Annotated in this window: 61 protein-coding genes, 2 tRNA genes and 1 other RNA gene (2 of these 64 only partly in view); 44 read left to right on the top strand and 20 right to left on the bottom strand. The window is 32.9% G+C overall.

Annotated features, from left to right (window positions below):
- Positions 1–1,989: the 3' portion of a preprotein translocase subunit SecA gene (gene secA / locus HA146_RS09115; protein ID WP_209109214.1), read on the top strand. Its footprint begins 843 nt before the window's first position; only the last 1,989 of its 2,832 coding nucleotides appear in the window; its start codon lies off the left edge, out of view; it ends in the stop codon at positions 1,987–1,989.
- A gap of 7 nt (positions 1,990–1,996) precedes the next feature.
- On the opposite strand, the gene cysE is transcribed toward secA, so the two are convergent.
- The 4 genes from cysE to miaA form a co-directional block, all read right to left on the bottom strand.
- Positions 1,997–2,731: a serine O-acetyltransferase gene (gene cysE / locus HA146_RS09110; RefSeq protein WP_209109306.1), complete on the bottom strand. Its 735-nt coding sequence runs from the start codon at positions 2,729–2,731 to the stop codon at positions 1,997–1,999.
- Positions 2,732–2,737: 6 nt separating this feature from the next.
- Complete coding sequence (locus HA146_RS09105; protein ID WP_209109213.1) at positions 2,738–3,724, bottom strand: GntR family transcriptional regulator; 987 nt, start codon at positions 3,722–3,724, stop codon at positions 2,738–2,740.
- A 77-nt stretch (positions 3,725–3,801) separates the two neighbouring features.
- Entirely contained in the window at positions 3,802–4,374 is a 573-nt protein-coding gene (infC, locus tag HA146_RS09100; RefSeq protein ID WP_209109212.1) for a translation initiation factor IF-3, read from the bottom strand.
- A gap of 56 nt (positions 4,375–4,430) precedes the next feature.
- The gene (gene miaA / locus HA146_RS09095) at positions 4,431–5,330 is read right to left on the bottom strand and encodes a tRNA (adenosine(37)-N6)-dimethylallyltransferase MiaA (protein ID WP_209109211.1); all 900 of its coding nucleotides are present in this window, start codon (positions 5,328–5,330) and stop codon (positions 4,431–4,433) included.
- Positions 5,331–5,481: 151 nt separating this feature from the next.
- Between miaA and gyrB the strand changes: the two genes are divergently transcribed.
- The 6 genes from gyrB (at position 5,482) to HA146_RS09065 (ending at position 11,027) form a co-directional block, all read left to right on the top strand.
- The gene (gene gyrB / locus HA146_RS09090) at positions 5,482–7,449 is read left to right on the top strand and encodes a DNA topoisomerase (ATP-hydrolyzing) subunit B (protein WP_209109210.1); all 1,968 of its coding nucleotides are present in this window, start codon (positions 5,482–5,484) and stop codon (positions 7,447–7,449) included.
- The gene (locus HA146_RS09085; RefSeq protein ID WP_209109209.1) at positions 7,446–7,775 is read left to right on the top strand and encodes a hypothetical protein; all 330 of its coding nucleotides are present in this window, start codon (positions 7,446–7,448) and stop codon (positions 7,773–7,775) included. The genes gyrB and HA146_RS09085 overlap by 4 nt, the downstream gene beginning before the upstream one ends.
- Before the next feature lie 3 nt (positions 7,776–7,778).
- Positions 7,779–8,144, top strand: a complete 366-nt coding sequence (locus HA146_RS09080) for a FluC/FEX family fluoride channel (RefSeq protein ID WP_209109208.1) — start codon at positions 7,779–7,781, stop codon at positions 8,142–8,144.
- A gap of 1 nt (position 8,145) precedes the next feature.
- On the top strand, positions 8,146–8,475 hold the full coding sequence (locus HA146_RS09075) for a CrcB family protein (RefSeq protein ID WP_209109207.1): 330 nt from the start codon (positions 8,146–8,148) through the stop codon (positions 8,473–8,475).
- A gap of 43 nt (positions 8,476–8,518) precedes the next feature.
- Positions 8,519–9,925, top strand: a complete 1,407-nt coding sequence (gene mgtE, locus HA146_RS09070; protein ID WP_209109206.1) for a magnesium transporter — start codon at positions 8,519–8,521, stop codon at positions 9,923–9,925.
- Positions 9,926–10,025: 100 nt separating this feature from the next.
- Positions 10,026–11,027 carry an RpoD/SigA family RNA polymerase sigma factor gene (locus HA146_RS09065; protein ID WP_209109305.1) on the top strand — a complete coding sequence of 334 codons (1,002 nt, stop codon included), beginning with the start codon at positions 10,026–10,028 and terminating at the stop codon, positions 11,025–11,027.
- Here the strand turns inward: HA146_RS09065 and HA146_RS09060 are convergent.
- Complete coding sequence (locus HA146_RS09060) at positions 11,012–11,926, bottom strand: alpha/beta fold hydrolase (RefSeq protein ID WP_209109205.1); 915 nt, start codon at positions 11,924–11,926, stop codon at positions 11,012–11,014. The two genes, HA146_RS09065 and HA146_RS09060, sit on opposite strands and share 16 nt — an antisense overlap.
- Positions 11,927–12,015: 89 nt before the next feature.
- Between HA146_RS09060 and HA146_RS09055 the strand changes: the two genes are divergently transcribed.
- Positions 12,016–13,014, top strand: coding sequence for a carbohydrate kinase family protein (locus tag HA146_RS09055; RefSeq protein ID WP_209109204.1), 999 nt, complete (start codon positions 12,016–12,018; stop codon positions 13,012–13,014).
- Here HA146_RS09055 and tsaE read toward each other — a convergent pair.
- Entirely contained in the window at positions 12,972–13,409 is a 438-nt protein-coding gene (tsaE, locus tag HA146_RS09050; RefSeq protein WP_209109304.1) for a tRNA (adenosine(37)-N6)-threonylcarbamoyltransferase complex ATPase subunit type 1 TsaE, read from the bottom strand. The genes HA146_RS09055 and tsaE overlap by 43 nt on opposite strands.
- Before the next feature lie 51 nt (positions 13,410–13,460).
- On the opposite strand from tsaE, the gene ahcY reads away from it, so the two are divergent.
- Both ahcY and HA146_RS09040 read left to right on the top strand, forming a co-directional pair.
- On the top strand, positions 13,461–14,879 hold the full coding sequence (gene ahcY / locus HA146_RS09045; RefSeq protein ID WP_209109203.1) for an adenosylhomocysteinase: 1,419 nt from the start codon (positions 13,461–13,463) through the stop codon (positions 14,877–14,879).
- A 2-nt stretch (positions 14,880–14,881) separates the two neighbouring features.
- Positions 14,882–15,541, top strand: a complete 660-nt coding sequence (locus HA146_RS09040) for a DedA family protein (protein WP_209109202.1) — start codon at positions 14,882–14,884, stop codon at positions 15,539–15,541.
- Here HA146_RS09040 and HA146_RS09035 read toward each other — a convergent pair.
- A complete protein-coding gene (locus tag HA146_RS09035; protein WP_209109201.1) occupies positions 15,538–15,909 on the bottom strand; it encodes a single-stranded DNA-binding protein in 372 nt (123 codons plus the stop codon). The two genes, HA146_RS09040 and HA146_RS09035, sit on opposite strands and share 4 nt — an antisense overlap.
- Positions 15,910–16,041: 132 nt before the next feature.
- Here HA146_RS09035 and HA146_RS09030 point away from each other — a divergent pair, with 132 nt between their 5' ends.
- The 6 genes from HA146_RS09030 to HA146_RS09005 all read left to right on the top strand — a co-directional run bounded on the left by HA146_RS09030 (position 16,042) and on the right by HA146_RS09005 (position 21,157).
- Positions 16,042–17,094 carry a rod shape-determining protein gene (locus tag HA146_RS09030; protein ID WP_348535292.1) on the top strand — a complete coding sequence of 351 codons (1,053 nt, stop codon included), beginning with the start codon at positions 16,042–16,044 and terminating at the stop codon, positions 17,092–17,094.
- Positions 17,095–17,098: 4 nt separating this feature from the next.
- Positions 17,099–17,848 (top strand): rod shape-determining protein MreC, encoded by a 750-nt coding sequence (mreC, locus tag HA146_RS09025; RefSeq protein WP_209109200.1) that lies wholly within the window; start codon positions 17,099–17,101, stop codon positions 17,846–17,848.
- Positions 17,848–18,369, top strand: a complete 522-nt coding sequence (locus HA146_RS09020; protein ID WP_209109199.1) for a hypothetical protein — start codon at positions 17,848–17,850, stop codon at positions 18,367–18,369. Before mreC ends, HA146_RS09020 begins: the two co-directional genes overlap by 1 nt.
- A 176-nt stretch (positions 18,370–18,545) precedes the next feature.
- The gene (gene rpaB, locus HA146_RS09015) at positions 18,546–19,292 is read left to right on the top strand and encodes a response regulator transcription factor RpaB (RefSeq protein ID WP_209109198.1); all 747 of its coding nucleotides are present in this window, start codon (positions 18,546–18,548) and stop codon (positions 19,290–19,292) included.
- A 48-nt stretch (positions 19,293–19,340) separates the two neighbouring features.
- Positions 19,341–20,879 carry a lysine--tRNA ligase gene (gene lysS, locus HA146_RS09010; protein ID WP_209109197.1) on the top strand — a complete coding sequence of 513 codons (1,539 nt, stop codon included), beginning with the start codon at positions 19,341–19,343 and terminating at the stop codon, positions 20,877–20,879.
- Between the two features lie 29 nt (positions 20,880–20,908).
- On the top strand, positions 20,909–21,157 hold the full coding sequence (locus tag HA146_RS09005; RefSeq protein ID WP_011377252.1) for a hypothetical protein: 249 nt from the start codon (positions 20,909–20,911) through the stop codon (positions 21,155–21,157).
- A 24-nt stretch (positions 21,158–21,181) separates the two neighbouring features.
- Here the strand turns inward: HA146_RS09005 and smpB are convergent, their stop codons facing one another.
- Positions 21,182–21,676 carry an SsrA-binding protein SmpB gene (smpB, locus tag HA146_RS09000; protein ID WP_209109196.1) on the bottom strand — a complete coding sequence of 165 codons (495 nt, stop codon included), beginning with the start codon at positions 21,674–21,676 and terminating at the stop codon, positions 21,182–21,184.
- 52 nt (positions 21,677–21,728) lie between these two features.
- Between smpB and ruvB the strand changes: the two genes are divergently transcribed.
- From ruvB to thiC, 5 genes are all read left to right on the top strand, one after another.
- Positions 21,729–22,787 (top strand): Holliday junction branch migration DNA helicase RuvB, encoded by a 1,059-nt coding sequence (gene ruvB / locus HA146_RS08995; protein ID WP_209109195.1) that lies wholly within the window; start codon positions 21,729–21,731, stop codon positions 22,785–22,787.
- Positions 22,774–23,562 carry a tetratricopeptide repeat protein gene (locus HA146_RS08990; protein WP_209109194.1) on the top strand — a complete coding sequence of 263 codons (789 nt, stop codon included), beginning with the start codon at positions 22,774–22,776 and terminating at the stop codon, positions 23,560–23,562. Before ruvB ends, HA146_RS08990 begins: the two co-directional genes overlap by 14 nt.
- 3 nt (positions 23,563–23,565) lie before the next feature.
- The gene (locus HA146_RS08985) at positions 23,566–24,750 is read left to right on the top strand and encodes an amidohydrolase (RefSeq protein ID WP_209109193.1); all 1,185 of its coding nucleotides are present in this window, start codon (positions 23,566–23,568) and stop codon (positions 24,748–24,750) included.
- Positions 24,747–24,962, top strand: coding sequence for a DUF3188 domain-containing protein (locus HA146_RS08980; protein ID WP_209109192.1), 216 nt, complete (start codon positions 24,747–24,749; stop codon positions 24,960–24,962). The genes HA146_RS08985 and HA146_RS08980 overlap by 4 nt, the downstream gene beginning before the upstream one ends.
- Before the next feature lie 198 nt (positions 24,963–25,160).
- On the top strand, positions 25,161–26,531 hold the full coding sequence (gene thiC, locus HA146_RS08975; protein ID WP_209109191.1) for a phosphomethylpyrimidine synthase ThiC: 1,371 nt from the start codon (positions 25,161–25,163) through the stop codon (positions 26,529–26,531).
- Between the two features lie 14 nt (positions 26,532–26,545).
- Here thiC and tkt read toward each other — a convergent pair whose 3' ends face one another.
- Genes tkt through acpP form a run of 3 tightly spaced genes read right to left on the bottom strand, consistent with a single transcriptional unit; the run spans position 26,546 to position 30,086 of the window.
- A complete protein-coding gene (tkt, locus tag HA146_RS08970; RefSeq protein ID WP_209109190.1) occupies positions 26,546–28,552 on the bottom strand; it encodes a transketolase in 2,007 nt (668 codons plus the stop codon).
- A 43-nt stretch (positions 28,553–28,595) separates the two neighbouring features.
- Positions 28,596–29,840 carry a beta-ketoacyl-ACP synthase II gene (gene fabF / locus HA146_RS08965; protein ID WP_209109189.1) on the bottom strand — a complete coding sequence of 415 codons (1,245 nt, stop codon included), beginning with the start codon at positions 29,838–29,840 and terminating at the stop codon, positions 28,596–28,598.
- A gap of 6 nt (positions 29,841–29,846) precedes the next feature.
- Complete coding sequence (gene acpP / locus HA146_RS08960; RefSeq protein ID WP_209109188.1) at positions 29,847–30,086, bottom strand: acyl carrier protein; 240 nt, start codon at positions 30,084–30,086, stop codon at positions 29,847–29,849.
- A gap of 133 nt (positions 30,087–30,219) precedes the next feature.
- Here acpP and psaC point away from each other — a divergent pair, with 133 nt between their 5' ends.
- Together psaC and glmS are read left to right on the top strand one after the other, a co-directional pair.
- The gene (gene psaC, locus HA146_RS08955) at positions 30,220–30,465 is read left to right on the top strand and encodes a photosystem I iron-sulfur center protein PsaC (protein WP_007099573.1); all 246 of its coding nucleotides are present in this window, start codon (positions 30,220–30,222) and stop codon (positions 30,463–30,465) included.
- Between the two features lie 80 nt (positions 30,466–30,545).
- On the top strand, positions 30,546–32,441 hold the full coding sequence (gene glmS / locus HA146_RS08950) for a glutamine--fructose-6-phosphate transaminase (isomerizing) (protein WP_209109302.1): 1,896 nt from the start codon (positions 30,546–30,548) through the stop codon (positions 32,439–32,441).
- A gap of 33 nt (positions 32,442–32,474) precedes the next feature.
- On the opposite strand, the gene rimM is transcribed toward glmS, so the two are convergent.
- Positions 32,475–33,014 (bottom strand): ribosome maturation factor RimM, encoded by a 540-nt coding sequence (rimM, locus tag HA146_RS08945; protein ID WP_209109187.1) that lies wholly within the window; start codon positions 33,012–33,014, stop codon positions 32,475–32,477.
- 24 nt (positions 33,015–33,038) lie between these two features.
- Between rimM and HA146_RS08940 the strand changes: the two genes are divergently transcribed.
- On the top strand, positions 33,039–33,224 hold the full coding sequence (locus HA146_RS08940) for an NAD(P)H dehydrogenase subunit NdhS (protein ID WP_209109186.1): 186 nt from the start codon (positions 33,039–33,041) through the stop codon (positions 33,222–33,224).
- 2 nt (positions 33,225–33,226) lie between these two features.
- Here HA146_RS08940 and HA146_RS08935 read toward each other — a convergent pair whose 3' ends face one another.
- Entirely contained in the window at positions 33,227–33,976 is a 750-nt protein-coding gene (locus HA146_RS08935) for a ribonuclease III family protein (protein ID WP_209109185.1), read from the bottom strand.
- A 21-nt stretch (positions 33,977–33,997) separates the two neighbouring features.
- An RNA gene (gene rnpB, locus HA146_RS08930) (RNase P RNA component class A) lies at positions 33,998–34,376 on the bottom strand.
- A 38-nt stretch (positions 34,377–34,414) separates the two neighbouring features.
- Between rnpB and HA146_RS08925 the strand changes: the two genes are divergently transcribed.
- From HA146_RS08925 to HA146_RS08915, 3 genes are all read left to right on the top strand, one after another.
- Positions 34,415–34,488: transfer RNA gene (locus tag HA146_RS08925), tRNA-Arg, on the top strand.
- Between the two features lie 78 nt (positions 34,489–34,566).
- Positions 34,567–34,899: a hypothetical protein gene (locus HA146_RS08920; RefSeq protein ID WP_209109184.1), complete on the top strand. Its 333-nt coding sequence runs from the start codon at positions 34,567–34,569 to the stop codon at positions 34,897–34,899.
- Positions 34,900–34,930: 31 nt separating this feature from the next.
- Positions 34,931–35,386 carry a hypothetical protein gene (locus HA146_RS08915; protein ID WP_209109183.1) on the top strand — a complete coding sequence of 152 codons (456 nt, stop codon included), beginning with the start codon at positions 34,931–34,933 and terminating at the stop codon, positions 35,384–35,386.
- On the opposite strand, the gene HA146_RS08910 is transcribed toward HA146_RS08915, so the two are convergent.
- Positions 35,379–37,925, bottom strand: a complete 2,547-nt coding sequence (locus tag HA146_RS08910) for a glycogen/starch/alpha-glucan phosphorylase (protein ID WP_209109182.1) — start codon at positions 37,923–37,925, stop codon at positions 35,379–35,381. The genes HA146_RS08915 and HA146_RS08910 overlap by 8 nt on opposite strands.
- A gap of 155 nt (positions 37,926–38,080) precedes the next feature.
- Here HA146_RS08910 and HA146_RS08905 point away from each other — a divergent pair, with 155 nt between their 5' ends.
- From HA146_RS08905 to HA146_RS08890, 4 genes are read left to right on the top strand one after another with little or no spacing between them, the layout of a single operon-like run.
- A complete protein-coding gene (locus HA146_RS08905) occupies positions 38,081–39,448 on the top strand; it encodes a cation:proton antiporter (RefSeq protein ID WP_209109181.1) in 1,368 nt (455 codons plus the stop codon).
- A 42-nt stretch (positions 39,449–39,490) separates the two neighbouring features.
- Positions 39,491–40,390, top strand: a complete 900-nt coding sequence (locus tag HA146_RS08900; protein ID WP_209109180.1) for an alpha/beta fold hydrolase — start codon at positions 39,491–39,493, stop codon at positions 40,388–40,390.
- 9 nt (positions 40,391–40,399) lie between these two features.
- Entirely contained in the window at positions 40,400–41,254 is an 855-nt protein-coding gene (locus HA146_RS08895; protein ID WP_209109179.1) for a galactose mutarotase, read from the top strand.
- A gap of 13 nt (positions 41,255–41,267) precedes the next feature.
- Complete coding sequence (locus HA146_RS08890) at positions 41,268–42,614, top strand: four-carbon acid sugar kinase family protein (RefSeq protein ID WP_209109178.1); 1,347 nt, start codon at positions 41,268–41,270, stop codon at positions 42,612–42,614.
- Between the two features lie 2 nt (positions 42,615–42,616).
- On the opposite strand, the gene HA146_RS08885 is transcribed toward HA146_RS08890, so the two are convergent.
- Positions 42,617–44,041, bottom strand: a complete 1,425-nt coding sequence (locus HA146_RS08885; RefSeq protein WP_209109177.1) for an NADP-dependent isocitrate dehydrogenase — start codon at positions 44,039–44,041, stop codon at positions 42,617–42,619.
- Between the two features lie 210 nt (positions 44,042–44,251).
- Here HA146_RS08885 and HA146_RS08880 point away from each other — a divergent pair, with 210 nt between their 5' ends.
- From HA146_RS08880 to HA146_RS08860, 5 genes are read left to right on the top strand one after another with little or no spacing between them, the layout of a single operon-like run.
- Positions 44,252–44,683, top strand: a complete 432-nt coding sequence (locus HA146_RS08880; RefSeq protein WP_209086337.1) for a hypothetical protein — start codon at positions 44,252–44,254, stop codon at positions 44,681–44,683.
- A 57-nt stretch (positions 44,684–44,740) separates the two neighbouring features.
- Positions 44,741–45,451, top strand: coding sequence for a heme oxygenase (biliverdin-producing) (locus tag HA146_RS08875; RefSeq protein ID WP_209109176.1), 711 nt, complete (start codon positions 44,741–44,743; stop codon positions 45,449–45,451).
- Between the two features lie 6 nt (positions 45,452–45,457).
- Positions 45,458–46,168 (top strand): 15,16-dihydrobiliverdin:ferredoxin oxidoreductase, encoded by a 711-nt coding sequence (locus tag HA146_RS08870; protein ID WP_209109175.1) that lies wholly within the window; start codon positions 45,458–45,460, stop codon positions 46,166–46,168.
- Positions 46,169–46,930: a phycoerythrobilin:ferredoxin oxidoreductase gene (locus HA146_RS08865; RefSeq protein ID WP_209109174.1), complete on the top strand. Its 762-nt coding sequence runs from the start codon at positions 46,169–46,171 to the stop codon at positions 46,928–46,930.
- A gap of 32 nt (positions 46,931–46,962) precedes the next feature.
- Positions 46,963–47,436, top strand: a complete 474-nt coding sequence (locus HA146_RS08860; RefSeq protein WP_209109173.1) for a low molecular weight protein-tyrosine-phosphatase — start codon at positions 46,963–46,965, stop codon at positions 47,434–47,436.
- Positions 47,437–47,438: 2 nt separating this feature from the next.
- Here the strand turns inward: HA146_RS08860 and HA146_RS08855 are convergent, their stop codons facing one another.
- Positions 47,439–48,971, bottom strand: coding sequence for a bifunctional pantoate--beta-alanine ligase/(d)CMP kinase (locus tag HA146_RS08855; RefSeq protein WP_209109172.1), 1,533 nt, complete (start codon positions 48,969–48,971; stop codon positions 47,439–47,441).
- A gap of 98 nt (positions 48,972–49,069) precedes the next feature.
- On the opposite strand from HA146_RS08855, the gene purM reads away from it, so the two are divergent.
- The 3 genes from purM (at position 49,070) to HA146_RS08840 (ending at position 51,011) form a co-directional block, all read left to right on the top strand.
- On the top strand, positions 49,070–50,113 hold the full coding sequence (gene purM / locus HA146_RS08850; protein WP_209109171.1) for a phosphoribosylformylglycinamidine cyclo-ligase: 1,044 nt from the start codon (positions 49,070–49,072) through the stop codon (positions 50,111–50,113).
- 99 nt (positions 50,114–50,212) lie between these two features.
- Positions 50,213–50,857 carry a histidine phosphotransferase gene (locus tag HA146_RS08845; RefSeq protein WP_209109170.1) on the top strand — a complete coding sequence of 215 codons (645 nt, stop codon included), beginning with the start codon at positions 50,213–50,215 and terminating at the stop codon, positions 50,855–50,857.
- Positions 50,844–51,011: a hypothetical protein gene (locus HA146_RS08840; RefSeq protein WP_209109169.1), complete on the top strand. Its 168-nt coding sequence runs from the start codon at positions 50,844–50,846 to the stop codon at positions 51,009–51,011. The genes HA146_RS08845 and HA146_RS08840 overlap by 14 nt, the downstream gene beginning before the upstream one ends.
- Before the next feature lie 209 nt (positions 51,012–51,220).
- Here HA146_RS08840 and HA146_RS08835 read toward each other — a convergent pair.
- Positions 51,221–51,291 (bottom strand) — tRNA-Cys (locus tag HA146_RS08835).
- 42 nt (positions 51,292–51,333) lie between these two features.
- Here HA146_RS08835 and HA146_RS08830 point away from each other — a divergent pair.
- Both HA146_RS08830 and HA146_RS08825 read left to right on the top strand, forming a co-directional pair.
- The gene (locus HA146_RS08830; protein WP_348535290.1) at positions 51,334–52,563 is read left to right on the top strand and encodes a lipid-A-disaccharide synthase-related protein; all 1,230 of its coding nucleotides are present in this window, start codon (positions 51,334–51,336) and stop codon (positions 52,561–52,563) included.
- Positions 52,564–52,590: 27 nt separating this feature from the next.
- Positions 52,591–52,857: a hypothetical protein gene (locus HA146_RS08825; protein WP_209109300.1), complete on the top strand. Its 267-nt coding sequence runs from the start codon at positions 52,591–52,593 to the stop codon at positions 52,855–52,857.
- A gap of 3 nt (positions 52,858–52,860) precedes the next feature.
- On the opposite strand, the gene HA146_RS08820 is transcribed toward HA146_RS08825, so the two are convergent.
- Entirely contained in the window at positions 52,861–53,496 is a 636-nt protein-coding gene (locus HA146_RS08820) for a ribonuclease D (RefSeq protein ID WP_209109168.1), read from the bottom strand.
- A 167-nt stretch (positions 53,497–53,663) separates the two neighbouring features.
- On the opposite strand from HA146_RS08820, the gene HA146_RS08815 reads away from it, so the two are divergent.
- Complete coding sequence (locus HA146_RS08815; protein ID WP_209109167.1) at positions 53,664–54,221, top strand: cofactor assembly of complex C subunit B; 558 nt, start codon at positions 53,664–53,666, stop codon at positions 54,219–54,221.
- Positions 54,222–54,249: 28 nt separating this feature from the next.
- Here HA146_RS08815 and hemF read toward each other — a convergent pair whose 3' ends face one another.
- Positions 54,250–55,278 carry an oxygen-dependent coproporphyrinogen oxidase gene (gene hemF, locus HA146_RS08810; protein ID WP_209109166.1) on the bottom strand — a complete coding sequence of 343 codons (1,029 nt, stop codon included), beginning with the start codon at positions 55,276–55,278 and terminating at the stop codon, positions 54,250–54,252.
- 158 nt (positions 55,279–55,436) lie between these two features.
- Between hemF and HA146_RS08805 the strand changes: the two genes are divergently transcribed.
- The gene (locus HA146_RS08805) at positions 55,437–56,504 is read left to right on the top strand and encodes an Mrp/NBP35 family ATP-binding protein (protein WP_209109165.1); all 1,068 of its coding nucleotides are present in this window, start codon (positions 55,437–55,439) and stop codon (positions 56,502–56,504) included.
- A gap of 6 nt (positions 56,505–56,510) precedes the next feature.
- Positions 56,511–57,671: the 5' portion of a rod shape-determining protein RodA gene (gene rodA, locus HA146_RS08800; RefSeq protein ID WP_209109164.1), read on the top strand. Its footprint extends 108 nt past the window's final position; 1,161 of the gene's 1,269 nt are visible here — the first part of the coding sequence; it begins with the start codon at positions 56,511–56,513; its stop codon lies off the right edge, out of view.

Below are 57,671 nucleotides of genomic sequence, written 5' to 3'. Positions count from 1 at the left end.
TTCGCTAAATGTGAAAAGTATTTGGGAGTTAGTGATTTGTATAATCCTCAAGATCCTTGGGCACACTATATAACTAATGCTCTAAAAGCTAAAGAATTATTTATTAAAGATGTAAATTATATTATTAAAAATGATGAGGCTGTGATAGTGGATGAATTTACCGGTAGGGTGATGCCGGGAAGGCGTTGGAGTGATGGACAACATCAGGCAATAGAAGCAAAAGAGAGTCTTAAAGTTCAGCCTGAGACGCAAACATTAGCATCTATTACTTATCAGAATTTTTTCCTCTTATATCCTGGTCTCGCTGGTATGACAGGAACTGCAAAAACTGAGGAGGTTGAATTTGAAAAAACTTATAAATTAGAATCAACAGTTATACCTACAAATCAAATAAGAAAGAGAAAAGATTGGCCTGATCAAGTATTTAAGACAGAGATCGGTAAATGGAATGCAGTTGCTAAAGAAACTGCTCAAATCCATAGAGATGGTAGACCTGTTTTAGTTGGTACAACCAGTGTTGAAAAAAGTGAGTTATTAAGCTCACTTTTATCCGAAGAAAAAATCCCACATAATTTGTTAAACGCTAAGCCAGAGAACGTTGAACGTGAGGCCGAAATTATTGCTCAGGCAGGAAGAGCAGGTGCTGTTACTATCGCGACTAATATGGCTGGGAGGGGAACAGATATAATTCTTGGTGGTAACAGTGACTATATGGCTAGACTGAAATTAAAAGAGATATTAATTCCTTTGTTGGTAAAGCCAGATAATGAACATAAGCCTCCAATCCCTAAACAAAGAAGTTCAAAAGCTAAGGGTGGTTTTTCTTCAAAAGTTGGCTCAAATTTGAAAAAGAAAATTTCAGATTCTTCAACAAGTCTTTTCCCTTGCAAATTGGATGAAGAAATTGAAAAGAAACTCTCTTTTTTATCTAATGAACTTGTTAAGAATTGGGGAGATAGACAACTTTCTGTCTTGGAGTTAGATGACAGAATTGCTACAGCTGCAGAAAAAGCACCAACCGAGGATAACTGTATCAGGCTTTTGAGAGAATCTTTATCGGATGTCAAAGAAGAATACGAAAAAGTTTTGATTCATGAAGAGGAAAAAGTAAGAGAAGCTGGTGGTTTACATGTCATCGGTACGGAGAGACACGAATCACGAAGAGTGGATAATCAACTTAGAGGTAGATCAGGAAGACAAGGTGATCTTGGAAGTACAAGATTCTTTTTATCTTTAGAAGATAATTTATTAAGGATTTTTGGAGGTGAAAGGGTAGCAAATCTAATGAATGCATTTAGGGTTGATGAAGATATGCCTATCGAGTCAGGAATGCTGACTAGGTCTTTGGAAACTGCTCAAAAGAAAGTAGAAACTTATTATTACGATATTAGAAAACAAGTTTTTGAATATGACGAGGTAATGAATAATCAAAGAAAAGCAGTTTATAGTGAAAGACTAAGAGTTTTGCAAGGAACTGATTTAAAGAGGCAAGTAATAGAATATGGAGAAAGAACAATGAGTGAAATTGTAGAAGCTTATATTAATCCTGATCTTCCTCCTGAAGAATGGAATATTGCTCAATTAATTTCTAAGGTCAAAGAATTTATATATTTATTAGATGATCTCAAAGCTGATGATATCAATTTACTCTCAATAGAAGAATTAAAAAACTATCTTCAAGAGCAGTTGCGAACAGCTTATGATTTAAAAGAATCACAAATAGAAAAGATTCGTTCAGGATTAATGAGAGATGCTGAAAGATTTTTTATTTTGCAGCAAATTGATAATTTATGGCGAGAACATCTTCAATCTATGGATTCATTAAGGGAATCAGTTGGATTGAGAGGCTATGGCCAAAAAGATCCATTAATAGAATATAAAAATGAAGGATATGATATGTTTCTGGAAATGATGACTAATATGAGACGAAATGTTATTTATTCAATGTTTATGTTTCAACCTAAAACTGATACGGATGATAAAAATTAAAAAAGATTTATTCATCGCCAAGAAATTCTATAATTTCTTTGTCTTTAAGATTTTGAGCACTACCTAGTTTAGAAATATCAATAGATTCTGAGTTGGCTAGACATTGTAGAGTTTTTTGTAATTTCAGAATTTCATTTTCAAGTAAGTCAATTCTATCCATTAAATTTTTTATTACATTAGCTTCTGCATCTGGCAAGGCAGAGTGAGCCAATGGATTCACTTTGACACCACTTTGATGCACTACTCTGCCAGGAACTCCAACCACAGTACTGTTCCCCTCTACATTGCGAACAACTACTGAACCCGCGCCAATACGGGTGTTAGACCCTACTGTTATGGACCCTAGTACTTTTGCACCTGCCCCAACTACAACATTTTCCATTAATGTTGGGTGTCTTTTGCCATGATTTTTACCAGTTCCTCCTAATGTAACGCCTTGATAAAGTAGACAATTATTTCCTATCTCAGCTGTTTCACCAATTACAACTCCCATTCCATGGTCTATAAAGACCCGTTTACCAATTTTAGCCCCAGGATGGATTTCAATGCCTGTTACTAGCCTATTAAGATGACTTAACAAGCGAGGAATTAAAGGAATTTTTAATTGCCATAATTTATGCGTAAACCTATGAATTACTATTGATTGGAAGCCTGGGTAGCAAAGAAAAATTTCTAATATCCCCCTGGCAGCAGGATCTCGTTCTTTGATAATTTCTATATCTGATTTAAAAGTTCTTAGGATCATGGTCTAATTAAAAATTCCAATTTCTTTTTTTAATTGATTTATTGTTTCTATACTCAAATAGTTTTTAGCGCATATTATTTGAGGTAATCTCATGAGCTGAGATCGATTTTTTAATAATGTGTTTTCCACAACTGACAAACTCGGCCCATCACACACTATATGGTTTGCAGCCTTTAAAAGCGATAATAATCTACTGTTGTTGTCTGAAATCGCCGTCATAAGCATTAATTCACTACCTCGCATGCTGTGTATGATAACCTCAGCTGCCCGTAATAAACCAGGACTAATGCTAACAATACCGACACAACTTCCGGTATTTAATTCTTTGAGTATTTTCAATTCCTTTTGAAAGTCGCTTAAGTCAACTGCAATAGCTCGAACTCCATATTGTTTCGCAACTTTTTCTAGAGGTTGTAAAAAATATCTGCTTGTGACAATAGTCCCATTATTCGAACTACTCAGAACTTTTTCTAATTCTTCCATAGGAATAACTTCTACTGGTACATTAACTTTTGGAGAGAGCTCTTCTGCTATCAGCATAGAAGCGCCTATATCCTCCCTAGGAGTACTGACTATAATTCTTGCTCCGCATTTAATACGCCAATCAATTTCATTAGTTAATATTTCTCTTGTTTCTTGTAAGGTGCAGCCAAGATTTATGAAGTTATCAATAGCCTTTTTTGCTTCTTGGTCTGGTGGCTGAGATATCTTGTCTTTTGAGTAAATTGATTTTTTTAGTTCTCTTTTAGTAAGATTATCTCTCACATAGATCCCCGATCCAGCTATTGCTTCAACAACCCCATCTACTTCAAGTTGTCTGTAAACTTTGCTAATAGTATTCCGATGGAGTCCAGTCTGCATTGCAAGTTGCCTAGTGCTTGGAAGTCTGTGTCCAGGTGGAAAATGTCTTGCTGCTATTGCAAAGCAAATTTGATTATATATTTGTGTTGAGGCAGGGATATCACTTTCTTGTTGAATATGGAATTTCACTTTAAAACAATCCTGACTAATTAATTTTTATTTATAGTGACACTTTAACATTTGGCATATTTTTGGATAAGAAGTTCTCAGTCTTCATCTTTTTTAATAAGTGGTGTTTTCCTAGGGCTTAAAAACATAATCATGTTTCTCCCTTCTCGTTTTGGCTTTTGTTGTACTTCTGATTGCTCCTCTAAATCGTTAGCCATTTTCAAAAGGAGTGTTTCAGCTAAATTTGAGTGTTGAATTTCTCTACCCCTAAAAATTACAGTGCATTTTACTTTATCTCCCGATTTTAAGAATTTAGTAGCTTGACCTATTCGTACGTCATAATCATGTTTGTCAATTTTGTACCTCATTTTTACTTCTTTAACTTCTGTTTGATGAGATTTCTTTTTTGCTTCTTTTGCTTTCTTTTCTTGTTCAAATTTATATTTTCCATAGTCCATGATTCTACAAACAGGAGGATTAGCTTTTTCGCTGACCAAAACTAAATCAAGTTCTCTTTGAGAGGCTATTTCTAATGCTTTCAATCTATCTATGACACCTAATTGTTTTCCATCTGAATCAACAACTCTTAATTGAGGGTATTTTATTCTTTCATTAATATTTGGGAGCTCTCTAATAGGAGCGCGGCGGTCAAAGCGTGGGCGTGGTGGCATTCAGTTTAGTAAATAAAAATTGATTTGATGATGAACAAAATCTATTATTTTTAAATTTAGCCTAAAAAAGACTCTATTTTGATTATTGCATCTTTTAGCAGGTTTTTGTTATTAAGCCAAGTTGGATTATTTTTATTACGAAACCATGTTTTTTGTCTTTTGGCAAATTGGATCGTTTTTATAGTAGTTATTTCTATCGCTTTATCAATAGTTAAATGGTTATTTAAGACATCCATAGCTTGACGGTATCCAATGGTGTTTAATATTTGCAAATCAGATCCATATTGAGAAATAAGGTGTTTCGTCTCTTCCAAAATTCCAGATGAATACATATTTTTTGTTCTTTGTAAAATTCTTTCTTTTAAGTTATCTCTATCTAATCCCAGTTCTAGTATTCTCCATTCAGGAGGTTTTTGAACTTTTTGAGTTGACAAAGGTTTTCCTGTTACGTAAAAGACTTCTAAAGCTCTTATTGTTCTCACGTGATCAGCAAAATTGATTTTTTTTGTTGAGATTGGATCACAATTTTTTAAAAGTTCCCAACGTTCTTTATGTTCAAGTTTTTCTAATTGTTCTCTCAAATTATTTTGCGGAGGGATATCTGGGACAAAAAAACCTTTTGTTATTGAGTTCATATATAAACCACTCCCTCCAACAAGAAAAGGTAAATAATTTTTTTTAAGTTCTCTTTTTATTGATTGTTGAGCAATTTCTTGAAATTGTTTTACATTAATTGGATTAATAGGCTCTTCAATATCTATTAAAAAATGCTTTATTTTTTTTTGTTGATGCTCAGATGGTTTGGCTGTTCCAATATCCATAGACTTATAAATTTGTCTTGAATCTATATTATGTATACGAGTTTTGAAATATTCTGCGATTTCAATAGCTAATTCTGTTTTGCCACTAGCTGTGGGTCCAAGTAAAACTATTACATGAGGTGGATAAGAAAACATATAAATTTCTGAAGAAAAATCTATTAGCTATATAATTAAAGTGATTAAATTTTTCATAGACTTCGAGCCTTTCTCTTATTGTGGTGGTAAGTTTAATCAAAGACCTTTTAAACATAACATTTTAAAAGTTTAATGTTTTTTTTTCTATTAAATGAGTGAGGACAAAAGATCTAATAAAATCTCAAATGACTATGGTGCGGAACAGATTCAGGTTTTAGAAGGCTTAGAGCCTGTTCGTAAACGCCCGGGGATGTATATAGGTACGACAGGGCCGAGAGGTTTGCATCATCTAGTATATGAGGTCGTTGATAACTCAGTTGATGAAGCACTCGCAGGACATTGTGATCACATTGAAATTGTTCTTCGCGCAGATGGATCAGCTTTAATTTCTGATAATGGACGAGGTATTCCAACAGATATTCATCCAAGGACTGGTAAAAGTGCTTTAGAAACTGTACTTACTGTTCTTCACGCAGGAGGGAAATTCGGAAGTGGCGGCTATAAAGTTTCAGGTGGGTTGCATGGAGTAGGAATATCTGTGGTGAATGCTTTAAGCGAATGGGTTAATGTGACTGTTTACAGGGATAGCAGTGAGTTTAATCAAAGATTCGAAAAAGGTATATCAAAGGGTGAATTACAAACTAAAAAGCAGTCTGTGAAACCTTTTAAAAAAGGGACCACTATTTGTTTTAAGCCCGATAAAACGATTTTTTCTGGAGGTATCGAATTTGAATATGCTCTTCTTTCATCTAGATTAAGAGAACTTGCTTATCTTAATGGTGGTGTAAAAATTGTTTTTAGAGATGAAAGAAATCAATTATCTGATGGTTCTTTTAGAGAAGAAATTTACTTATATGAGGGAGGTATCAAAGAATATGTTCAATACATGAATGCAGAAAAGGATTCAATTCATCCTGAGATAATTTATGTTGACTCACAGAAAGAAAACGTTTACGTAGAGGCAGCTTTGCAGTGGTGTTCAGATGTTTATTCAGATAATATTTTAGGATTTGCAAATAATATTAGAACTATCGATGGAGGCACTCATATTGAAGGATTAAAAACAGTTTTGACAAGAACTTTCAATAATCTTGCTAAGAAGAGAGGCAAAAGAAAAGATATTGAAAAAAATTTAGCTGGTGAAAATATTAGAGAGGGTTTGACGGTAGTTTTATCGGTGAAAGTTCCAGATCCCGAATTTGAAGGACAAACAAAAACAAAATTAGGTAACACTGAAGTAAGAGGAATTGTGGATTCTCTGATTGGCGAGGCACTGACAAAATACATGGAATTTAATCCTGGAATTTTGGACTTGATTCTTGAAAAAGCAATTCAATCATTTAATGCAGCAGAAGCTGCAAGAAGGGCTAGAGAATTAGTTAGAAGAAAAAGTGTGCTTGAAAGTTCGACTCTGCCAGGTAAATTAGCAGATTGTAGTTCTAGAGATCCTTCTGAAACTGAAATTTATATCGTTGAGGGGGATTCTGCTGGAGGTTCCGCTAAACAAGGAAGAGATAGAAAGTTTCAGGCTATTTTACCTCTCAGGGGTAAAATTCTTAATATCGAAAAAACTGACGATAGTAAAATATATAAAAATACAGAAATTCAGTCATTAATAACAGCTCTAGGATTAGGAATAAAAGGAGAGGAGTTCGACGTGAGCTCTTTGAGATATCACAGGGTTGTAATTATGACGGATGCTGATGTTGACGGTGCACATATAAGAACTTTATTATTGACATTTTTTTATAGATATCAAAAAGAACTGGTCGAGAAAGGTTATATATATATTGCATGTCCTCCTCTCTATAAGGTTGAAAGAGGTAAGAATCATAAATACTGCTATAACGAGAATCAATTAAAGGATACAATTACAGGTTTTGGAGAAAATGCAAATTATAATATTCAGAGATTTAAGGGATTAGGTGAGATGATGCCAAAACAATTGTGGGATACAACTATGAATCCTCAAACTAGGATGATGAAAAAGGTTGAGATTGAAGATGCACTTGAAGCCGACAGAATATTCAATATATTAATGGGAGATAAAGTTGCACCAAGAAGAGAATTTATTGAAACTCATAGTAGTAACTTAGATATGGCAACTTTAGATATATGATTAAAACTCTTCTAAAGAATTTTTGCTTAATTACTTTTGCATTAATTGCTCCAATTACATTACCTGCTGGTGGAATCCAAAAAAGTTTAAATCAAAATAAGTTTCCTAATAATACCAATGAAATTATATTGAGTTCCAATACTCATCTTTATTCTTTTCCTGAAATTCATGCTAAAGAATTATTAGTTCTTGAAGTAGGTACAACTTTATCAGTTTTACGTAATTGGCAAGTTAGCGAAAGTGAAATTTGGGTAAGGGTTGAATTAGCTTCTAATAAATTTTTAGACGATCCAAATAAGATTAAAAAAGGCTGGATAAAAATGTAAATTTTGGATTTTAGTTCAATAGGTATTATTTTAATTGGTAGTACTTTTGGATTAATACTGAGAATATTTATACAAAATAATTTAAAAAAAAGCATAGGTTTTGATATTCAAAATACTTCAATAGTGAATTTTATATCATCATTTTTTTTAGGAATTTTAGTAGCAGTAAATTTTATTAATAACGATATATTATTTTTATTTTATACCGGTTTTTTAGGATGTTTTAGTACATTTTCCTCTTTTATATATCAACTATTTATTCTATTGAAGAAGAGGAAATTCCTAATATTATTTTTTCATTATATCGAAGTAATATTTTTTTCTTTCTTTTTCTTTTATTTGGGTTACTTAATTATTCAATTATTTTAACATGAAAATAAAAAGTTTTTTTTATATTCTTTTAGCTTGTTATGTAGGTACTTTTTTAAGATTATCTATAAATAATAACTTTATTATTTCAATTCTAGGATCTTTTTTCGTTGGTTTTATTGTCAGTAAAAAATTAAGTTATTCAAGCGAAAAAATTTTATTAAGTGGTTTTTTTTCTTGCTTTACATCCTTTAGCGGATTTATATATTTTTTGTACAAAATTTTTAATCAAGGAGATTGGATAAAATTTATAATGTTTCTTAATTTAATCATTATCGTAAATTTATTCACAATGTATTTTGGGTTCTGGATAAGTAGAAAAATTACTTAAATTTCATATAATGGTGTTGTTACTTTGAAAAGGGATTATATCAATGAATGAAAATAATCTTGAAACGGTTACAGCCTTATCTTCTGATTTAAGTACTCGAGAAAATATTACGATTCAACTTGAAGAATTGCTAGTAGCAGGAAATTATGATGAGGCAAAATTACTTTTAGAACCTTCCCAACCTGTTGATATTGCAGATGCTATTGGAAGCCTTCCATTAATATTGCAGGCATTAGCATTTCGATTGTTAAAGAAAAATGAGGCAATTGAGGTTTATGAATATTTAGATCCAATAGTTCAGCAAACTTTATTAGAAAGGCTTCGTTCAGGAGAAGTTTTAGAAATCGTTGAGAAAATGTCGCCTGATGATAGGGTTCAACTTTTTGATGAATTACCTGCAAAAGTTGTACGAAAATTTTTGTCTGCTCTGAGTCCAGGTGAAAGGAAAGTCACAGCTGAATTACTTGGATATGAGCCGGAAACTGCTGGAAGATTAATGACAACTGAATTCATAGACCTTAAAGAGATGCAAACAGCAGCTGAGGCTCTTTCTTTAGTTAGAAAAAGGGCTCCATTCACAGAAACAATTTATAGCTTATACGTTACGGACAAAGAAAGACATTTGACAGGGATACTTTCTTTAAGGGACCTTGTAACTGCTGATCCTTCTAAGCCAATTGGGGATGTTATGACAAGAGATGTGGTTAATATTTCTACGAATACGAATCAAGAAGAGGTCGCAAGAGCAATACAAAGATATGATTTTCTAGCACTCCCAGTTGTTGATAAAGAAAAAAGACTCGTTGGGATAGTAACTGTCGATGATTTAATTGACGTTATAGAGCAAGAAGCAACAAGAGATATTTATGCGGCAGGGGCAGTTCAACCTGGAGATGAAGATGATTATTTTCAAAGTAGTTTGTTTACGATAGCTCGACGAAGAATTTTGTGGTTGTTAATTTTGGTTTTGGCAAATGGTTTGACGACAAAAGTTATAGCGATGAATGATCAAATCTTAAAAGAAATAGTTTTACTAGCTGCATTCATTCCGCTGCTTATAGGTACTGGGGGCAATGTTGGCGCTCAAAGTTCAACGGTTATCATTAGAGGTTTAAGTACTCAAAAGTTGAAGTCTCTTGGTGCTATTAAAGCAGTAGTTAAGGAGGCAATTACAGGCGCTCTTTTAGGTGTTTTGATGATGCTAGTAGTTTTCCCTTTCGCTTGGTGGCAAGGGCAGGGTCCTTTAATAGCCTCTGCGGTAGGAATAAGTTTAATATCTATAACGACTTTAGCTGCGACTACAGGTGCTATCCTCCCTTTAATGTTTGACAGAATGAGGTTAGATCCAGCCCTAATGTCCTCTCCTTTCATAACTACCGTAACTGATATTGCAGGTGTATTTATTTATCTAAGTACTGCAAAATGGTTATTAAGCTCTTCTTTAATCTAAATTTAGTAGGTATTTATTCTCATTTTTGTAAAAATGTGGATTTTTTTGTTTAACTTTACATTTCTTAATGGTATTGTTTACAAAACAACATTCAACTTTCATGTCTACTGAAACATTAAGTGAGAATAAATTAGTCACAATATCAAGTTTAAAAGCTGCTAACGATGTCGACCTTGTTAGATCTTATTTGAGGGATATAGGTAGAGTCCCGCTATTATCTCACGAGCAAGAAATTACTCTTGGTAGGCAGGTCCAAGAATATATGCAAGTAGAAAGAGCAGAATTGGAAATTATTGAATTAACAGGAGAAAAGCCAAGTATTGAGGAATTATCAAACAAATTAAACTTATCTATTTCCATAATAAAAAAAAGATTGAGAGCTGGACAGAGGGCGAAAGAAAGAATGGTTGCAGCTAATTTAAGGTTGGTAGTAAGTGTTGCAAAAAAATATACTAAAAGAAATATGGAATTATTAGATTTAATACAGGAGGGAACAATAGGTTTGGTAAGAGGAGTTGAAAAATTTGATCCAGCTAGAGGCTACAAGTTTTCAACATATGCATACTGGTGGATTAGACAGGGTATTACTAGAGCAATTGCTGAAAAAAGTAGGGCAATCAGGCTACCAATTCACATAACTGAAATGTTGAATAAGCTTAAAAAAGGTCAAAGAGAGTTGAGTCAAGAAATGTCTAGAACTCCAACAGTAAGTGAACTTGCAAAATACGTAGAGCTTCCTGAAGAAGATGTTAAAGATTTAATGTGCAAAGCTGGGCAACCAGTTAGTCTTGAAACAAAAGTTGGTGATGGTGAAGATACTGTATTACTAGATTTATTAGCAGGCGGTGAGGATTTGCCAGACGAACAAATAGAGATGGATTGTATGAGAGGCGATCTTCATTCTCTTTTGCATCAATTACCAGATTTGCAATGTAGAGTTTTAAGAATGAGATACGGGATGGATGGTGATGAGCCAATGTCTCTTACAGGAATAGGGAGGGTACTTGGGATCAGTAGAGATCGAGTAAGAAATTTAGAACGAGATGGATTAAGAGGTTTGAGAAGACTTAGTGAAAATGTAGAAGCTTATTTTGTTTCCTGAAGAAATTCACATATTAATGTATTTGTTTCTTCAGGTTCTTCATCATGAGGACAATGGCCAGCACCTTTAATAATATCTAATCTTTTAATATTACTGAACTTTTTCTTCCACTCTTTTGCTTCACTTAATGATTCCCAAGGATCTTTTTCTCCCCAAATTAATTGGATTGGAGTACCAACTTTGTCGAAAAGGTCTGTAGCAAGATAGTCGTCAAATAAGTTAATAAAACCACGAAATGCTTCTTTAGAGTTTGTCCTTTTAGAGGGTTGATATAGTATTTCAATTAATTCCTCATCGATATTTTTTCCTGAGGGGTAAGCTTGTTCAAGTATTTTCTTTATAACTTTTGGATTAGCAGCTCTTGTGAAAAGTGTATTGCTGATTATTCTTTGTCTGACTATCGTTTTAAGGACGGGTCTCAGTAGATTCATTAAGATATCACTTTTTTTTAAACGTTTATCATCCATAGTTCTTTGTGCACAATCAATCAAAATGACACCTTTGCAATTATCTTTGAGGATTTCAGCAGCTTTTAATGCAATAACACCACCAATTGAGTTCCCTACCAAGTAAACAGGAGATTTTATTACCTCTTCACAAAATGTTGATATTTGATTACCCCATAAGTTAAATGAATATTTAATTGAGTTTTCTTTGTCAGGTTCGTAATTTAATAAAGCATTAGGCTGACTGCTTTTTCCAAATCCTAATAAGTCAATTGCGTAGCAGTTAGAAAATTTACCGAGAAAATCTTGATTATGTCTCCAATGGTTTTTTGATGCCCCAAATCCATGAACTAATAAAATTTTAATATTTTTTTCAGAAGTAGATTCTTTTGATAAAGACCAAGAAATTTCCCAATTTTTCCACTTCCAAGTTTCAGATTTATTTAAGGACACTATGAATATGCTTTTGATTAAACTTTAATTCAAAAAAAAATTATTCGTTTTTAATAAATTATTCTTAACTATGAAAAAGCGTTCATTTTATGAAAAAGAAAAAGGTGATATGTATTGGAGAGGCTTTAATAGACAGAATCAGAAATAAGTCAAATCAAGGATTTACAGATTTTTTGGGAGGTGCGCCGGCTAATGTTGCTTGTGCATTAAGAAAATTAAAAATAGATTCAACATTTATAGGAAGTTTGGGTAGTGATGATTATGGAAAAAAATTTATCACGCAATTTAATGAATTGGAGGTTAATTTAGATTTTTTGCAATTAGATAATGATTCATCTACTCGCGTGGTTAATGTAGATAGAGATCAATTTGGAGATCGTTTTTTTTCAGGCTTTGAGGAAAGTTCTCATTCACGCTTTGCAGACGAAGTTCTTAGTAAGAAATTCATAGAAAAAGAAATTTTAAATTTGGAGAAATCTTTTCTAGAAACAAAATATTTAGTTATGGGAACGATCTTATTATCATCTCCAATATCAGCAGAGACTATTTTTTTTCTTCTTGAACAGGCTAAAAAATTTGAAGTCAAAATAGTTATTGATTTGAATTGGAGAGAGGTCTTTTGGGATCACTCAAGTTTTTCATCAGAAATTAGTAAAGCCGAGAGAGTTAATTTAATCAAGAAATTTTTAAATCATGCAAATGTCTTAAAACTTGCTAAAGAAGAAGCAACTTTGTTTTTTGAGGATGAAAATCCCTTGATAATATCTCAACAATTGTCTAATAGACCAGATGTAATAATAACTGATGGAAAAAATCCCGTTGCATGGTATATCAATGGATTGCAGGGAATTACTGAAACTCCTACTTCAAAAAAAATTGTTGATACAACTGGCGCAGGCGATGCTTTTTTAGCTGGCTTAATTTCACAATTTATTGCTTCTGGCTATCCTTCAAATGAACTAGAGATAGAAGATTGCATTAAGTTCGCAGGTGTTTGTGGATTATTAACTTGTCTTGGTGAAGGTGCTATCGAGCAACAGCCATATTATGAGAAGGTTAATAAATTTTTGGGATCTCGTATTTCGTAGTTTCTTCCATAATTTTTTGCGTAACTAATTTCTATTTTCCAGAAATTATCAATAACTGGTTCTATTAATTCTGGCCATTCAATAACTAAAATAGCTTGTCTTTGTATTGCCTCTTCTTCTTCTGAAAAAAAAACTTCTTTTGCTGAAGAAACATTTTCTAATCTGTATAAATCAAGGTGAATTAGTGGAATTTTTCCGGAGTTATAGTGATGTGATAAAGCAAATGTAGGGCTTGTAATGTCTTCAGAGATTGTTAAGCCTTGAGCAATCCCTTGCACAAATGAAGTTTTCCCAGCACCTATTGGACCCTGTAATAAAACAATTGATTGGGGATTTAATTTGTGTGAGAGTTTTTTTCCTAAATTTAAAGTCTCTTTTAAATTCTCAACAAACACAAAATTACTCAAAAATCATTTATAGTTTAATAGAAAAAGTATTTACTAGAAATGGTTATCTCAAATTCAGTTAAAAACTCAATACCAAGTTATGTAATTGCCGATATCTCTTTATCAGATTTTGGTCGTAAAGAAATTAAAATTGCCGAAACAGAAATGCCTGGATTAATGGCACTTAGAGATAAATATCAATCTGAAAAGCCACTCAAAGGTGCAAAAATAGCTGGAAGTTTACATATGACTATTCAGACGGCAGTCTTAATAGAAACTCTTGTTGAACTTGGTGCAGAAGTGAAATGGGCTTCATGCAATATTTTTTCAACTCAAGATCATGCGGCTGCAGCTATCGCAGATAAAGGAATTGCTGTATATGCAAAAAAAGGTGAGACTCTTGATGAATATTGGCAATATACCCACTATATTCTTGATTGGGGTTCAGACTCTCCAAATATGATTCTTGATGATGGGGGAGATGCAACTGGTTTATTGATACTCGGTAGTAAAGCGGAAAAAGATTTATCTGTCTTAGATAATCCCGGTAATGAAGAAGAAATTGCTTTATTCAATTCTATTAAGTCTAAGTTGTCAAATGATAGTTACTTCTATTCTAGAATTAAAAGTAACATTATTGGTGTCACTGAAGAAACTACAACTGGAGTTGCAAGACTTTATCAACTGCAAAAGCAAAATGCTTTACCTTTCCCTGCTATCAACGTTAATGATTCAGTAACTAAGAGCAAATTTGATAATTTATATGGGTGCCGAGAATCTCTAGTTGACAGCATAAAGCGTGCCACTGATGTGATGATTGCTGGGAAGGTCGCTTTAGTGATGGGTTTTGGAGATGTAGGTAAAGGTTCAGCACAGTCATTAAGAGGTCTTGGTGCAATTGTAAAAGTTGCTGAAGTTGATCCAATTTGTGCTCTTCAAGCGGCAATGGAAGGTTTTAGCGTTGTTACGTTAGACGATGTTGTGGAAGATATAGATATATTTGTTACGGCAACTGGGAACTATCAGGTAATTACAAACGAAAATCTCGTTAAGATGAAAGATGAGGCCATAGTTTGTAATATCGGCCATTTCGATAATGAAATTGATGTGGCTTCCTTGAAAGATTATCCATGGGACAATATTAAGCCGCAGGTTGATCACATAACTTTGCCGAGTGGCAATAAAATAATCCTTTTAGCCGAAGGTAGATTAGTTAACTTAGGTTGTGCCACTGGACATCCAAGTTTTGTTATGAGTAATTCTTTTACTAATCAAGTACTAGCTCAAATTGAACTTTTCAATAAGTCAGAAAAATATGCTAAGGAGGTTTATGTTTTACCAAAACATTTAGATGAAATGGTAGCTAGATTACATCTTGATAAAATTGGTGCAAAATTAACACAATTAACTAAAGAACAGGCTGACTACATTAATGTCTCTGTTGAAGGACCTTATAAACCAGAACTCTATAGATACTAAGTTTGAGTTTAATTTTTGTAAATTTTCTTACTTCAATCCCCGACTATATTAGTTTGGCTGTTGAAAAGAATTCAATAATTGCATACCTCACTATTTGTTTGGCTATGTTTTTAGAAAACATAATACCTCCAATTCCTTCGGAAATAATAATGCCATTAGGAGGTTTTTTCGTTTATCAACAAAAATTAAATTTCTATATTTTAGTTTTTTGGGGATTGCTTGGAACTATTTTAGGATCATTGCCTTGGTACTATTTAGGTAGATTAGTAAATGAAAAAAGACTTTCAAATTTTCTAGATAAAAAAGGAAAATATTTGGGTATTTCTTCTAATGATTTAAGTAAAAGTAAAAGGTGGTTTGATAAATACGGGGTTTCTTTAGTTTTTTGGGGCAGATTAGTACCAGGTATAAGAACTTTGATTTCAGTTCCCGCTGGCATAGAACTTATGCCATTAAGAAAATTTTTGATTTGGACTACATTTGGGAGCCTGATATGGGTAGCACTTCTTACTTATGCAGGTTATTTATTTGGTGAAAATTATCCAATCATTGAAACTTATTTAGATCAAATCAAATATGTTGTGAAGCCAATTTTAATTTTAATTTTTTTATATTTTTTAATAAAAATACTTATTAGATTTATTAAAAAAATTAAAGCCTAAAAAGGTATTTCACTAGAATTACTGTTGTTAGAGTATTGGTTATTTTCAGACTCTTTTCGAGAGCTTAGCAAGTTTAATCTATCAACTCTAATAACTGGTTTGTATCTGTCTTCACCAGTATTTTTATCTTTCCAACTATCAATTTTAAAGCTTCCTGTAACTCCAATTAAAGATCCTTTTTTAACGTAGTCTGCTGCTACTTGGGCTTGTTTACCCCATATTTCTAAATTAAACCAGTCTGGCTCTTCATCTCTGCTTCTTCTGTTCACTGCAAGAGTGAAATTAGCTACGATACTACCAGATTCGAAATATCTTACATCTGGTTCTCTACCAGCTCTGCCAACAAGGTTGATAGTGTTAATTTCCATAATTATTTTTTTTTAATACTACTCATTTTTTTAGTTTCTGCTCAAAGTTTTGCGTGCTATTCATAACTAAACGAGAGAATTTTGAGAGCTTAGCAAAAAATAGATATATTATTTAAAAAAAGAATTCTTATTGTGATTTTTAACAGATTTAAATTTTCTAGAGATATTGGCATAGATTTGGGAACTGCCAATACTCTTATACATGTATCAGGGAAGGGAGTTGTTTTACAAGAGCCTTCAGTGGTAGCAATAGATTTAGAGGAAGGTGTTCCATTGGCTGTTGGTAAAGAAGCAAAGTTAATGCTTGGAAGAACACCTGGCAATATAAGAGCTGTAAGACCACTAAGAGATGGGGTTATCGCAGATTTTGATGCGGCAGAGCAAATGATAAAAACATTTATTCAGAAATGTAACGAAGGTAAGGGTATAGTAGCTCCAAGAATAGTTATTGGTATTCCAAGTGGAGTGACCAGTGTTGAGCGAAGAGCAGTAAGAGAAGCTGGATTAGCTGGAGCTAGAGAAGTTTACTTAATTGATGAACCTGTTGCAGCAGCAATTGGAGCATCATTACCAGTAACTGAGCCAATTGGAACCATGATTGTTGATATTGGTGGTGGGACTACCGAGGTTGCAGTATTAAGTTTGGGTGGAACTGTATTAAGTGAATCTGTGCGAATAGCTGGCGACGAAATAAATGAATCAATTGCCTTATATCTTAAAAAAGTTCATAATTTAGTTGTTGGAGAGAGAACTGCAGAAGATATTAAGATCAAAATTGGATCTGCATTTCCAGATGATGATTTTGATAAAACTACTTTAGAAGTTAGAGGTTTACATCTTTTATCTGGTTTACCTAGGTCAGTAACCTTGACATCAGGAGAAATCAGAGAGGCCATGGCTGATACACTCAGCAAAATAGTTGAAGCTGTAAAAAGAACTTTAGAGAGAACCCCCCCTGAACTTGCGGCAGATATTGTTGATAGGGGAATTATGCTTGCAGGAGGTGGAGCTTTAGTAAGAGGCATTAATGATTTATTGAGCGATGAAACGGGAATTTTTACTCACATAGCAGAAAACCCACTGCTATGCGTAGTTAATGGTTGTGGGCAGGTGTTGGATGATTTTAAAACACTTAAAAGAGTTGTTGATACTCCAGAGTTTATAAGGAACGCGATAAGAGATTAATACTATGTTAGATATCCGACGAATTTCTACTAGTCGTTGGTGGCATAAAAAGAAAAACTGGATAATCTTTGGAATTTTTTTATTTTTAGTTTTTGTAAGGATATCAAAAGGATCTATTTATAAGGATTTTTATTATTTCATTTCAAAGCCTTTTTGGCCTGGTCAATTTCAAAAAGAAGTTATTCTTAAGAGTATAGACCAAGAATATTTAATAAACTTAAATCTTCTTAAAAAGGATAATATAAGATTACGGAAAATTTTATCTCTGCGAGAATCATCTAATAATGATAATGTTTCAGCTGCAGTTATTTCGAGAAAAACAGGTAGTTGGTGGAGACAAATAATAATAAACAAAGGTTCAAAAGATGGAGTGCAAATTGGCAGTACTGTTATTGGTCCTGGTGGATTATTAGGAAGAGTAAACGATACTTCTTTATTTACTTCGACGGTAAGATTATTAACCTCACCAGAAAGTAAGGTAGGAGTATGGGTTGACAGAGCTCAAATTAATGGATTACTGGTCGGTTTAGGAGATGATTATCCTCGCTTAATACTTTATTCAAAAGATGCTGATATAAAAGCAGGAGATTTCGTTTCGTCTTCTCCTGCTAGTACTTTATTACCTCCAAATATCCCTATTGGTGTTGTCCAATCTGTAGATGAGCCATTTAAAGCAATAAAAACGGCAACAATATCACTTTTGGCAAAACCTCACGCAATTGATTGGGTACAAATTTTAAAAGTAAAAATTTAATGAAAAAATTTTTTATAAAAAAATTGTCTATAATTTTCTTTATTTTTATCCCAATTATTTTTTTATGGCATCCTAATTGGCTAGGATTTTTAGGTGTTCAGCCATATTGGCCTTTATTTTGGTTGTTGCCTTGGTCAATGATTAATGGATCGATTAATGGAGTAATATTTGGTTTGTTTTTAGGTCTAATTTTAGATTCTTTAACTCTAGATAGTAATTTTACTCAAATTCCAGGTTTAATTTTATGTGGATTTTTTTTTGGGAGAATTAAATTACATAGTGATATTTTCGTAGGACATTTTAGGTATGGTTTAATTTGTGCTTTTGGAAGTTTTTTATGCGGGACGCTTTATTTTTTGCAGATTTTGTTTAAAAATTTTTCAGATATTCCTTTTTTATTTTATGTCACCAGTTTTCAAAATATCCTAGCTGAAGTTTTTCTTACAGGTTTCTTGGCTCCTTTAATTTGCTCTAAACTTTTGAGAATCTTTAAATATTCAAGGAGAAAATTACAAAAATAAATTTCGCAGAGAAGTAAAAAGTGTTCGAAAAATGCATATCATGAAATTATTTAAAATCGTTTTTAAATCTATTGAATATCTCTTTGAGGCTTCGTAATGTTATATTTTTAATTGTTAGAATGAAAATTCAATGCAATAATTCTTTGCTTTGAAATATCTGGAAATCTTTTTTAACTATGTCAAAAGCAAGAATTTTAGTTGTTGATGATGAACCAGCAGTTTTGAAGGTATTAGTTACAAGACTTCAATTAGCAGGATATCAAGTTTTTTCCGCCACTAACGGTGAAGAGGCTCTTGAATCTTTTCATAGAGATTCACCAGACTTGATAGTTCTTGATGTTATGCTCCCAAAAATGGATGGCTTTGCAGTTTGCCGAAGAATTAGGGCTGAATCAGTGGTTCCAATAATATTTTTAACTGCACTTGAGGCGATTTCTGAGAGGGTTGCAGGTTTGGATTTAGGAGCTGATGATTACTTATCAAAACCCTTTAGTCCAAAAGAGTTAGAAGCGAGGATAGCTACTATTTTAAGAAGAATGGGCCCTACTGTGTCGGTTGCTGAAACCAAAGAGGTTCCATCTGGTAAAGGAGTTATGAAATTTGGCACTTTAGTGGTTGATACTAATAGAAGACAAGTATCTAGAGCTGGTGAAAGAATTAGTCTAACTTATACTGAATTTAGCCTTCTAGAATTATTATTTGACGAGCCTGGTAAAGTTGTTCCACGAGCTGAAATTTTAGAACAACTATGGGGTTATCCTCCTAGGAGAGCTGCAGATTTAAGAGTTGTAGATGTTTATGTCGCAAGACTAAGAGGTAAATTGGAACCAGATCCAAGAAATCCAGAATTAATATTAACTGTTAGAGGGATAGGTTATGCATCTCAGAGAGTTGGTGAAACAGCAACATCTTTGGCAAGTTGATCCTTAGTCTGATAATTTTATTAAATAAAACAAATATTAAAGTAAATTTTGTCTGAAATAAGAGATGCCCGCCTTCAAAAAGCAAATTTACTAGTTAGTAAAGGATTTGCTTCTTACGCAGAAAGTTTTAGAGTTTCCCACACTACTAAATTTCTTATTCAAGAATTTGATTTTTTAGAAAATGGTCAAGAGGAAGATTTCAGTGTCTCTATTGCTGGTAGAGTGATGGCAAAAAGGGTAATGGGTAAAATTGCCTTTTTTACAATAAGCGATCAAGAAGATCAGATTCAACTGTATTTAGAAAAAAGGATTATTAATTGCAATTTAGAAAATCAAAAATTACTTTCTTTTGAAGATATTAAGGAAATAGTAGATATTGGTGATTGGATAGGCGTTTACGGAACTATTAAAAAAACTAATAAAGGTGAGCTTTCAATTAAAGTAGAAAAATGGGAAATGTTATCAAAATCATTACAGCCGTTACCCGATAAATGGCATGGATTGACTGATATTGAAAAAAGATATAGACAACGTTATCTAGATTTAATAGTGAATCCGCACTCTAAAACTGTATTTAAAACAAGAGCAAAATGTATAAGTTTTATAAGAAAATGGCTAGATAATAGAAATTTTTTAGAGATAGAGACTCCAATTCTGCAATCTGAAGCTGGTGGTGCTGAAGCAAGACCATTTATTACTCACCATAATACGTTAGATATTCCGCTGTATCTAAGAATAGCTACTGAATTACATTTAAAAAGAATGGTTGTTGGAGGATTTGAGAAAGTTTATGAATTGGGAAGAATTTTCCGTAATGAGGGGATAAGCACAAAGCATAATCCTGAATTTACCTCAGTTGAAATATATCAAGCTTTTTCTAACTATGTCGATATGATGGATTTAACAGAAGAACTTATAAAAGATATCGTAGCTGATGCATGTGGCTCTTTAGTTATAAATTATCAAAATAACGAAATTGATTTTTCTAAACCTTGGTTAAGAATATCTATGAAAGATATAGTCAAAAAATATACAGGGATTGATTTTGATTCTTTCAGTGGAGACTTTCAAGAAGCAAAACAAGCCGTTAAAAGTATAAATGTTGGATGTTCTACTAAAACAAATACTATGGGAAGACTTCTAAATGAGGTCTTCGAGCAAAAAGTAGAGTCAGAACTTATAGAACCTACTTTTGTGATCGATTATCCTGTTGAAATCTCTCCTTTAGCTAGGCCTCATCTTGATAATAAAGAAATGGTTCAGAGATTCGAATTATTCATTGCTGGTCGAGAGCTGGCAAATGCTTTTAGTGAGTTGATAGATCCAGTAGATCAAAGAGAAAGAATGCAATTACAGCAATCTCTAAGGGATAAAGGAGATTTTGAGGCACATTGTATAGATGAAGATTTTTTGAATGCTTTAGAGATTGGCATGCCTCCAACTGGAGGATTAGGTATAGGCATTGATAGACTTATTATGCTAATTACTAATAGTCCATCAATAAGAGATGTAATCCCTTTCCCATTATTAAAACCAGAAATAACTTCTAATAAAAATGAAAAATCACCCTTGAATGAAGTAAAATAAATAAATTAATCCAATACGAAATTTTTTAAATGAGTGGTGAACGTGTTGGTTTCCGTTTCAAGCATGCGGATGCAGTAGTTAAAAGAAATCCTCAAGGCCGATCAAGAAGAGGATGGGTTATTGAACCAGTAGAGCAAACTACAAGCAGAGGAACAAAAATGCCTGCTTATAAAATTCGCTGGAGAGATAGCGAGAGGCCTGAAACTGTTTTACAGCATATGTTAATTGCAGATCCTGATCCTTCCCCTCCTCCAAGTTCAGTAAGTCTAGACTCATAGTTTCAACAAGTCTGAATAATATTCTTATCTTTTTAGTGCAGAGTTGATTTCTTTTTTCATACTTTTTTGTTTTTCATCTTGTCGTTTGTCATGTAATTTTTTGCCTTTACCTACTCCAATTTTGATTTTTATCCATGAGCCTTTTAAATAAAGAGATAATGGAACAATAGTCATTCCTCTTTTTTCAGTATTAGATTTAAGTTTGATTATTTCTTTTTTATGTAGTAGTAACTTTCTATTTCTTAATGGATCATGATTAAAAAAAGACCCCACATTTTTGTGTGGTGAAATGTGAACATTCAACAATAAAATCTCACCATCTCTGAATGAACAGTACCCATCTCTTAAATTTGCTTTTCCGTTTCTAATAGACTTTACTTCAGTACCTAAAAGTTCAATTCCAGCTTCGATTGTTTCAGATATTGCATATTGAAATTTTGCATATCTATTCTCAGCTAGACGTTTAAAATTATTTTCTTTTTTATGATTTTCTTGAACTTTGTTTGAATTTTTTGCCATTTTAGTTGTAAAAAATCTTTCTACTCAGAACAATTGCAATTAACCTTTCATTATGGCAATAATTTCCTCCAATATAGGCGATAATGACTTTTCTCTTAGTAAAAAAGAGCTTAGGATAGTTGATTCAAAAATTATTCCAGAAGAAAAAAGAAATAATAATCTGAACTTAGCTAGACCTCTTACTTTACAAGACTTTATTGGCCAAGAACAACTTAAGTCTTCTTTAAGAATAGCTATAGATGCTTCAATTTATAGGAAAGAACCTTTGGAACATATTCTTATATATGGACAACCTGGTTTAGGTAAGACTACCCTAGCTTTTCTGATAGCCCATGAAATGAATACAAAATGTAGGGTAGCTACTGCACCCGCAATTGAAAGGCCTAGAGATATTGTAGGGTTACTGCTTGGATTAAAAGAAGGTGATGTTTTATTTATCGATGAGATACATCGCTTAAATAGGTTAACTGAAGAGTTGTTATATTCTGCAATGGAGGATTTTAGACTAGATTTAACTATGGGAGCTAATAGAGGAGCACGTTGTAGAACAATTAATCTTCCCAGGTTTACTCTGATTGGCGCGACAACTAAATTAGCTTCTATAAGTGCCCCCCTAAGAGATAGATTTGGTATGTCTCAGAAAATTGAATTTTATACATATGATGAATTAAAACAAATAATCTTTAATTTCTCCGGATTAATAAACCTTAATTTAGATGATGAAGCATCTTATAATTTAGCCAAGATCTCTAGAGGGACTCCAAGAATTGCTTTGAGATTATTAAGACGAGTTCGAGATTACGCGCAAGTTGTTAAAAACACTAATGTTATCTCAGTGAATTTAATAAAAAAAGCTTTAAATTCTTACCAAATAGACGAAAAAGGATTGGATTCTTTAGATAGGCAATATTTGTCTTTTTTAAACCAAAACAATAATATTCCAACTGGTCTCGATTCAATAGCAGCAGGATTGGGTGATGATTCTTCAATGTTAGAATTTGTAGTCGAGCCGTATCTAATCCAAATTGGTTTTATCACAAGAACTCCTAGAGGAAGATTGCTTACTGCTTTAGGGAAAAAGTACATTGATTCAAAAAATGATAACTTTTAAAAAAGTTAAGGTTTGTCTTTTATTAATTTTTGTTTTTGTCAATATTTTGTATATTGCTCCATGCTATTCATTATCTTCGAGAGAGGATTTGTTTGAAAATGCATTAGCTTTAAGTTCAGGCGGAAAATTTAATCTCGCTTTACAAGAATGGAATCGCTATTTGGATTTGTTTCCTGATGATGCTGCAGGTTTGAGCAATAGAGGAAATGTAAGACTTGTCATTGGAGATGTAGAGGGGGCAATAGATGACCAAAATCAGGCAATAAGTTTAAATCCTAGTGAAATAGATCCTTACATTAACAGAGGTATAGCCGAGGAATCATTAGGTCTATGGTCGCAAGCAAAAAAAGATTATTTGTTTGTGATTTCTCAAGATAGTCAAAATTCCTCAGCATTATATAATTTAGCTAATGTTGCAGGTTCTACATCAGAATGGGAAACAGCAAGAGATTTATTTTCAAAAGCTGCTTTATATAATCCTGGATTTGCTATGGCAAGGTCAAGTATGGCTTTAGTAGATTTCCAGTTAGGGAATATTGATGAATCTGAAAAAGAATTAAAAAAATTAATTAGACGTTATCCAACTTTTGCAGATGCTAGGGCAGCTTTAACAGCTTTGAATTGGTCCAAGGGAGAATCTGGTAAGGCAGAGAGTAATTGGATTGCAGTAACTGAATTAGATCCTAGGTATAGTGATGAGGAATGGTTAAAAAAAGTAAGAAGATGGCCTCCAAAACCAACTAAACATCTAATGAACTTTATCGATTTAAAATAAGTAATGAATAGAGATCAGTTTTCAAAACAAATTGATTCGTTTAATGATGAATTAATTAATTTAAGAAGACATATCCATGCACATCCGGAATTAAGTGGACTTGAAAATCAAACAGCTATTTTGATAAGTGGTTTTTTAAAAAATATTGGTTGGAATGTCAAAGAATCTATAGGCAGAACTGGAGTTATAGCTGATTTTGGCCCCTTAGATAAAGGTATTATAGGCTTAAGAGTGGATATGGATGCGTTGCCAATATTTGAGGAAACTAAATTAAGTTTTTCATCAAAAGTAGATGGTGTTATGCATGCGTGTGGTCACGATTTGCATATATCGATTGGGTTGGGTGTAGCAAAAATTGTTAAGGATTTACAACTTAATTTTGGGACTAGGATAATTTTTCAGCCCGCTGAAGAAATTGCAAGTGGAGCTAGATGGATGATTAAAGATGGAGCAACTGATGGTTTAACTAATATTCTGGGCGTTCATGTCTACCCCGATTTATCTGTTGGCACTATTGGGATTAGAGAGGGAAGTTTAACTGCAGCCGCTGGAGAACTCAAGGTAGAGATTAAAGGGAAATCAGGTCATGGTGCTCGACCTCATGAAGGGGTTGATGCTATTTGGGTGGCCTCTAAAGTTATCTCAGGAATTCAAGAATTAATAACACGGAAGTTAGATCCTTTAGATCCTGTAGTAATAACTTTTGGTAAAATTAATGGTGGCACTGCATTCAATGTCCTTGCCGAAAAGGTTAATTTAATTGGTACGGTTAGATGCACAAATCTTAAATTATTTAAGAATATAGGTAATTGGCTCAATGAAAATATCTCTTCTTTAGCTAATAGTTGCGGAGCCGATGCAAAAGTAATTTTTAGAGAAATTACTCCACCAGTTAATAATAATTCTGAAATTAATAGAGTCCTCAGAGACTCGGGAATTAAGGTTTTAGGTCAAGAAAATGTTATCGAATTACAAAAACCATCATTAGGTGCTGAAGATTTCGCTGAGTTCTTGAATGAGATCCCTGGAGCTATGTTTAGGCTTGGTGTTTCTAGCTCAAATGGATGTGCTCCCCTACACAGTTCCAAATTTGATCCAGACGAACGAGCTATTGCAGTAGGAATCAAAGTTATAACAGAATCCATTGTAAAATTAAGCAATGAAATAATTAATACAGGTGAAAAATGAAAATTAATAAAGGATTTATTTTGTCTTGTGTTGCTCCTTTCATGATCATTATGTCCGCTGTTGGCTTAATATTAAAGGACAATGCTAAGAAGATTTTTTATTTGCCTATTGGCTTAATGGGGATCTCAATTATTTTGGAGAAAGATGTAAGAAGAAAATTGGATAGAAAAAATATCTTAAAAAAGATAAAGTCTTATCAGAAAGTTAAATAAAAAATATTTTATTTATTTTTACTCAATATGTGATGACTATTTTTTAGAAAAGAGCTATTAATAAAATAAATACTAGGGGTGCTAAGAAATTTTACTTAGCTGAGATCATACCCTTTGAACCTGAATCATTAATCCTGATACAGGGAAGTGGAAATTTGATCAAACTTTAGTAATAACACTTTTAAAAATTTATAAGTTATGAGAAGTACTTGGATTAAACCTCGCCTTGGAAAAGACAATGTAACTCAGATGAATTTTGCGAGGAACGGATGTATCACTGAAGAAATGGATTTTGTTGCTAAAAAAGAAAATCTACCTGCTTCTTTAATAATGGAAGAAGTGGCAAGAGGAAGATTAATTATTCCAGCTAATATCAATCATTTGAATCTTCAGCCAATGTCCATAGGTATTGCTTCTAGATGTAAAGTTAATGCAAATATTGGTGCTTCCCCTAATGCAAGTGATATCAATGAAGAAGTAGAGAAGCTTAAGCTGGCCGTTAAATATGGGGCTGATACGGTTATGGATCTTTCTACCGGGGGAGTAAATTTAGATGAAGTTAGGCAAGCAATCATTCATGAATCTCCTGTTCCGATAGGAACAGTTCCTGTTTATCAAGCTTTAGAAAGTGTACATGGCTCGATAGATAGACTCACTGAAGACGATTTTCTTCATATTATTGAAAAACATTGCAAGCAGGGCGTCGATTATCAAACTATTCATGCTGGATTATTAATAGAGCATTTGCCAAAAGTCAAAGGAAGAATTACTGGAATTGTAAGTAGAGGGGGAGGTATTTTAGCTCAATGGATGTTACATCATTTTAAGCAAAATCCTCTTTATACTAGGTTTGATGATATTTGCGAGATTTTCAAGAAATATGATTGTACTTTTTCTCTAGGAGATTCACTTAGGCCTGGATGTTTGCATGATGCTTCTGATGATGCACAGCTATCTGAATTGAAGACCTTAGGAGAGCTTACTCGAAGAGCATGGGAACATAATGTTCAAGTTATGGTTGAGGGTCCTGGTCATGTACCTATGGATCAAATTGAGTTTAATGTGAGAAAGCAAATGGAGGAATGTTCAGAAGCTCCTTTTTATGTTCTTGGCCCATTAGTAACAGATATATCTCCTGGTTATGACCATATATCAAGTGCCATTGGAGCAGCAATGGCTGGTTGGTATGGGACATCTATGTTATGTTATGTAACCCCAAAAGAACATCTAGGCCTTCCCAATGCAGAGGATGTACGAGAAGGATTAATTGCTTACAAGATAGCTGCTCATGCTGCTGACATAGCAAGACATCGAGCTGGAGCTCGTGATAGAGATGACGAACTTAGTCATGCTAGGTATAACTTTGATTGGAATAAACAATTCGAACTTTCTTTAGATCCAGAAAGAGCAAAGCAATATCATGATGAAACATTGCCTGATGAAATCTTTAAAAAGGCCGAATTTTGTTCAATGTGCGGACCTAAACATTGTCCAATGAATTCTAAAATTTCTGATGAATCTCTTGATCAACTAAAAGATAAACTTGAAGAATGTAATTCTTCAGTTTAGTTATAAATTTATCCTTATAGAATTTCCTTTGTCTTATCAACAACGTTTTCGACGGTAAATCCAAAATTCTTCATACATTCTCCACCTGGTGCTGATGCACCAAAACTATCCATAGTAATACAAATCCCATCAAAACCTGTATATTTATGCCAACCAAATGAATGGGCAGCTTCTACTACAACTCTCTTCGTCACACTACTAGGTAAAACACTTTCTTTATACGATTTTTCTTGTTCTTCGAATAGTTCTACGCAAGGCATAGAGACAACTCTAGTTTTTTTACCTAAGTTTGAAATTTGCTTACTTGCTTCAATGCAAAGATTTAGTTCGCTTCCAGTACCAATAAATATTAAATCTGGTGTTCCCTCGCAATCAGAAACTATGTATCCTCCTAATGCAACTTTGTCAATCGAAGTATTTTCTTGATTTGGCATACCTTGTCTACTTAAACAAAGGGCAGAAGGTCTTTTGCGATTTTGAATAGCAAGTTTATAAGCCCCACTCGTCTCATTCCCATCTCCTGGCCTGAAAACTAGCATATTAGGCATGGCGCGAAGAGAAGGTATAGTTTCAATAGGTTGATGTGTTGGACCATCTTCGCCTACTCCAATTGAATCATGTGTTAATACATAGATCACTCCTAATTCGCTGAGTGCTGATAGTCTCATTGAACCTCTCATGTAATCGGCGAAAACAAGGAAGGTTCCACCATAAGGAATAAGACCACTATTGTGATAGGCAATACCATTAAGTATTGCTGCCATTGCATGCTCTCTTACTCCAAAATGTAAATATCTTTTTTCAGGGCTATGAGGCTGGAATGATCCAGTTTCCCCCTTGATATCTGTGTAGTTAGAGTGAGTTAAATCTGCAGAACCACCAATTAATTCAGGTAGGTTAGGACCTAGAGCACCTAAACATATTTGTGAATGCTTTCTTGTGGCTAACCCTTTATCATCAGGTGTGTAAGAAGGGAGATCTGAGTCCCAATTCTCGGGTAATTGGCCTTTTAACATTCTGTGTAATTCGGCACCTTCAGATGGATATTGCTTTTTATATTCTTCAAATTTAGAGTCCCATTCTTTTTCTAAGTTTTCGCCTTTGTTTATTGATTTTCTAAATTGCGAATATACTTCATCTGGTATTTCAAATGGAGGATATTCCCAATTTAGAAACTCTCTAGTTAATGTAGCTTCTTCTTCTCCAACGGCTGCTCCATGAATTCCAGCAGTGTCTGATTTATTAGGCGAACCATAACCTATTGTTGTAGAGATTTTTATAATTGAAGGTTTGTCTGTAACTAATTTTGCTTTTTCAATAGCTTCAGTTATTCCCTTAACATCATGATTACCATCTTCAACATGTTGTACATGCCATCCATAAGCTTCATATCTTTTTAAAACATCTTCAGTGAAAGAAACATCGGTTCGCCCATCAATTGTAATTTGGTTATCGTCATAAAGTGCAATTAATTTTCCAAGCTTGAGGTGACCAGCTAATGAGCAAGCCTCTGATGCAATACCTTCTTGATTACAGCCGTCACCCATTATGACGTAAGTATAGTGATCAACGATATTGCAATCAGGTTTATTGAATTTAGCTGCTAAGTGAGTTTCAGCTATTGCTAAACCAACTGCATTAGAAATTCCTGCTCCAAGAGGCCCAGCTGTGACTTCAACCCCCTCTGTTTCGAATGTTTCTGGATGACCAGGAGTTTTCGATCCCCATTGTCTAAATTCTTTAATATCTTCTATGGAAACTGATTTATATCCTGTTAGATGAAGCAAAGAATATAACAACATACAGCCATGACCAGCCGATAATACAAAACGATCTCTATTAAACCATTTGGGATTATTTGGATTGTGATTAAGGATGTTTTGCCATAGTGCATAACCCATAGGAGCACACCCCATGGGTAAACCAGGATGTCCACTATTAGATTTATTTACTGCATCTACAGCAAGCATTCTTATACTATTTACACAGAGTGATTCTAATGAAACAGATGCAGCGACCATTGTTTTAAAATAAGATAAGTTGGAAATATAGATTTGGTTATCATTAGTTCATTTTGCTGAAAGCAAGGCAAACATTGTGACCACCAAAGCCGAAGGAATTAGAAAGAGCAACTCCTACTTGAGCTTCTCTTGCGTTATTTGGTACATAATCAAGATCACAATCAGGATCTGGATTGACGTAGTTAATTGTAGGAGGGATAAAATTATGTGTCAAAGAAAGTATACAAGCTACAGCTTCTATTCCTCCTGAGCCTCCTAGGAGATGACCAGTCATCGACTTAGTAGAGCTTACAGGAATAAGGTAAGATCTGTCTTTAAAAATAGATTTAATTGCAGAAGTTTCATTTTTGTCATTAGCTGATGTACTTGTTCCATGAGCATTTATGTAATCAACTTTTTCAAGGTTGAGAGAACTGTCTTCAATTGCTAGTTTGATAGCTTCTGCACCTCCAACCCCGCCTGGGGAGGGAGCAGTGATGTGATGAGCATCGCATGTCGTTCCATATCCAATGATTTCTGCATAGATTCTCGCATCTCTTTTTTGTGCATTTTCTAAAGTTTCTAACACAAGAATGCCAGATCCCTCTCCAATAACAAATCCATCCCTTTCTGCATCAAAGGGTCTACTTGCTGTTTGAGGACTGTCATTTCTGAAAGAAAGAGCTTTAGCACTGGCAAAACCAGCCACTCCAAGAGGAGTAATACTGGCTTCTGCACCTCCACAGATCATTGCATCTGCCTTGCCAAGTTGGAGTAATCTAAAAGAGTCGCCAATTGCATTAGAACCAGCAGCGCAGGCAGTGGAAACAGAGGAGCTTGGTCCTTTTGCACCCAAAGCAATGGCAGCTAGTCCAGTTGCCATATTTGGAATCATCATTGGGACTGTGAATGGACTTACTCTTTTTGGTCCTTTATGACTCAGTATTTGAGCTTGACTTTCCATAGTTAGTAAGCCTCCAACACCAGAGCCAATAATTACTCCAATTCTTGATGCGTTAGCTTCAGTAATTTCAAGTCCAGAATCATTAAAGGCTTGCTTTGCTGCAATAACTCCAAACTGTGAAAAACGATCCCACCTTTTCGATTCTTTAGCCTCAATAAAATTCTCAGATTGAAGATTTTTTACTTCTGCTGCAAATTTGCAAGGATGTTGTCCAGGATCAAAGAGAGTGATACCTGAGACTCCATTAATCCCTTTTTGAAGACTAAGTAAATATTCATCAATGTTATTACCAATTGGAGTTACTGCTCCGATACCAGTAATAACTACTCGATGGAAATTTGGCATCCTTGATTAACCCTTTTTGTCTTCGATGAATTTAACTGCATCGCCAACTGTTGCTATCCCTTCAGCTGCTTCATCAGGGATTTCAATATCGAATGCTTCCTCTAGAGCCATAACTAATTCAACTGTATCTAGAGAATCGGCACCCAAATCATTTTGGAAATTTGAATCCGATTTTACTTCTGATGCTTCAACGCTTAATTGCTCTGAAACAATAGAACAGACTTTTTCGAGGATTTCTTGTGACATAGTTTATGGAATTTACTAATTATCTATATGATTTTATGCCCTAGAGTTAACAAGAGTGAAGCATATCTTAATTTTTTTAATTTCTTTGTAAGACAATAGTATTATATAACGAGGTTCAAAAGACAATTTTTACATGTCACACGCAGTTAAAATTTACGACACTTGCATTGGATGCACCCAATGTGTAAGGGCTTGCCCACTAGACGTTTTAGAAATGGTTCCTTGGGATGGCTGTAAAGCTGGCCAAATCGCTTCATCTCCTAGAACTGAAGATTGTGTAGGATGCAAAAGATGCGAAACGGCTTGTCCAACAGATTTCTTGAGTATACGTGTTTATTTAGGAGATGAAACGTCTAGGAGTATGGGCTTAGCTTATTAAATTTGTAGGGCAGTTTTAAGAGAGTCCATGTTTTAATACATACTCATTTTTTTTCAATATAATTGAAAAAAAATTATTGTATGTGTGGAATAGTTGCTGTTACCGGATATAAAAAAGCTTTACCATTGTTGCTGAATGGTTTAGAAAAACTTGAGTATAGAGGCTATGATTCCGCTGGTATTGCAGTTATAGAATCTGAGACAAAAAATATTACTTGTCACAAAGCAGAAGGAAAACTCAGAAATTTAATAAGCAGTCTTAATGATAAGAATATTTCTGGTGCTGTTGGTATAGGTCATACTAGGTGGGCAACTCATGGAAAGCCTGAAGTAAAAAATGCCCATCCTCACACTGATAGTTCAGGAAATATAGCAGTTGTTCAAAATGGCATTATTGAAAATTTTCAAGACTTAAAAAATAAATTAGAGATAGAGGGTATTATTTTTAATTCTGATACAGATACTGAGGTAATTCCCCATCTAATTCAAAGAGAATTAAACACATTAAGTAAACTCAAGCTTGAGAATAATGGTTCAACATTATTAGTAGCTGTAAGAAATGTAATTTCTGATTTAGAAGGATCTTATGCGTTAGCAGTTTTATGGTCAGGTGCCCCTACATCTCTGGTTGTTGCAAGAAGACAAGCACCTTTGATTATAGGATTGGGAGAAGGAGAATTTATGTGTGCAAGCGATACGCCAGCCATTGCAAACTTTACTAATATTATTCTGCCTTTGGAGGATGAGGAGATAGCTTTATTAACTCCTCTTGGAATAGAAATATATGACTCAAATAACGAGAGACAATATCGAAATCCAGTTTCCTTAAAAGTCTCAGAGCAAATAATAGATAAGATGAATTTCAAACACTTTATGTTAAAAGAGATATATGATCAGCCCGGGACTGCAAAAAATTGGTTGGAAAATTATTTAATTAAAAACTCAGAAAATGGTCAATATCAGATTAACTATTCCTTTGATACAAAGTTTTTTGAATCAATTGAGAGAATTGACATTATCGCTTGTGGTACAAGTAAACATGCTGCAATGGTGGGTAGTTTTTTATTAGAACAATTTTCAGGTATCCCTACAAATGTCTTTTATGCAAGCGAATTTCGATATTCACCACCACCACTGCTGCCAAATACATTAACTATTGGAGTCACTCAATCTGGAGAAACTGCTGATACAATTGCAGCCATAGATATGGAAATTAAAAGACGGTCTGCAATTGTAGATAAAAAATTTAAACCCAATCTTATTGCAATAACTAATAGAAAAGATAGCTCGATAGGAAGGCAGGTTCCAAATATAATCGATATCTGTGCAGGAATAGAAGTGGGAGTTGCAGCAACAAAAACTTTTTTTGCACAATTACTTTCTTTTTATGGATTAGCTATAAAATTTGCGCAAATTAAAGACAGTCAAAGTCCAGATGAAATAGGTAAATTAATCACTGAACTTATAAAACTGCCTCCATTACTAGAAGATCTCTTAGAGAAACATAATCAATCTTCCGAAAAGCTAGCACATGATTTTTTTAACATTAAAGATGTAATCTTTTTAGGCAGAGGCATAAATTATCCTATTGCTCTTGAAGGAGCATTAAAACTAAAAGAAATTAGTTATATTCATGCTGCTGGATATCCAGCTGGTGAAATGAAACATGGTCCAATAGCTTTGTTAGATAAAAAAGTACCTGTAATTTCTATAGCTTCTCCTGGGGAAGTCTTTGATAAAGTGATCAGTAATGCTCAAGAAGCAAAAGCTAGAGATTCATATTTGATTGGAATTGCTCCTGAATGTAATGGAACTGAAATCTTTGATTATTTAATGAAAATTCCTTCCTCCAATGAATGGGTTTCACCTTTACTTAATATAGTGCCTTTGCAATTATTGAGTTACCATATTGCAGCTCATAGAGGACTGGACGTAGATCAACCAAGAAATTTAGCTAAAAGCGTAACTGTGGAATGATTTAGTCTCTTATAAAGCTTTATTTTTTTAAATTTATAGCTCTAAAAGTCCTTTGGGAGGATTGATGATAAGAAAATTATTTTTTATATCTATCAATGGTACTATCTCTTTTACAAATGGTATTAGAACTGTTTTTTGACTTTTAAAAAGTTCAATAACAAGTAGATTATTTTTTTCATTTTCTAAATTAATAACTTTACCAATTATTTTTAATTCATTATTTTCTAATGTCTTGACTTGTAAATTCACAAGTTCCAATAAGTGGAATTCTTCTTTTTTTAATTCAGGAAGTTTATTAGTTTTTACAAGAATTTTATATTTTCTAAGTTGCTCTGCATGATTTCTAGTATTTATTCCTTGGAACTTAATGATAAAGGTTTCTTTCCCAGGCCTTTTGAAACCAGAGGTGAGTTCTATTTTTGTAGGAGGTTCATTTTCTTTTTGCAACCATCTCATTCCTGGTTCTAAAAATCTTTCTTCAAAATCGCTTAGAGATTTCACCTTTACTTGTCCATTAATTCCGTGACATGATGTTATCAATCCAACAACCAACCATTCATTTTTATTTATCATATATTGTATTGAATAAAGTGTTCTATGGAATTATCGACTAAACCCATACTCCCTGGTTCTTTTGTTGTTGTAAAAGACACGGCCTCTATATATAGAGGATATAAAGGTTTTGTACAAAGAGTTACCAAAAAAAGAGCAGCTGTTCTGTTTGAAGGAGGTAATTGGGATAAACTCATAACTTTTCAGCTAACTAATTTAGAAAGAGTATAAAATTAAATTTTCCCTATAGCTAGAAATTTTTCTATCAAAACTCTAGCTGCATTTGTTCCTGCTTCTTTATGAGATTTACCAAATGCAGAAGATTGTTTTAATCCTTCAATAAATATGTCGCAAGAAAATCTTTTTGGGTCCCCATTTTTTGAAGAGACTTCAATTATTTTATATACTGGCAAATCAAAGCCTTTACTTTGACACCACTCTTGTAATACTGTCTTTGATTTGAATTTATATGGAGCTTTTATAAAGATTTCTGAATCTTCCTCCCAAATATCATCTAGCCATAGATTTATTTCCTGTATTGAATTAAAGCACTTATAAAGGGCACCGATTAAAGCTTCTGTAGATTCCCCGATAATAGTGTTTTTTGAATTTTCATCACCAAGAGCTTTAGGCCCTTTAATTATTAATTTCTCTATGCCAATTTCCCCCCCTAATTTAGTTAACCATTCATCACTTACAATTTGCGCTCTTAGCTCTGATCTTTCTCCTACACTCATCTGAGGATATTTTTTTTCAATAAAATTTGAAGCAGCTAACCTGAGTACTGCATCCCCGAAGAATTCCAACTTTTCGTAATTTATTATTTTGTCATTTGAGGAATGGATTAATGCTTGATTAAAATCTTCAATCACGGAAATATTCTGTGTTCTTATTATTTCAGAAAATCTCTTGGATTTAATGTTTAAAGACTTTAAAAAAGTAATTATTTGATTAATTCTCTTTCCATTCATTACATTGGCCATATTATTTAAATAATCACGACTAATAGAAAGCAGGTCATAAGCCGGGTTCTGTTCATCTTAAATAAGATGGGCAATCATCTATCTAGGGCTGGAATTACTTCGCAGTCTCAAGCGGCACTTAAAAGTAGATTGTGTAATGGTCATAAATCTACTAAGCCTTGCTCCCAGCCGGGGTTTACCTAGCCAACACTTCTCAATGTTGCTGGTGCGCTCTTACCGCACCCTTGCACCCTTGCCATACAAAAGTATTAGGCGGTATGTTTCTGTGGCACTATCCTCACGGTTTCCCGTACTGGGAGTTACCCAGCAAGCCTGACCATGTGGGAGCCCGGACTTTCCTCAAAAAAGTTTTATTTTGGAAACAAAATAAAACTTTTTTGCGATTGCCTCTCCTGCTTTCATTTAGCATAGTACTTATTACTCCAAAAAGCATCTATTGGGGCTGTAGCTCAGCAGGATAGAGCAACGGTTTCCTAAACCGTAGGTCGTGGGTTCGACTCCCGCCAGTCCCGTTAAAGTAATAAACTATATGTAGTATGTGTGCAAACATGCCACTCTCTAGCTAGCGTATAGTTAGTAATAACTATTTTATGCCTAAGTTGCATGATATGCGTTTAAAGCTCTTAATTCAACAAGAGCACGAACGTATTTCTAAATCCCAGCCTAATGATTTAGATCTTTCGATAGTTCAAGCGAGATGTTTATGCTGGCTTGCTTTATTGGCTGAAGCTCATGAAGATCAAGCAAATGATGCTGAAAAAAGAGGAGATGCCGAACAAGCAATGGGATGGTTTGCTGATTCTATGAGATTAAGAGATGTCATCAACTTGGTTACTAGTATTGAGATACCTTTGCCAGATAGTCCAGATTCACTTGATGAAAATGACGAATTATTGGATGGTCCTACAATTATGCCCAAATAGTGAGATGATATAAGTAGAGTTATATTTTCTTTTGGCTGAAGAACCATGTCAATGCTCTGATTGTAAGAGATTTTATAAAGAGCATGATCGTCTTATTAGAGAATTTCCTACTTTTAAGCAGCAACAAGAATTAAATTGGGCATCTATTCAATCTTTCAGAACTCTTTGTAGTAAGGTTACTAATGAATTGCAGAGACAATTATCTGAAAAAGAATCTAATGAGGATAAAAGTCCAGAAGAACAACACATTTCTGATATAGAAATTACAGAAGTTTTAGATGAACTTGAAAGTGTTAATGCGTATTTATATTCAATTGAAGCATTAATGGAAAGAATTTTTGATATAAAAATCTCAACTAATATTGAATCTAAATTTCAAGAAATTGCAAACGAATTAGCTCCAGACCCATTAAATGTGGATAGATTAATCTTAAACAGATTATTTCATCAAACTCCAGATTTCCCAGATAAGAAAAATATTAATTAGTTAATTTTTCGACATCGCAAGTAATCTCTACAGGCATTGGAGATACTTTCCAAATTGACTTGCAGTACTCTCTAATAGATCTATCTGATGAAAAATAACCTGATCTTGCAGTATTTAATAATGCCATTTTATTCCAAGATTTTTTATTATTCCAGCATTTACTGACTTCATCCTGTTTTTTTAAGTAGTCTTCGAAGTCAGCCATCACAAAGAATGGGTCATATCCAGTCAAGCTATTTAATAAAGGTTTAAATAGTTCTTTATCACCGTTACTAAAATGGCCAATTTCAATTAAACGTATTAATTCTTTCAGCTCGGGACATTTTTCAATATAAGTTTTGGGCGAGTAATTATTATTTTTTAAATCCATAATTTCACTTTCAGTTTTTCCAAAAAGAAAGAAATTCTCTTTCTTTACAAGGTCTCTTAATTCCACATTAGCTCCATCTAAGGTTCCAATAGTCAATGCTCCATTCATAGCAAACTTCATATTTCCAGTTCCAGATGCTTCTTTTCCGGCAGTTGAAATTTGTTCTGAAAGATCTGTAGCGGGATAAACTATTTCGCCAAGCTTTACATTATAGTCCGGTAAAAAAACAACCCTTAATAGACCATCCATATCTGGGTCAGAATTCACTACATCAGCAATACCATTAATGAATCGAATCATTAGTTTTGCCATAAAGTAACCTGGCGCAGCTTTACCTCCAAAGATTATTGTTCTTGGTACTTCATACTTGTTTATACCGTTTTTGATTCTTAGATATTGAGCAATAATTTGTAAGGCGTTTAAATGTTGCCTTTTATATTGATGAATTCTCTTTACCTGAACATCAAATAAACTGGAGGGATCGACGAGTATACCTGTTTTTGAGTGGATAAAGCTAGCTAATTTTCGCTTTCCATTTAGTTTAGTTTCTTCAAATTGTTCTAAAAAATTGGTGTCATCTTTTTTTCCCTCTAACTTTTTCAGAAGCTCCATATTGGTTATCCAATCAGGACCTACTTCTTTTTCAAGAAGAGAAGACAATGATGGATTTGAGAGAGCAACCCATCTTCTTGGAGTAACGCCATTAGTAACGTTAGTAAATTTGTCAGGCCATAATTTTGCAAATTCAGGAAGAAGTTGCCTTTTAATTAGATCTGAGTGAAGAGCTGCTACCCCATTTATATGATGTGCGCCAATCGTAGCTAAATGAGCCATTCTTACTGATTTGGAACCTTCTTCATCAATTATTGAGAGTTTTTGAAGGATTTTGTCATCACCAGGATAACGTAGTCTTAATTGCTGTAGAAATCGCCAATTAATTTCATAAATAATTTCTAGATGTCTAGGAAGGAGATCATTAAATAAACCTAAATCCCATTTTTCTAAAGCTTCTGGAAGTAATGTATGGTTTGTGTAAGCAACTGATGAGGTTGTTATGTTCCAAGCTTTATCCCAACCTACTTGATATTGGTCAATGAGAAGTCGCATTAATTCTGCTACAGCAATTGCAGGATGAGTATCATTTAATTGGACTGTCCAATGTCTGGGAAATTCTGTTATTGGTATTGATCTTTTTTCAAGGCTTCTTAACATATCCTGAAGAGAACAACTTACGAAAAAGTGTTGCTGTTTTAGTCTTAATCTTCTACCTTCATCAGTTCCATCGTTTGGGTACAGAACTTTTGAAAGAGTTTCAGATGCAACTTTTTCTTCCACTGCTCCATAGTAATCACCAATATTGAAGGCATAAAAGTCAAAACTTTCTGTTGCATCAGCTCTCCATAATCTTAATCTGTCACATGTATTTACTCTGTATCCCAGCACTGGAACATCATGAGGAACTCCGATAGCATGTTCTGAAGGTATCCATCTTGATCTATAGTTTCCTTTATCATCTCTATAACTTTCAGTTCTACCTCCAAAACCCACAAAACATGATTCGTCAGGTTGCGGTAGCTCCCATGGCCACCCACCCTTCAGCCATTTATCAGTAACTTCAACTTGCCAACCATCTCTGATTAACTGATTGAATATGCCAAATTCGTAGCGAATACCATAACCAACTGCTGGAACTTGTAAAGATGCTAGTGATTCCATATAACATGCGGCAAGTCTGCCAAGTCCACCATTACCTAGTCCAGGCTCTTCTTCTACTTCAAGAATCGTTGATAATGATTCAATCCCGAATCTCTTTAAAGCATCTTCTGCCTCTTGAGTGATGCCAAGATTGAGTAGGTTATTACTTAATTGAGGACCTATTAAAAATTCTGCTGATAGGTAAGCGACTGTTTTTTGTGGTTTTTTTCTTATAACTTCTTGACTGGCTAAATATCTTGTCATCAGCCTATCTTTAACTGCGTAACTTAAAGCCATATACAGGTCGTGAGGACTTGCAGAAGTAGCTAACTTTCCAAGTGTGTAGAAAAGATGGGCTGTCATTCCTTGAAAAACAGCATCAGAATCCATGCCAGCTTTCTCAGGATCTAAGTAGCAGCCTGGCGTAGGCAAGCGTAGATCGAAGGGTTCGTTGGGATTCATTTGATTAGCCATATATCAGACATTAGCCATGTTTTAGAAAATTTCTTTGTTGTAACTTCAGATCCACACTTGTTGAGTATTTTTGCTTTTTTTTTACATAGTTCTTAAAGTGGGCCCTCAATAAACTATCTTCCAATTATGTAGTTTATTTTTTTCTCGAGTTTCATATGTATTCTTTACTTGCTGAATTAAGTGCACATGATTTAGAAGTTGCTGAAACGTTGATAGGAGTTATAAGATTTCTATTGATATTTTTAGCTGCAAGAGCATTGGCAGAAGTATTAGTAAGACTAAGTTTACCAACGATTGTAGGTGAGCTTCTTGCAGGAGTAGTAATAGGAGCATCGGGATTCCACCTGTTGATTCCACCCTCCGCTGGAACTGAACTAAATGAAGGGCTTGTAAATTTTATTAGTTCATTAGCTTCTATTCCCCCTGAGGCAGTACCTGATGTTTATTTCGAAAGTTTTCCATCCCTACAAGCAGTAGCAACACTTGGCTTATATGCACTTTTATTTTTAACAGGCTTAGAAAGTGAGTTAGAAGAATTGGTGGCTGTAGGTGCACAGGCTTTTACTGTTGCTATGGCTGGGGTCATTTTACCGTTTGCTTTTGGAACTCTTGGATTAATGTTTATTTTCCAAGTAGATCTAATTCCATCAGTATTTGCTGGAGCATCTATGACAGCTACAAGTATAGGTATTACTGCAAGTGTTTTCGGTGAATTAGGATATTTGAAAACTAGAGAAGGACAGATTGTTATTGGTGCTGCAGTTCTAGACGATATTTTGGGTATTGTTATTCTCGCAGTTGTTGTAGCTCTTGCTGCTGGAGGTTCTTTAGAAATTGCTCCTATCGTGAAATTAGTAGCAGCAGCTGTAGTATTTGTTATTGCGGCTATTGCATTAAGTCGAACAGCAGCACCAGGTTTTGATTGGCTATTAGATAGATTAAAGGCTCCTGGTGCTGTTGTGGTAGCGTCTTTTGTGATACTTGTATTGTGTTGTTTCGTGGCAACAGCAATTGGGTTAGAGGCGGCTTTAGGTGCTTTTGCCGCTGGATTGATTCTTAGTAGTTCTAAAAATAATCATGCTATTCAACAATCAGTTTTACCTTTAGTATCATTATTTGCAACCATTTTCTTCGTATTAGTTGGAGCTGGAATGGATTTATCAGTTATCAATCCTCTTGATCCAACAAGTAGATCAGCTCTTGTAGTCGCAGGATTTTTGTTGGTTGTTGCAATTATTGGAAAAATTGCAGCTGGATGGGTATTTTCAAGTGATAAACCTACCAATAGACTAGTTGTAGGTTTAGGGATGATGCCTAGAGGAGAGGTTGGTTTAATATTCCTTGGTCTAGGTACAAGCGCTGGTCTTCTTACTCCCTCACTTGAAGCAGCAATTTTATTAATGGTTATTGGTACGACATTTCTGGCTCCTGTTCTTTTAAGAATCGTTTTAAAAGATAAGACACCAGGTGGTGGTAATAAAATATCAGATGATGTTGCAGCTGATCCTGTTGGTCTTCTTTAGTAAATAATTTTATTAGAATTGTTAAGCATATAATTATAAGTAATGGAAAAATCAGCTCTAATAAATAGTGATTTAAATTATGACTGGAATTTTTTAAATTACCCAATATATACTGTTTCAGCTAAGCCAGAAAATACCTCAAAAGAATGTGCAATTTTATTAATTCATGGTTTCGGGGCTTCTACGGATCATTGGAGATTCAATATCCCTACTTTGAGCAACAAATATGAAGTTCATGCGATGGACCTACTTGGTTTTGGAAAAAGTCCTAAGCCTCAAGATGTTGAATACTCAGGATCTTTATGGAAAGATCAGGTTATAGCTTACGTAAAAGAGAAAATAAGAAAACCTACAATTGTTGTGGGAAATTCATTAGGTGGCTATGCAGCCTTAGCAGCTGGTTCAGAATTAAATGAACTTAATGCTGGAGTCATATTACTCAATGCTGCTGGATATTTTAGTGAAGAAAAAACTACAAAGAAGAATATGTTGCAAACTTCTATCGAAACAATTGCAGGGATATTTTTGAAAAATGTTGTTCTTCAACGTTTGATTTTTGAAAATATGAGAAATCCAAACAATATTAAAAAAACTTTGAATCAGGTTTATGTTGATAAAAAAAATGTTGATGATTTTTTGGTTGAGTCCATAAGAAAGCCTTCTCTAGATTATGGAGCATTTAATGTTTTTAGAAGTGTATTTAATCCCTCAGGTCCTCAGGGTTTACCTTTAGATAAGTTATTCGCAAAACTAGATTCACCATTATTACTTCTCTGGGGAGGCAAAGATCCATGGATGAATACCCCTAAAAAAAGAAATCTATACAAAAAATTCACTCCAAAGGATACAAAGGAAATTATTCTAGAGGCTGGACATTGTCCTCATGATGAAATTCCTGAATTAGTTAATCAGCATATTTTGGATTGGGTTGATTCTCTTTAAGTAACAATTGTGCAAACTAAATTATCTAATAAAGACCAAGGAATTTTTGTCTTTCAATTAGATCAAAATAACTACATTAAATTTTGTCCTGAAAGAGGGGGTATTATTACAAATTGGATTTCGGATGGTAAAGAGATACTTTATTTCGATGAAAAAAGATTCATGGATAAGACAAAAAGTATTAGGGGAGGCATTCCTATCTTGTTCCCCATTTGTGGAAATCTCAATACCTCTACTTCAGTATTTGGAAAAGAGTATTTGCAACTAACACAACATGGTTTCGCTAGGGATTTGCAATGGCAACACTCATTTAATGACCATGAAAAATCTTTATGCTTATTTTTAAATGAATCTAAAAAAACTAAAAAATATTATCCTTTCGATTTCGAACTAAGAATTGAAGTTAACTTAAAAATTAATTGTTTAGAATTTGAAATTACGATTTATAATAAAACAGACAACGCTATGCCTATAAATTTTGGTTTGCATCCTTATTTTAATGTTTCAGATTTCAAAAATTTAGAGTTTATTGATAATCCACGTAATTGTCATGATCAAGAAAGAAACATTATAAGTAATACTTTAGATGAATTAAACAAAATTAATTTAGGAGTTGATCTACTTATGTATACTTCCGGTAGAAGCTCTTTTCGCGATAAAGTTTTTAACAGAGAGGTAACTTTAAATCATCCATATCCTTTTGATTTAGGCGTTATTTGGAGTGATCCTCCAAGAAGAATGATCTGTCTCGAACCTTGGACTAGTCCCCGAAATTCTTTTGTTGATGGATTTAGAAACATTATGATTCCTTCAAATGATAGTAAAAGGTTAAATGCCTCAATACAAATAAATTCTCTTAAGTAATTATGAAATACTTATGAAATTAGTCGTTATAGATGATGACCCCACAGGCTCTCAAACTGTTCACGATTGCTTATTACTTATTAAGTGGGACTGCTCAACTTTAGTCAAAGGTTTTGAATCTAAATCTAATTTATTTTTTATTTTGGCTAATACAAGGTCACTATCGGAAAATGATGCGAAATTAACAATAGAGGAAATTTGCACAAATCTTAAGACCGTTATAGCTTCTCTAGCTTATAAAGAAGAAATTATTTTTATAAGTAGAGGAGACTCTACTCTTAGGGGACATAACTTTTTAGAGCCAAATGTCCTAAATAGTTGCTTAGGTCCTTGTGATGCTACTTTTCATATTCCAGCTTTCATAGAGGGTAAAAGATTAACAATTAATGGATCACATTTTGTTGACAAAACACCTATTAGTCAAACAATTTTTGCAAAAGATAAAATTTTTGGATATGAGACAAGTAATGTCAAGAATCTTTTATTTCAGCAGAGTAAATCGCAAATAAATTTTGAAGATATTCAAAATCTTTTATTGTCAGATATCGAAATGCTAAATGATGAAGAGAATAATATTGTTTTCAAAACACTAAAGAACTTAAAGAATAATAAACATGTAATTGTAGATGTAGAAAATTATTCTCAACTAAAAAAATTTTCTTTAGTAATTAAAAAATTAATTAAACAAAAAAAATTCCTTTTTCGAACTGCAGCAAGTTTTATAAGTTCAATTTCTGAGAAAGAAAGTGTCTCTAAGAGTGAAATGTTTTTCTCTAATTTAAGAATAAGAAATAAAGAAAAGAGTTTTCTTCCAGGACTGATAATTGTTGGATCTTATGTAGAACTTTCAACAATTCAATTGAATAATTTATTAGAGATAAGTAATTGCAATCCAGTTGAATTAGATGTTTTTGAATTCTTTAAAATTACTTCATCAGATAATAATCAGAAGCGAAGGAATTTGTTTAAAAATAAATTTTTGAAAGAAATTAGATTTTCTTTTGAGAAAGGAAAAACTCCTGTTTTGTTTACTTCAAGAAAATTTATGTCCTTAGATTCTTCTAAACTATTTAATTTTTATAATTTACTTGCTTGTTTTATTGCTGAATTAGTCGCAGATTTGAAGTATGAAATAGGATATTTGATTTCAAAAGGTGGAATAACAACAAATTTGATTCTTAGTAATGGACTTAATGCAGATTATGTTTATCTTGAGGGACAGATTTTAACAGGCATTTCAGTGGTGACTTATAACCTAAAAAATGAAAAACTTCCTATTGTTACTCATCCTGGAAACATTGGCACTAAAGATTCACTGGTTAATATTTGGAAAGTTTTTGAAAATAAAAATAATTTTTAAAATTAGAAATTGGAGATAATTTCTTCAGCAAAACTGCTGCAGGATAAGGGCTCTACTTTTGGTTCCATTAAGCGTGCTAGATCATAGGTGACTTTTTTTTGCTCTATTGCCTTACTTAAACCATTAGTAATTAAGTTAGCTGCTTCATCCCAACCAAAATATTCAAGCATCATTACACCACTAAGAATTACTGAGCCTGGATTAATCTTGTTTAAGCCCGCATGTTTTGGAGCGGTACCGTGCGTAGCTTCGAAAATTGCTGCATTATCTCCAATATTTGCACCGGGAGCCATACCTAGGCCTCCAACAATTGCTGCAGCTGCATCGGAAACATAGTCTCCATTAAGGTTTAATGTTGCAAGAATTGAATATTCTTGAGGTCTAGTTTGAATTTGTTGAAATATACTATCAGCTATCCGATCATCAACAAGAATAAGTTCTCTCCATTTTCCATCTCCATGAGAATTTGATATTGATGCAATAACTTCTTTAATTTCTTCGCAAATGAATGCTTTTTTGTTATTCGTAAGCTTGTCAAAACCTGGTTCAATTTTTCGAGCATTATTTTCAATTGTAATTTCTGGATTTTTCTGAATATTATCTAAAATCCAGCTTTCTCTTTCTGTAATGCAATCTTCTCTAAATTCATTTACTGCCAATTCATATCCCCAATCTCTAAATGCACCTTCTGTATATTTCATGATATTCCCTTTATGTACAAGAGTCACATGCCGTTTATCTCCTGATAATCTTTTAGCATGTTCAATAGCTTTTCTAATATGCCTTTGGCTGCCAGATTTACTCACCGGTTTTATTCCAAGACCTGATCCGTTTGGTATGGATCTATTTTTTAAATTTTTACTTTTTGGTATGACAACGTTATTTAAGTGATTAATTAATTCAAGACAATTATTATCCTCCGCTTCCCATTCAATTCCCATGTAGATATCCTCAGTATTTTCTCTATAAACAATAACGTCTAAATTTTGGGGATTTTTGTGAGGGCTTGGAGTGCCTGAATAATATTTGCATGGTCTAACACAGCTATATAAATCAAAGATTTGCCTTAATGCAACATTAAGAGATCTAATACCTCCACCGATGGGAGTCGTTAAAGGACCTTTGATGGCTATACCAAAGTGTCTGATTGCTTCAATAGTATCTTGAGGGAGATAGTTATATGTTCCATAAAGTTCACAAGCTTCATCGCCTGCATAGATTTTAAACCAATTAATTTTTCTTTCATCTCCATAGCTTTTTTTAATCGCTGAATCAAGAACGATTTGAGTAGCAGGCCAAATATCAACTCCAGTACCATCACCCCTAATAAATGGGACAATTGGATTATTAGGAACTTTAGGGTTGCCTTGATTAAAAGTTATTATCTCGCCTTCATTAGGTAAAGTTAATTTTTCAAATTTTGGCATAGCATTGAATTAATAAAAGATAACTCATTGAAGTTCCTCGTATTGTAATTTGCGATGAGTTATTTTCTTTAAAACCTAGAAATTTATTAGTCAAATGTGAATAGAGAATACTTTATTGATCAGCATTTCAACATCTTTATTAAAAGAAAAGGTAGTTAATAAGCAAGTTAAAGCAAATTATGTCATTTTCAAAAAAATACTCAGCTACTTATGAATGCGAGTTCCAATGTAAGTAATGTTGAAATAGCTAATAAAATTGCTTCTACTGCAGCTTTGTTTCGGAAATATTTTCCAGATGCAAGCGTAAACTTTAGTCCCTGGGACAATTCAAATAATGAATCCATGCAAGATACTATTGATTTTGCGTTTCATTTCCCTGGTTGGAGTCCTCTTATTGAATGCAGAGCAATACTCTTACAATTAAGAATTGAAAATGATAATAATGACAGAGTCCCGAAATTGTTGGGCATAATAATGCGAGGTATGATTGTTCCCTCCGAGAGATGGAGAGTGGCTACCATAGGTGATTGGGAAATGACTGGCACTCATCTACCGCAAAAGGAACAAAAAGATAACCTTTTTTTGGTTTGTAAAGAACTTTATAAGCTATTCTCTACAACATCCGCTGGTAACAAAAATTAGCTGTTTTATGTATTTTCCTTGTAGATTAAATACACTGACAAAAATAATTCAAAATATATGGCAGTCGCTCTTGCAGGACAATTAAGAGAAGGGACAAAAAAATCCCACACTATGGCAGAAAATACTGGCTTTGTAGCTTGTTTTTTAAAAGGAGTTGTTGAAAAAAAATCTTATAGAAAATTAATTAGTGATTTATATTTTGTTTATGAAGCTATGGAAGAAGAAATTGAAAGACTGGTCAATGAGGAACATCCCGTCATAAAACCTATAGGTTTTAAATCATTATTCAGGAAAGAAACTCTTGTAAATGATCTTAAATTTTATTTTGGTGATAACTGGATGAATGAAATTAATATTTCTCACTCAGCAAAAGAATACGTTGAAAGAATCCGAGAGGTCGCAAAAAAATCACCAGAACTATTGGTTGGTCACCACTACACTCGCTATATAGGAGATTTATCTGGGGGACAAATTTTGAAAAGGATCGCTAAAAAAGCATTAAATTTGCAGGGAAATGATGGTTTAAATTTTTATGAGTTTGAATTAATTGCTGATGAAAAGAAATTCAAGGAAGAATATTCCCTTACTTTGAATCAACTTCCAATAAATCAAAAGACTGCTGATCAAATTATTGATGAAGCTAATCAAGCTTTTACTTACAATATGAAAATGTTTAAGGAGCTTGAAGGTAACTTGATTGCTGTTTTAGGCAAGATTGTATTTAATTACATTACAAAAAAAGTAAGGAAAGGAAGCACCGAGACTTAGTAATTTATGTTTGATTCATTAGTTGATTTCCTTAAAACCAATATTGATGAATTAAATGGTCATGAAGTACAAATATCTAGCGAATTCAAAGAACATCACAATGCAGACTCAAAATATATTATTAAAAATTGGCTTTTTTCATCTCCCGAATATAGAAAGTGGCGAATAACAAGATTAGATGGTGGCAAAAAATTGCAAGTGTTTAATACTGTCGCATATCCAAATTTTGATAGTGAAATGCCTATTTTAGGAGCGGATATTTTATGGTTTGGAACTTCTCAAAAGTTATTAGCAGTACTTGATTATCAACCTTTAATTCAAGAAGGCAAGTATCTTGAAAAATATTGTTCAAGTTTAGGTAGTATTAAGAAAAAATATTCTGCATTTGATAATAATAAAATGAAGAATATATATGATTCAAAAAAGTATTTTTCCCCATGGGTGATTATATGTAGAGGAAATAAATTAAATCTTGATAGAGATTTAAATAATATATTCCATTCATTTGTAAATAATTATTTGAAAATTTATAAATCTAATCCTGTTAATCAATTTTTAAATGCAGAAGAAATAAAGATTAATCAAATTAAATATGATAGGTACAGTTTTGAAAAAGACCCTGCAGATAAATTGTTTAAATCTTTTTTTGGAGAACAATGGACAAAAAAATTTATCAATAAATTTCTTTTTACATTAAATAATGAGATTATTCATTGAATGTTAATACAAGATACTATTTTTTACAGGTCAGATTGGAGATGGCATAATTTTCTAAAATATTTAACTAATAATTTAATTAGATATAACTGTTTAGAAAAAATAATACCCTCGGAATATTCTTATAAAGATTCAACTTATGGTTCAAAAAAATCAAAAAAAAATGTGAATCTCTCTACTTGGGGTGTAACTCATAAAAAAAGAATTCAATTAGCAAGAGCAGTTTGTATAAATAGTCCAAATTATTCTGTTTTAAATTTTTTAATTATTCCTAATACTATTTATAACGTCCCATTTTTTGGAGTAGATTTTGTTTCTCTACCTAATAGTCATTTATTAGTATTAGATTTTCAGCCTTCATTAAAAATACACAATCAATACAATAATGAGTTATTAGAAAAACTTATAAAACTTAAAAATCATTGTCATTCATCACTCCCATTAGCTGAAAAAATGTCTGCGGATGTAGCTAGATTTTTTTCTCCAGGAGTAATCTGGTCCAAATTACCTAAAGAAGAAAGAAGTGATTTTTTAATTGCTAATCAGCTTTATACCTCATTTAAGGAATATCTTGATTTGTATTTGGAAATTCTTTTCGCAAGCAAAGAAGCCAATATGGAACTGCAAAAAGAATTAATAAATGGTCAAAATAATTATTTGAAATATAGAAGAGATAACGATCCAGCAAGGCCAATGTTGTCGAGTTTGTTTGGTAAAGAATTTACTGAATCTTTAATTAAAGAAGTTTTATTTACTACTTAAAAGGCTTATAATTTATTGAAATTTTAAATCATATGAAAAAAATTTCTGTTCTTTTTGTATGTTTGGGAAATATTTGCAGGTCTCCTGCAGCAGAAGCTATCTTTATAAGTCTACTTGAAAAGAAGGGATTAACCGATGGCTTTATTGTAGATTCTGCTGGAACTGGGAGTTGGCATATTGGAAAAAAAGCTGACTCTAGGATGAGAATTGCGGCAGAAAGGAGAGATATAAATATCTTAAGCAGGGCTCGTCAAATTACTAGCAAAGATTTTGACGAATTTAACTATATTCTTGCGATGGACAACTCAAATTTTAGAAATATTCAAGATCTTAAAAATAGAAAAGTTTCAACTGATTTTGCATCAATTAAAAAAATACAAGATTTTAGATCAGTTTTTAATGAGCAAGAAGTTCCTGACCCATATTTTGGAGGTGATGAGGGCTTCGATTATGTGCTTGATATTTTAGAAGACTCTGTAAACGGTTTTTTGGAAAGTATTTCTTGAATTTATTTGATCTCAGTCTCTTTAGGAATTTTGTCATTATAAAGATCAATAATTTTATCCACTACCTCATTAATTGAATATCCATCCGTAATAATTTCTATTGCGTCTTTCGCTTTTATTAGAGGTGAAATTTCCCTATTGGAATCTTCAAAATCTCTTTTCTTTATAAGCTCTTTTAATGTATTAAGGTCTATTTCTTGTGAGTCTTTACTATTCTTATCAGATTGTCTTCTTTTTGCTCTTTCATCGATGCTAGCAGTTAAAAATATTTTAAGTTCTGCATGAGGAAAAACAGTAGTTCCTATATCTCTTCCCTCAGCTACAAGTCCACCTGATTCTCCAATTTTTCTTTGTTCTTCTACTAAGAATTGTCTTACTTCTTTTATTGAGGAAATTTTAGAAACGATGGAACTTATCTTTTGCGACCTAATTTCTTCAGTAACACAGTAGTTATTAACATAAACATCCTGATATGAATTTGTATTCGACTTGAAAACAATAGATATATCTTGAAGAATATTCTGTAATTTTTTTTCTTTTTTATAATCAATACTTTCTTTTATCATAAGCCAACTCAATGCCCTATACATTGCTCCAGTATCTAAATATAAAAGTTTAAGTTTCTTCGCTATTAACTTTGTTACAGTACTTTTACCTGACCCTGCAGGACCATCAATTGCAATAATCGGACTTCTTTTCATTAGAAAAACGTGATCAATTAATCTTGTCTCTCCACATCTTATCGCACCAGCCAGTAACGAAATATTATCCTCAAGTCTTGCTTTTTGGAGTGTATGAGGGTGTAAATGTTCTAAATATTCAATTGAAATTTTTTTTGCTGATAGCTTTTTAATTATTTCGTTTACATTGATCTTTTTTTCTTGTTGAAAATTTCTTTTTGCTTCTAATAACTCACTTGAAAAAAAACTAATCAATTTTCTTTCGTTTTTTGATAAATGTAAATTACGTGAACTTAAAGGAATTCCATCAAAATCTCTTTGTGTAGGAATAGATTTAATAGCAACATTTAATTTCTTTCTTAGGACAAGATTTTTTAAAATTAAAAGTTGTTGCCAATCTTTTTCTCCTAAGTAAAGATTTTTTGGCTTGATGAGATTAAGTAATCTATAAACTACTGTACAAACGCCATCAAAATGTCCAATTCGATTTAATCCACATAATGCAGAAGATAATTCTATTGGAGCTTTTAGGAATTTAATATTTTTATTATTCGGTGGATATATATCTTCATTACTTGGGATGAAGATGACATCTGCGCCATTTGAAAAGGAGATTTTTATATCATTATCAATTGTTTTAGGGTAATTCTCTAAATCTAACTTGTTATCAAATTGAAGTGGATTAATAAAAATACTTACTAAATTAACATTAGAATTGTCATTTTTTGCTGTTGAGATTAGTTTTATATGTCCATTGTGAAGATTACCCATTGTTGGAATGAAGTTAATTTCACTATTTATATTTCTCCTCCAATTTTCTATTTCTTCAGTTTTCCTTATGATTACTTTCTTCACTTTGTTTTTAAAAAATAAATCTATTTGATAAATAATTACTGGACAAAAGCAATCTTAGGAGGAATATCTATATAGGGAAAGTCTATCATTTTTATTTCATGGATTACAAAACATCAGGTGTTGATATAGAAGCTGGGCGAGAATTTGTTTCCGAAATTAAACAGGCAGTTGAGGGAACTCATACATCTAATGTGATTGAGGGTATTGGTGGGTTCGGAGGTCTGTTTAGAATTCCTATCGATAGTTTTAAAAAACCAGTTCTTGTTTCAGGAACTGATGGTGTTGGAACAAAATTAGAATTAGCCCAAAGTAAAAACTTTCACTTTGAGGTAGGTATTGATTTAGTTGCTATGTGCATGAACGATATCATTACTAGTGGGGCAAAACCTTTATTTTTTCTGGATTATATTGCTACTGGTAAACTTGATAAGAAACAATTATTGAGGGTTATTCAGGGAATTTCACATGGTTGTGGAGAAAATAACTGTTCATTACTTGGCGGAGAAACTGCTGAAATGCCTGGATTTTATTCAAAAAATAAGTATGATCTTGCAGGATTTTGTGTTGGAATAGTTGATGAGCATAAGCTTATTAATGGTAAAAAAGTATCTGAAAATGACTTAATAATTGCTTTAAAAAGTAATGGAGTTCATAGTAACGGCTTTAGTTTAGTAAGAAAAATTATTCAAAATAATAATCAAATAGATAAAGAATTTGAAAAAGTTTCTCACTTAAATTTTTATGATGAGTTATTGAAACCTACAAAAATTTACAATAATGTGATTAACCAAATGTTATCTGAAAATATAGAAATTAAAGCAATGTCTCATATTACTGGAGGAGGAATTCCAGAAAATTTACCAAGATGTATGCCTTCTGATTTTATTCCTTATATCAATACCAGTTCTTGGGAAATACCTATTTTATTTAAATTCCTTAAAGAGAAAGGATCAATTCCTGAAAAAGATTTTTGGAATACTTTCAATCTTGGAGTCGGATTCTGTTTAATTATCGATAAACAATTTAAGGACGCGATATTAAGTATCTGTAAAGATCATGACATAGATAGTTGGGAAATTGGAAAGATAGTTCGAAAAAATGATTCAACAATTAGTGAATTTTTACCTGAAATTTTAACTTAATTTTTTTTTATACCCAAATGAAAAAGTTATGTGTAATATAATAAAATTACCACCGAGTTATATCGGAAGTTTAAGTATTAAGATTTAACCTTTAATTCAATGCCTTTTGCAAATAATCAAAGAATTACACGTAGACGTAGTTCAGCAGGTCCTACACCTCCAAAAAGACCAATAGGTAATAATTCTGAATTTAGTGGTAGACAGTCTCAAGGCCCAAGACCTACTTTCCTGACACTTAGGGATCATGGGAAGGTTTTTGTGGCTGATTTGCCTAATTTGTCAGATGGTCAATTAGCTCATATCAGTAAAGAAGCTAATGAAGTTTTAAATAGTTTGGAAAAAAGGCTTATTGATCTTGAAAATGAGCCTGATATTAGTAATCCTGAAAATGACACGCTTATAAAAGCCTCTACCAAAAGAGATGTCACACTTAGGTTTATCAAATCCATAGAAGAAGAACAAGAACATAGAAAGAATAATCCTGCGTTGAGAGATGCTGCTTCTGAATCGTTACCTAGAACTTTTCTCGAGGTCGCTAGACATAGATTGCCAGGAGCAACTTTTGATTCATTACTTCGAGAAGCTCTTGAAGCATGTGCAGTCGATGAGAGTATTGAAGAAAATCAAATTATTGAAGAGCCCAAAGAAACTGTAAAAGTTATGGATATACCCTCTTCAAGCACAAATGCTTCACTTGTTGTTAGTATCGATTCAAGTGATAACTCCAAGAATGGCTCTATTTGATTCAAAAAAAGAGTTAAAAAGTTTAAAGGTTCAAAATAGTTCAAAAATTAATCTTCCTTCAAATAAAGATGTTATTTTATGTAATCATTGCAAAAGGACAACATCAAATGGTGTTAGATGTTTAGGAATGTGTGTAGCAGATAATGATTACTAAAATCGTTCAAATATATATAGAAAATAATCTGTAGTAAACAAGTGAGATAATGAAATTATTAAAAATATTTTGGAATGAAAATTTGGTCAACTTGCCGGCCACGTGCAGACCAGTAATTCCACTAAATTGTCCCTAGAAAATGTATAACAGATATACAGAACTTAAGTTTCTAGAGGGGTTTATAGTGAACTTAGTATCAAAATTAAAGAAGGCGGCACCCAGATTCGAACTGGGGATAAAGGATTTGCAATCCTCTGCCTTACCACTTGGCCATGCCGCCGAAAAAGATTCAATTGAATCTAATAATGATCTTAACAGTAAGGTGACACATTCTATATTATTTATATGCAATGGCCATGGAGAAGATGTAATAGCATCAGAAATAATAAAAAGATTATTAAAAACAATAGAAAATAAAAATATCGAAGTTTTGCCTTTAGTAGGAAAAGGAGATGCATTTAATTCCATACAATCAACGAATTTTCGCAAAATAGGATATTTAAAAGAGCTGCCAAGTGGAGGTTTTAGTAATCAAAGTCTGAAGGGATTTTTGCTTGATTTGTTTGCAGGATTTTTAATTGATAATTTAAGAAATTTTTTAATTGTAAAACAAAAGTCAAAACATAACTACAAAATTATTGCTGTAGGAGATTTTCTACCATTACTTTACGCTTGGAGTTCAGAATGCGAATTCAGTTTTATTGGGACTCCCAAAAGTGACCATACTTGGAGTAGTGGACCAGGTTGGTCTTTAACCGATTTTTATCATAAGTCTAAAGGTTCTGAATGGGACCCATGGGAAATGTTTTTAATGACATCTCCAAGATGTAAAGATTTAATTATGAGAGATAAAATCACAGCTACGAATTTGAATAGAAAAAATATTAATGCAAAATATTTGGGTAATCCAATGATGGATTTTGTTAATACCAAAAATGAAAAGATATCAAATATTATTGCTTTCAAAAGGATAATTGTATTAATTGGAAGTAGATACCCAGAAGCATTGAAAAATCTTGAAAAATTTCTTGATTGTTTGCGAAAATTGGATTTATCTAAGGATGTGGTAATACTTTTGCCTTTGAGCATTAATGCTAATGTGATTCAAATTCAAAGTTATTTAAATAAATACGGTTTTGTAAAACAGACTAAAGTTAAATTCTTGATTGATGAAGATTCAGTATGGAAAAATAAAGAAAAATATATATTGATTGGAAAAGGTAAATTCAATTTATGGGCCAATATGGCAGATGTTGGCTTATCTAATGCCGGAACTGCTACAGAGCAAATTGCTGGTCTAGGAATTCCATCTCTTTCTCTTCCAGGATCTGGACCACAATTTACAAAATCATTTGCGAAAAGGCAATCAAGATTATTAGGAGGTAGCGTTATTGTATGCAAGAATAAAAAAATTCTTTTAAAACGTTTAAGTTTACTTTTGAGAGAAAAAGTTGATAGGTTAGAGCAAGCGAAAATTGGAAAAAAAAGAATGGGTGAATCTGGCGCAAGCAAGAAAATTGTAGATTCTATCAACTCTCATTTGTTATCTTAGTAAATGGCACTATCGTTGAAATTTTTTATGTATCCAATAAATGATCGGCAATATCTAACAATTTGTGCAGAGATTGCAAAGATTTTGAGTATAAGCTTATCTGCTGCTAAAAAGAAAGTTGAAATTAAGATTGCGAAAGAAGGCTCCAAAACTATTCAAGAAAAAATACAAGTTGCGCAAAATCTCTTAGAAATTTGTAAAAAAAATGAAGGAGATAAATCAAGTTCTTCAAGAATACTTGATAAGCTTATGGAAACTCTTAAAAATGAAGATAATTTTTTAACTGAAGATTGATTTTTAATGTTCAAAGATATTTGAAAATTTTAGTATGTCTAAATCAGCATGCACAGGAACTGTTTTGAAACATTTTTGAGCTAACTCATATCTATTTTCTCTCTCTAAGATAACTTTTAATTTATTCATCGCTTCAATTAAATATCTAACATCATTTGCTGCATAATCTAATTGATTTTTTGTTAAATCTTTGTTACTCCCCCAATCACTGCTTTGTGAACTTTTGTCTAATTCTATCCCTAATAATTCATTGATTAAATCTTTTAAGCCGTGTTTATTTGTATATGTTCTTGCTAACTTACTAGCAATTTTTGTACAAAAAATATTTTTTGTATTAATTCCAAGATTGCACTTTAGCGCTGCTACATCAAATCTTGCATAGTGAAAGATTTTAGTAATTTTTTCATCTTCAAGAAGTGCTTTTAAATTAGGAGAAGAAGATGTATTTAGTTCGATTTTTATACAGGATGTTCTTTTAAATTCATTGCATATTTGTACTAAACATAATCTATCTCTTCCATGAATTAACCCCATTGCTTCAGTGTCAATAGCTAGGTAAGATGATTTTTTATAAAGATTATATAAATCTGCTGTTAAATCACTATAAAGAAAATCAATATTTTTTTTTTCACTAGTCATATTTATAAAATATTTAAAGTTATTTAAGATTTGCCAAATTTATAAGAGTTTTTATTTAATTAAATTTTCTCTTACCTAATATATTTATTTTACAGAATAAATCTAAAAAATTATAATATGATGTAACTTTAATTTTTATTCACGAGTTACTATAAAAAATTAACTTAATGTCCTATTCCTTAAATTCAACATTATTGCTGACAATTCTTCTTGCTATAGGATTATTTTTTTTTCTTAGAGCTTCAAGTAAAGATAGAACAACCATTGTTGAGATTTCATCTTCTCAACAGCCAGTTAAGGTTTTAAATGGTTTATGTGAATGGCTTAATTTAAGGGGATGGAAGCAAACCGGAGGAGATTTTGAACAAAGAATTTTAATATTTAAAGGTCAAGTTGTTTCTAGTAAATCTTTAGCAATTTTTTTAGGTTTTCTTGGCGGTTTTGGTTCTTGCGCTTTGGGTTTAGTAATTATTCAAATATATCCTGAATTAGGTTGGTGGCCTATTCTTTTAGGATTAATTGGGGGTCCTTTGTCTGGTATGGTTTATTTTAAAAAATCAGCAAGAGAAGAAAAATTTGAATTAAGGTTGATTAACGAAAATGATAATGATTCAACTTTCATGAGATTAAGAGCGCATAGGGATGAATTAATCTCTTTAGAAAATGAACTTGGAGAAAAACTTCAATTAAAAAGCGATGGTTCTTTATTCAAAACTCCTATTTAAGGTTAGTTCAAAAGTTATTTGATAATTTTTAATCAAAGATATTATTCTCCATACAGAATTTTTCTAAATTTTTATCATTTAACCAATCTTGGGGTTTGGTAAAAATTGATGTGAGAAATTCCTCTCTAGAACCCTTTTTAGCTTTATATCCATACTCCCATCTAGCTAAAGGCGGCAATGACATTAATATAGATTCAGTTCTACCGTTTGTTTGTAATCCAAAAATTGTCCCTCTATCCCAAACTAAATTGAATTCGACATATCTACCTCTTCGATATAGCTGGAATTCTCTTTCCTTCGATGTATATGTTTGAGTGGCTCTCTTTTCAATAATGGGCAGATATGAAGGGAGAAATGCCTGCCCACAGTTTTCTGCTAAAGAAAATAAATCATCCCAATTTAAATTAGATATACCAATATTTTGTGAAGCTTTTGATGCCTTCCCATTTTGATTATTTCCTCTATAGATATTGCCTGAACCATCTTGATAATCATAAAAAATACCTCCTATTCCTCTAGATTCATTTCTGTGCTTCAAGAAGAAATATTCATCACACCATGGTTTGAATACCTTATGTAAATTTTGATCAACTTTTTCGCAAGCTTTTTTATGCTCTTTATGAAAATTTCTCACATCAGAAAGATAAGGATAAAAAGGGGTTAAGTCTGCACCTCCGCCAAACCACCAAACAGGACCAGCTTCGAAATACCTATAATTCAGATGAACTGTTGGAATATAAGGATTCTTAGGGTGCAATACCATAGAAGTTCCTGTCGCAAACCATTCATGACCCTTAGCTTCGGGTCTCTGAGAGATTATTGATTGAGGTAATTCTTTCCCCTGTACTTCAGAGAAATTTACTCCTGCCTGCTCAAAAATAGAACCGTTTTTCAATACTCTCGACCTTCCACCACCACCTTCGTCTCTTAGCCAGGATTCTTCGGTGAATTTCGCTTTACCATCTACATTTTCAAGGCCTGAACAAATTTTGTCTTGTAGAGTTAATAAGAGATTTTTAGTTTTCTCTCTCGAGTTTTTAGGAGGTTCTTTGAGCATGTATTTAGTAAATCTTGAAGAAAAAAAATTTTTGGTTAATTATAAGTTTCCCTTTATAATTTCTCTTAAGGGGGGCTTATTTCCTATTATTTGATAGTTCGACATAGTTCTTAATCTTTTAAACTGTCGACTACCTTGTTAAAATATTTAAAAATTTAATGACCACGATAGAAGATGCGAATTTTGCTTTACAAAAGGTTCTAGATGCTGGATCAAAGAAAAATGTAATTGAATTAGCTTGGATTAGAAACGTAAGAGTAACTATACCAAGAGTAATCGTAACACTATCATTACCTTCATTCGCAACTTCTCAGAGAGATAGAATTGTCAATGAGGTTCGCAAAATACTACTGGATTTTGAAGATATTGATGATGTTCAAATAGAGATAGATAATAATCTTGCCAAATCAGAATCTAAAACTGAAAGTAATGGTCCTGAGTTGCAACAGATTGACGGTATTCGACATATCATCGCTGTTAGCAGTGGTAAAGGTGGAGTTGGGAAAAGTACTATCGCAGTTAATCTTGCTTGTTCTTTAGCTAAATTAGGATTAAAAACTGGTTTACTCGATGCGGATATCTATGGACCCAATACTCCCTCAATGATGGGAGTGACTGAACAGAATCCAAAGGTTACAGAAGGTAGTGGTAATGATCAAAGGTTAATACCAATAAATAAATATGGAATTTCATTAGTATCTATGGGTTTCCTTATAGAAGAAGGTCAGCCAGTTATATGGAGAGGGCCAATGCTAAATAGCATTATCCGTCAATTTCTTTACCAAGTTGAATGGAATAATCTAGATTTTCTGGTTATTGACTTGCCTCCAGGAACAGGTGATGCTCAAATTTCCCTTTCTCAATCTGTGCCTATTGCTGGAGCTATTGTGGTTACTACTCCACAACAAGTATCTTTGCAAGATGCAAGGAGGGGATTAGCAATGTTTAAACAACTTGGAGTGCCTTTATTGGGAATAGTAGAAAATATGTCAGTATTTATTCCGCCAGATATGCCAAGTAAAAAATATGAAATTTTTGGTAAAGGTGGTGGACAAATATTAGCTAAAGAAAATGATTTACCGTTATTAGCACAAATTCCTATTGAAATTCCTCTTGTTGATGAAAGCAATAAAGGAATACCAATCTCAATAAGCCAGCCAAATAAAGAAAGTTCTATTGAATTTAGTAATTTAGCTCAATTAATTAAAAATAAATTTGTTAATTAACAATTAATGTTTAGAGGAATTTCTTTATTAAGTAAGAGAGGGGTTTTTCAAAAAAAAGATAAGTTTAGTAGAGGATTTTTATTCTCCCCACTACTTTTGATCCCTCTTTTTTTAGTTATTATTTCGGGTTTTTTAATAAAAAGTATTCAGGGAGATTTTTTAGTATCTAATTATTTAAGTCACATCCTAACTGGTTTTTTAGGTTATTTTTTGGCATTTTCCATTTCTTATATACCATTAGAGAGACTTAGAAAGTATTTGATACCATTTTATTTATGTACTTTAATATCCTTATTTCTAATTTATTTTTTGGGGATAACAGTTTCTGGAGCTCAAAGATGGCTAAACTTGGGAATTTTTTCCTTTCAGCCTTCAGAAGTCGCTAAATTGAGCACGGTATTAACTCTGGCTTTAGTTCTAGATAAAAAAATAATTTCAACAATAAAAGATTTAGTATTGCCCTTATTAGTAGTTATTGTTCCTTGGTTATTAATTTTTTTTCAGCCTGACTTAGGAACCTCTTTAGTTTTATTAGTTTTGACAGGTGTGATGCTCTATTGGTCGCAAATGCCCATAGAGTGGATTTTGATATTAGTCTTCTGTATTGTAACTTCTATATTCTATTTAACCTTACCAAATGTTCTTATTTTCTGGATTCCATTTATAGGATATCTTGCTTATAGATCCTCGAAAAAGAAAATTATTTTTTCTGTTCTTGCTATTTCCATTCATTTATTGGTGGCGAAATCGACACCAATTTTGTGGCAATATGGCCTAAAAGAATATCAAAAAGATAGATTGGTTTTATTTTTAGATCCCAATAGAGATCCTTTAGGTGGTGGATACCATTTATTACAGAGTAAAATTGCAATTGGATCTGGAGGATTTTTTGGGACTGGTTTGTTACAAGGTAAGCTGACTAATTTGCAATTTATACCAGAGCAACATACTGATTTTATATTCAGTGCTTTAGGCGAAGAGTTGGGTTTTTTAGGATGCATAATAGTTTTATTTTTGTTCTTTTTTTTGATTCAAAAGATTATTAAAATTGCAACAAGTGCTAGAAGTGACTTTGAATCTCTAATTGTTATTGGCATAGCCGCAACTTTCTTATTCCAAATTATTATTAACTTATTTATGACCATTGGATTAGGACCAGTCACTGGA

Origin of the sequence: Prochlorococcus marinus CUG1416 (genome assembly GCF_017695965.1) — a bacterium.
In the GTDB taxonomy this organism is placed as follows: Bacteria; Cyanobacteriota; Cyanobacteriia; order PCC-6307; family Cyanobiaceae; genus Prochlorococcus_A.
Note: the sequence above shows the minus strand (reverse complement) of the source record. Positions and strands in the feature narration are given on the sequence as shown.

Coding starts and splice junctions, on each gene's coding strand:
- infC (WP_209109212.1), bottom strand. CDS start 4,374: ATGCCACCACGCCCACGCTTTGACCGCCGCGCTCCTATTAGAGAGCTC.
- miaA (WP_209109211.1), bottom strand. CDS start 5,330: ATGTTTTCTTATCCACCTCATGTAATAGTTTTACTTGGACCCACAGCT.
- gyrB (WP_209109210.1), top strand. CDS start 5,482: ATGAGTGAGGACAAAAGATCTAATAAAATCTCAAATGACTATGGTGCG.
- HA146_RS09085 (WP_209109209.1), top strand. CDS start 7,446: ATGATTAAAACTCTTCTAAAGAATTTTTGCTTAATTACTTTTGCATTA.
- HA146_RS09075 (WP_209109207.1), top strand. CDS start 8,146: ATGAAAATAAAAAGTTTTTTTTATATTCTTTTAGCTTGTTATGTAGGT.
- mgtE (WP_209109206.1), top strand. CDS start 8,519: ATGAATGAAAATAATCTTGAAACGGTTACAGCCTTATCTTCTGATTTA.
- HA146_RS09065 (WP_209109305.1), top strand. CDS start 10,026: ATGTCTACTGAAACATTAAGTGAGAATAAATTAGTCACAATATCAAGT.
- HA146_RS09055 (WP_209109204.1), top strand. CDS start 12,016: ATGAAAAAGAAAAAGGTGATATGTATTGGAGAGGCTTTAATAGACAGA.
- ahcY (WP_209109203.1), top strand. CDS start 13,461: ATGGTTATCTCAAATTCAGTTAAAAACTCAATACCAAGTTATGTAATT.
- HA146_RS09035 (WP_209109201.1), bottom strand. CDS start 15,909: ATGGAAATTAACACTATCAACCTTGTTGGCAGAGCTGGTAGAGAACCA.
- mreC (WP_209109200.1), top strand. CDS start 17,099: ATGTTAGATATCCGACGAATTTCTACTAGTCGTTGGTGGCATAAAAAG.
- HA146_RS09020 (WP_209109199.1), top strand. CDS start 17,848: ATGAAAAAATTTTTTATAAAAAAATTGTCTATAATTTTCTTTATTTTT.
- rpaB (WP_209109198.1), top strand. CDS start 18,546: ATGTCAAAAGCAAGAATTTTAGTTGTTGATGATGAACCAGCAGTTTTG.
- HA146_RS09005 (WP_011377252.1), top strand. CDS start 20,909: ATGAGTGGTGAACGTGTTGGTTTCCGTTTCAAGCATGCGGATGCAGTA.
- smpB (WP_209109196.1), bottom strand. CDS start 21,676: ATGGCAAAAAATTCAAACAAAGTTCAAGAAAATCATAAAAAAGAAAAT.
- ruvB (WP_209109195.1), top strand. CDS start 21,729: ATGGCAATAATTTCCTCCAATATAGGCGATAATGACTTTTCTCTTAGT.
- HA146_RS08990 (WP_209109194.1), top strand. CDS start 22,774: ATGATAACTTTTAAAAAAGTTAAGGTTTGTCTTTTATTAATTTTTGTT.
- HA146_RS08985 (WP_209109193.1), top strand. CDS start 23,566: ATGAATAGAGATCAGTTTTCAAAACAAATTGATTCGTTTAATGATGAA.
- HA146_RS08980 (WP_209109192.1), top strand. CDS start 24,747: ATGAAAATTAATAAAGGATTTATTTTGTCTTGTGTTGCTCCTTTCATG.
- thiC (WP_209109191.1), top strand. CDS start 25,161: ATGAGAAGTACTTGGATTAAACCTCGCCTTGGAAAAGACAATGTAACT.
- tkt (WP_209109190.1), bottom strand. CDS start 28,552: ATGGTCGCTGCATCTGTTTCATTAGAATCACTCTGTGTAAATAGTATA.
- fabF (WP_209109189.1), bottom strand. CDS start 29,840: ATGCCAAATTTCCATCGAGTAGTTATTACTGGTATCGGAGCAGTAACT.
- acpP (WP_209109188.1), bottom strand. CDS start 30,086: ATGTCACAAGAAATCCTCGAAAAAGTCTGTTCTATTGTTTCAGAGCAA.
- psaC (WP_007099573.1), top strand. CDS start 30,220: ATGTCACACGCAGTTAAAATTTACGACACTTGCATTGGATGCACCCAA.
- glmS (WP_209109302.1), top strand. CDS start 30,546: ATGTGTGGAATAGTTGCTGTTACCGGATATAAAAAAGCTTTACCATTG.
- rimM (WP_209109187.1), bottom strand. CDS start 33,014: ATGATAAATAAAAATGAATGGTTGGTTGTTGGATTGATAACATCATGT.
- HA146_RS08940 (WP_209109186.1), top strand. CDS start 33,039: ATGGAATTATCGACTAAACCCATACTCCCTGGTTCTTTTGTTGTTGTA.
- HA146_RS08935 (WP_209109185.1), bottom strand. CDS start 33,976: ATGGCCAATGTAATGAATGGAAAGAGAATTAATCAAATAATTACTTTT.
- HA146_RS08920 (WP_209109184.1), top strand. CDS start 34,567: ATGCCTAAGTTGCATGATATGCGTTTAAAGCTCTTAATTCAACAAGAG.
- HA146_RS08910 (WP_209109182.1), bottom strand. CDS start 37,925: ATGGCTAATCAAATGAATCCCAACGAACCCTTCGATCTACGCTTGCCT.
- HA146_RS08905 (WP_209109181.1), top strand. CDS start 38,081: ATGTATTCTTTACTTGCTGAATTAAGTGCACATGATTTAGAAGTTGCT.
- HA146_RS08900 (WP_209109180.1), top strand. CDS start 39,491: ATGGAAAAATCAGCTCTAATAAATAGTGATTTAAATTATGACTGGAAT.
- HA146_RS08890 (WP_209109178.1), top strand. CDS start 41,268: ATGAAATTAGTCGTTATAGATGATGACCCCACAGGCTCTCAAACTGTT.
- HA146_RS08885 (WP_209109177.1), bottom strand. CDS start 44,041: ATGCCAAAATTTGAAAAATTAACTTTACCTAATGAAGGCGAGATAATA.
- HA146_RS08880 (WP_209086337.1), top strand. CDS start 44,252: ATGAATGCGAGTTCCAATGTAAGTAATGTTGAAATAGCTAATAAAATT.
- HA146_RS08875 (WP_209109176.1), top strand. CDS start 44,741: ATGGCAGTCGCTCTTGCAGGACAATTAAGAGAAGGGACAAAAAAATCC.
- HA146_RS08870 (WP_209109175.1), top strand. CDS start 45,458: ATGTTTGATTCATTAGTTGATTTCCTTAAAACCAATATTGATGAATTA.
- HA146_RS08865 (WP_209109174.1), top strand. CDS start 46,169: ATGTTAATACAAGATACTATTTTTTACAGGTCAGATTGGAGATGGCAT.
- HA146_RS08860 (WP_209109173.1), top strand. CDS start 46,963: ATGAAAAAAATTTCTGTTCTTTTTGTATGTTTGGGAAATATTTGCAGG.
- purM (WP_209109171.1), top strand. CDS start 49,070: ATGGATTACAAAACATCAGGTGTTGATATAGAAGCTGGGCGAGAATTT.
- HA146_RS08845 (WP_209109170.1), top strand. CDS start 50,213: ATGCCTTTTGCAAATAATCAAAGAATTACACGTAGACGTAGTTCAGCA.
- HA146_RS08840 (WP_209109169.1), top strand. CDS start 50,844: ATGGCTCTATTTGATTCAAAAAAAGAGTTAAAAAGTTTAAAGGTTCAA.
- HA146_RS08825 (WP_209109300.1), top strand. CDS start 52,591: ATGTATCCAATAAATGATCGGCAATATCTAACAATTTGTGCAGAGATT.
- HA146_RS08820 (WP_209109168.1), bottom strand. CDS start 53,496: ATGACTAGTGAAAAAAAAAATATTGATTTTCTTTATAGTGATTTAACA.
- HA146_RS08815 (WP_209109167.1), top strand. CDS start 53,664: ATGTCCTATTCCTTAAATTCAACATTATTGCTGACAATTCTTCTTGCT.
- hemF (WP_209109166.1), bottom strand. CDS start 55,278: ATGCTCAAAGAACCTCCTAAAAACTCGAGAGAGAAAACTAAAAATCTC.
- HA146_RS08805 (WP_209109165.1), top strand. CDS start 55,437: ATGACCACGATAGAAGATGCGAATTTTGCTTTACAAAAGGTTCTAGAT.